The sequence below is a fragment of the Acidovorax sp. GBBC 1281 genome (assembly GCF_028473645.1).
Lineage (GTDB): Bacteria > Pseudomonadota > Gammaproteobacteria > Burkholderiales > Burkholderiaceae_C > Paracidovorax.
The window spans coordinates 1,063,422-1,119,715 of the sequence record NZ_CP097269.1 but is presented as its reverse complement, the minus strand read 5'-3'; the positions used below and the strand labels follow the sequence as shown (position 1 = coordinate 1,119,715).

Here is a 56,294-nt window from a genome sequence, read left to right as displayed (position 1 = left end):
GTCGCCCTCGCATTCGATGCGCAGGTCGATCAGGCCGTGGCGCGCGATCTGGTCGAGCATGTGGTCGAAAAAGCCGATGCCCGTGGACAGGCGGGCTTCGCCCGTGCCGTCGAGGTTCACGCGCACGTGGATGCGGGTTTCCGCCGTGGTGCGGGACACCTCCGCGATGCGGTCGGCGTCGGGGCTGTCGGACGGGACGGAAGGAACGAGTGCAGAAGAGGTCATAGAGAGGCCTGGAGCGCGGCGAGCATCTGGGCGTTGTCGGCCGCATTGCCGACCGTGAGGCGCAGGCAATTGGCCAGCAGTGGGTGCATTGTAGAAACGTTCTTGACGAGCACCTTGCGGGCCTTCATGCCCTCATAGGTGCGGGCGGCATCGGCCACGCGCAGCAGCACCATGTTGGCCTCGCTGTCCCAGACCTTCTCGACGCCCGGCATCGCCCTCAGCGCAGCCAGCAGCGCGGCGCGCTCGTGCCGCAGCTCGGCCGCCTGTGCCGCGAACACGCCGGCATGCTCCAGGGCGAACAGCGCGGCCTCGCAGTTGAGCACGCTCACGTTGTAGGGCGGGCGCACCTTGTCGATCTCGGCCACCAGCGCGCTGGGGCCCATCAGGTAGCCCAGCCGCACGCCGGCCAGGCCGAACTTGCTGAGCGTGCGCATCAGCAGCACGTGCGCGTTGCGCCCGGGCTCGGCGCGCATGCGGTCGATCCAGGTGCGGCTGGCGAAAGGCTGGTAGGCCTCGTCCATGGCCACGATGCCGCCCTGCGCGCCCGCGGCGTCGATGATGCGCTGCACCGCGCCCTCGTCCCACAGCGTGGCGGTGGGGTTGTTGGGGTAGGCGATGTAGGTGATGGCTGGGCGGTGCCGGGCGATGGCCGCGAGCATGGCCGGCTCGTCGAGTTCGAAATCGGCGGTGAGCGGCACGCCGACGAAATCCAGCCCCTGCAGTTGCGCGCTCAAGGGGTACATGACGAAGCCGGGCATGGGCGCGAGCAGCGTGGCGCGCTGGCCGGTGCCGGGCTGCGCGCAGGCCAGCGCCAGCAGCGTGATGAGTTCGTCCGAGCCGTTGCCCAGCACGATGGCCTGGCCGTCCGGCATGCCCACGTAGTCGACCAGCGCGGCCTTCAGGTCGGCGATGCGGTCGCCGGGATAGCGGTTGAGCGCCAGCGCGCCCAGCCGCTCGCCCAGGGCCGCCTGCAGGTCCGCCGGCAGGCGGAACGGGTTTTCCATCGCATCCATCTTGAGCAGGCCGGCCGAGGGCTGCACGGTGTAGGCGTGCATGGCGCGCACGTCGGGGCGGATGCGGTCGAGGGCGCTGGGCGGCGTGGCAGCGGGGGTGGCGGGGCTCGTCATTCGGCGGTGTCCAGTTCGTGGGGGGCGATGAGGAAGGGGTTGATGGGGCGCACGGCATCCATGGACTGGTCGTGCGGCAGCGCCTCGGTCAGCAGGTAGCGGCAGCCCTGCTGGTGCGCAGACGACAGGATGAGCGCATCCCAATAGCCCAGGCCGTAGCGGTCCTGCAGATCCCACGCGCCGTCGACGGTGTAGGCGTCCAGGTGCGGCGGCTGCCACACGCGAAAGCGCCGCACCTGCGCGCGCACCTGCTGCAGCGTGTGCGGCCCCCGAAAGCGCTGAATGGCCTGGTTGTACAGCTCGTTGAGCACCTGCGAGCTGACGCGGCCGCTGCGTGTCTGCCAGCAGAAAGTGAGCCATTCGCGCGCACGCGCCTGCCGGGCCGGATCGCGGTCGTCCACGCTGGACAGCAGCACTTCGGTATCGACGAAGATCGGGGCGGTGCTCATCGCTGGAACAGGATCTCGCGCGGCACGTAGGGGCCGTTGGAGGCGCCCCAGCTCTCGAAGCTCAGCGCCTCGCGCATGGCCTGGGCATAGGCATCTTCCTGCCGCATCTTCTCGGCCAGCCATTCGCCCACCAGCCGCGACACGCTGCTGCCGCGCTTGGCCGCTTCCACGCGCACCCACTCGGCCGCAGCGTCGTCCATGGTGATGGTCACGTTCTTCATGGGGCAAATGCTACACGAACTTCGTGGAGCACGAAGTTCGTGTGATTTTCCTGTGGGGTTTCAAGCCACACGCATGGCGGCCGACCGCAGCATCCGGGTGGCCGTCTCCCCCACCGTGCGCAGGCCCTGCAGGTGCGCGGGCGTCCAGTCGCCGCCCACGCCGATGCGCAGGCAGTTGCGAAACCGCCCGCTGGCGCTGAACACCGTGCCCGGTGCGATCAGCAGGCCATCGGCCAGGCAGGCCTCGTGCAGCAGCACCGAGTCGAGGGCGCGCGGCAGTTCCAGCCACAACAGCAGGCCGCCCGGGGGATCGCTGACGCGCGTGCCTGGCGGAAAATGCGCGGCGATCACACCGCGCACCGCGTCCATGCGGGCCGCGACCGCCGCGCGCAACTGCCGCATCGATGCCGCATGGCCGGCCTGCGTGATGAGGTCGGCCAGCGCCAGTTCCAGCACCGCCGACTGCCCGCCGGCCTGCAGATCCTTGATGGCGCGCATCGCCTGGCTCCAGCGGCCCGCCTCCACCCAGCCCAGGCGCAGGCCCGGCGCCAAAGTCTTGGAAAACGAATCGCACAGCATGACGTGGCCGGTGGTGTCGTACGACTTGACCGTGCGGCGGAGGTCGTCCACTTCCACGAGGTCGTTGTAGATCGCGTCCTCGATCACGGCCATGCCGTGGCGCGCGGCTAGTGTCCTGTCCCGTTAATTCGCAGGCACGATAGCTGCATGGTTTCGGGCCATCCTTGAGGTGCCGCCATGCCCAATGCAACGACCCGAACAGAAATTGCGCTTAGTGAAGTGGAGCGCGCGGAACTGACGTCCATGGCGCGATCACGTTCGCTGCCAGCGGCGTTGTCGCTCAGGGCGCGCATCGTGCTGACTTGCGAAGGCACAGATAAAGCCAGCACCGCGGTTGCGCAGGCTCTGGGGATCAGTCGTAGCACTGTCACCAAGTGGCGCGGGCGCTATGCGCGCCATCGCATTGCAGGGCTTTACGACGAGTTGCGCCCGGGTCGCCCCCGCACGGTAGATGACGAGCGTGTTGCTGAGTTGATTACCAAGACGTTGCACACCAAGCCTGCTGATGGGGGTACCCACTGGAGCACCCGCACGCTGGCCGCCGATACGGGCATCAGCAAGAGCACGGTGGCGCGCTATCTGCAGACCTTCAACCTCAAGCCGCACCGGGCCGACAGCTTCAAGCTGTCGACCGATCCGCTGTTCATCGAGAAGCTGCGCGACGTTGTGGGGCTGTACCTGAACCCACCTGACAACGCGCTGGTGCTGTGCGTGGACGAGAAGAGCCAATGCCAAGCTTTGGAGCGTACGCAGCCGATGCTGCCAATGGGGTTTGGCTATGTCGAAGGTGTCACGCACGACTACGTGCGCCACGGCACCACCACCTTGTTCGCGGCCCTGAACGTGATGAATGGCCAAGTGATCGCGCAGTGCCGGCCCCGGCATCGTCATCAAGAGTTCCTTGCCTTCCTGCGCGCCATCGACAAGGCAGTGCCCGACGAACTGGATGTGCACTGCATAGCTGATAACTACGCCAGCCACAAGCATCCAAAGGTGCGCGCTTGGTTGGCCGAGCGGCCTCGCTGGCACATGCACTTCGTTCCGACCTATTCAAGCTGGCTCAATCAGGTCGAGCGCTTCTTCTCGATCATCACCACGCGGGCAATCCGCCGTGGCTCGTTCACCAGCGTGAAGGATCTGATCAACAAGATCGACACATTCATCGCGAATTACAACCAGTCCTGCCAGCCGTTTACTTGGACAGCTACAGCAGACTCCATCCTCGAAAAACTCGCCAGACTATGCGGGCGAATTAACGGGACAGGACACTAGGTGCGCCAGGCGCCGCCGCTCGGCCTGCGGCATGCAGCTGCCCAGCGGATTGCTGAGCGTGGGCACCACCATCACGGCCTTGACGGGCTGCGTCTCCAGCGCCAGCTGCAGCGCGTCCAGCGACAGGCCGTGGCGCGGGTGGGTGGGGATTTCGAGCGCGCGCAGGTGCAACCCCTGCAGCACTTCCAGAAACGAGAAATGCGTGGGCGACTCCAGTGCCACGATGTCGCCGGGCCGCGTGACCGCCCGCAGGCACAGCACGATGCTGTCCATGCAGCCCCCGGTGATCACGATGTTCTCGGGGTCGAGGCTGCAGCCCAGCCCCACGGCATAGCGGGCGAGCGCGCGGCGCGCCTCCTCGTGGCCGGACGAGGACGGATAGGTGCACAGCAGGTGGCGGTGGCGCTGCGCCGCGCGGGTGACGGCGCGCCGCACCCGGTCGGGGTTGAAGAGTTCGGGCCCGGGCGTGCCGCTGCTGTAGGACACCATGTCGGCCGGCTGATCGCGCCCCAGGATGCGCTGGCCCAGCCAGTCCACCGAAACCTCGCGCGCACGGCGCATCGGGCGTGGCGTGGTCGGCTCGGGCAGGCTGGCGGGGCGCGCCGCGACGAAGAAGCCCGAGCGCGGGCGCGCGGTGATGAGGCGCGCATCCTCCAGCCAGTGGTAGGCCTGCACCACAATGCTCTGCGCCACCGCCCGCTGGCGGGCCAGCTCGCGCACCGACGGCAGTTTTTCGCCCCGTGCCAGCGTGCCGTTGCGCACCAGCTCGGCCAGTTGCGCCGCGATCTGCAGATAAAGGGGCGTGGTGTCGGCGGCGTCCATCGTGCGATTCTGTACTGCCCAGCAATGGATGCAGCAGTACAGATGGGTGCCAACCGGTACCACACAGATGGCCCTGCGGCGCATCTGCACTGGCCGACATGGCGGGCGACTGTGGCTGGTGCGTCCCGGCGCGCGCCCGCACAGTCGATCCCATGAACTCCCTGACGCACCCCACCCCGGCCGCCCTGCCCTCCTTGCCTGCCGCCGCCGGCCCATCGGCCACGCACCGGACCCTGCGGCCGCTCGCACCCGTGCAGACCCTCGCCTGCCCGGCCCATCAGTCCGCCGTGCTGGAGGTACTGCAGGGCTGCGCCTGGGTCACCTGCGATGGCTGTGAGGAAGACTATTTTCTGGCGGCCGGCGAGCGCCTGGACCTGCCCGGCCCCGCCACGCTGCGGGTGAGCGCCGAAGGCACGCAGGCCGCGTGGCTGGCCTGGCGGTGCGGGCCCGCCGCCCATGGCGGCACCCGCGGTGCGCAGGGGCCCGCGCGGGCGGCCCGCGTGGAGCTGGCCCGTGTTTAGTTAGGGCTTGATGCGCATCTCGGCCGCCCGCGCGTGGGCCTGAAGGCCCTCGCCGTAGGCCAGTTCGGCGGCGATCTTGCCCAGCGTCTGCGCACCGGCCTCGCTCACCTCGATGAGGCTGCTGCGCTTTTGGAAGTCGTACACGCCCAGCGGCGACGAGAAGCGGGCCGTGCCGCTGGTGGGCAGCACGTGGTTGGGGCCGGCGCAGTAGTCGCCCAGCGATTCGCTGGTGTAGGCCCCGAGAAAGATCGCCCCGGCGTGCCGCAGCAGCGGCTCCCAGCGGTGGGGCTCGCGGCTCGAGACCTCCAGGTGCTCGGGCGCGATGCGGTTGCTGATGGCGCAGGCCTCTTCCATATCGCGGGTGAGGATCAGCGCGCCGCGGCCGGTGAGGCTCTTGGCGATGATTTCGGCGCGGGGCATGGTGGGCAGCAGCCGGTCGATGGCGGCCTGCACCGCGTCGATGTAGGCGGCGTCGGGGCTCAGCAGGATGGACTGCGCGAGTTCATCGTGCTCGGCCTGGCTGAACAGGTCCATGGCCACCCAGTCGGGCGGTGTGGAGCCGTCGGCCAGCACCAGGATTTCGCTCGGGCCGGCGATCATGTCGATGCCCACGGTGCCGAACACGCGCTTCTTGGCGCTCGCCACATAGGCATTGCCGGGCCCTGTGATCTTGTCCACCTTCGGAACCGTGGCCGTCCCGTAGGCCAGTGCGGCCACGGCCTGCGCGCCCCCCAAGGTGAAGGCGCGGGTCACGCCGGCCACGTGGGCGGCGGCCAGCACCAGCGGGTTGCGCGCGCCCTGCGGTGTGGGCACCACCATGATGATCTCGCCCACGCCCGCCACGTGCGCGGGAATGGCGTTCATCAGCACGCTCGAAGGGTACGCGGCCTTGCCGCCGGGCACGTAGATGCCCACGCGGTCGAGCGGCGTGACCTTCTGGCCCAGCAGCGTGCCGTCCTCGTCGCGGTAGCTCCAGCTTTCGCCGCTGGCCTTGCGCTGCGCCTCGTGGTAGCGGCGCACGCGCGCAGCGGCGGCCTCCAGGGCCTCGCGCTGCGCGGCGGGAATGGCCTCGAAGGCGGCTTTCAGTTCGTCCTGCGACAGCTCCAGCCCGGCCATGGAATCGGCCTGCAGGCCGTCGAAGCGGCGGGTGTATTCCAGCACGGCCGCGTCGCCGCGGGCCTGCACGTCGGCCAGGATGTCGGCCACGCGCTGCTCGATGGCGGCATCGGTCTCGGCGGACCAATGCAGGCGGTCCCGGAACGCGGCCTCGAAATCGGCGCTATCGGTACGCAAACGAACAGGCGTGGCTTTCATGGCTTTTCTATCTCTATCGCGAAGGGGAAGAAGGGGCTGCCGGGCTCATTCGGTCTCTGCCGACACGTCGCCCGTCTTGCGGTTGTACTTGAGCGTGATCTTGTCGAGTTCGCAGAGGTTGAGACCCTCCCACTCGACTTCCGAGGCGTCGTCGGTGAACACGACCTTGATGTCCTGGATGCAGTGCTTGGTGTCGCCGAACTTGAACTTGCGCGAGGCGCCGTTCACCAGCTGGTTGCGGCCCAGGCGGTCGCTGCCCCACTTGTCCATCTTGGTGGGCGAAATATAGACCTCGTTGAGCGCATAGCCGGTGCGATTGACCAGCGTGAAGTCGGCATCGGCGGCAAACGAGGCGCCGCTCAGCGCCAGACAGCCCAGCACCAGGATTTTCTTGAACATGGAACACCTCAGATTTTTGAAACACAAGATGCATCGAGAAACAATTTTCCCGAAGCAGCCCGGATTCTGCCGTGTCCTGGCCGGCGTGGGCTGCGATCTGAGGCGCCCGCGCAACGTCAGCCGCCGGCGGGGATGACCGACGCGAACGCGTCGATGATGCGGCGCAGCGGCGCCTGCTTGAGCTTGAGCGCCGCCTGGTTCACCACCAGGTGCGAGCTGATGTCCATGATCCGCTCCACCTCCACCAGGTGGTTGGCCCGCAGCGTGTTGCCCGTGGACACCAGATCGACGATGGCATCGGCCAGCCCCGTGAGCGGCGCCAGCTCCATGCTGCCGTAGAGCTTGATCATGTCCACGTGCACGCCCTTGGTCGCGAAGAAATCGCGCGCGATGGCGGTGTACTTGGTCGCCACCCGCAGGCGCGAGCCCTGCTGCACCGCGCGGACGTAGTCGAAGTCGTCCCGCACCGCCACGCTCACCCGGCACTTAGCGATCTGCAGATCCAGCGGCTGGTACAGCCCCTGGCCGCCGTGCTCGATGAGCGTGTCCTTGCCCGTCACGCCCAGGTCGGCGCCGCCGTACTGCACGTAGGTCGGCACATCGGAGGCGCGCACCAGCACCACGCGCACGTCGGGCTGGTTGGTAGTCAGGATGAGCTTGCGCGACTTCTCGGGGTCGTCCAGCACCGCGATGCCGGCGGCGGCCAGCATGGGCAGGGCTTCGTCGAAGATGCGGCCCTTGGACAGGGCAAGAGTGATCATGGTCATAGGGGTGAAGAAAAAAGGAACCAGGCCGCCACGCGCCAGGGAACCGGGGGGCGGCGACAGCGGCTCACGCCGCCCTCTCGATGTCGGCCCCGAGGCCGCGCAGCTTGGCTTCCATGCAGTCGTAGCCGCGGTCCAGGTGGTAGATGCGGTCCACCACGGTCGCGCCGTCCGCCACCAGGCCGGCGATGACGAGGCTGGCCGAGGCGCGCAGGTCGGTGGCCATCACCGTGGCGCCGGACAGGCGCACGGCCGTGCTGCCCAGGCCCTCGATCACCGCGACCTTGCCGTCGGTCTGGATCCTGGCGCCCAGGCGCGCCAGCTCGTCCACGTGCATGAAGCGGTTTTCGAAGATGGTCTCGGTGACCGTGGACGTGCCCTGCGCCACCACGTTCAGCGCCATGAACTGCGCCTGCATGTCGGTGGGAAAGCCGGGGTACTCGGTGGTGCGAAAGCCCTGCGCCCGCAATTGCGCGGCGCCCGGGCTCTTGACGCGGATGCCGTCCGGCTCGGCCTGCACCTGCACGCCGGCCTCGCGCAGCTTCTCGATCACGGCGTCCAGGTGGTCGGCGCGGCCGTGGCGCAGCAGGGCCTCGCCGCCCGTGGCCGCCACGGCACACAGGAAGGTGCCGGCCTCGATGCGGTCGGCCACCACGCGGTGCGTGGCGCCGTGCAGGCGCTCCACGCCCTGGATGCGGATGCGGCTGGTGCCGTGGCCTTCGATCCGGGCGCCCATGGCGATCAGCATCTCGGCCAGGTCGGAAATCTCGGGCTCCTGCGCGGCGTTCTCCAGCACTGTCTCGCCCTCGGCCAGCGTGGCGGCCATGAGGAAGTTCTCGGTGCCGGTGACGGTGACCATGTCGGTGGTGATGCGCGCGCCCTTCAGGCGCGTGGCGCCCGCCGGCAGCCTGGCGATCATGTAGCCGTGCTCCACCAGGATCTCGGCGCCCATGGCGGTCAGGCCCTTGATGTGCTGGTCCACGGGGCGCGAGCCGATGGCGCAGCCGCCCGGCAGCGACACGGTCGCCTCGCCGAAGCGCGCCAGCAGCGGCCCCAGGGCCAGCACCGAGGCGCGCATGGTCTTGACCAGTTCGTAGGGCGCCTCGGGCGTGGAGAGCGCGCCCGCATCGATGCGCACCGTGCCGTCCGGCGAGCGCTCGGCCGCCACGCCCATGTTGCGGATGAGCTTGAGCATGGTCGCCACGTCCTGCAACTGGGGCACGTTCAGCAGCGTGACGGGCTCGGCCGTGAGCAGCGCAGCGCACAGCTCGGGCAGGGCGGCGTTCTTGGCGCCGGAAACCAGCACCTCGCCATGCAGCGCGCGGCCGCCGCGAATCAGGAGTTTGTCCATGGCATCGAGCCCGGTGTTTCAGTCAAAAGTGCCACCAGTGCAATCAACACTATGGCATATAGCTATCAAAAAGTGAGCATCCGCCCGCAGGCCATCAGGCGCCCTGCGCGGCCCACTCGGCGGGCGTGAAGGTCTTCATGGACAGCGCATGCACCTCGTCGGTCTGCATGCGGGTGCCCAGCGTGGCATAGACGCGCTGGTGGCGCTGGATGGCACGCTTGCCCTCGAACTCGGCCGAGACGATGGTGGCGTACCAGTGCCGTCCGTCGCCTTCCAGCGCGAGGTGCTCGCAAGGCAGGCCGGCGGCGATGAGGTCTTTGAGTTGGTCGGCGGTCATGGATGGGCTCGGGGGTCGTGGGTGCGTCGTCGCGTCGTCAATTGCGAATCTTGTAGCCGGTGCGCAGCAGGTGCACCGCCAGCGCGCTGACCAGCAGCCAGGCGATGCCCACGATGCCCAGGCTCAGCCACGGCGACGTGTCGCTCTGGCCGAAGAAGCCGTAGCGAAAGCCGTCGATCATGTAGAAGAACGGGTTCAGGTGGCTCACCGTCTGCCAGAACGGCGGCAGCGACTGGATGGAATAGAACACGCCCGACAGGAACGTCATGGGCACGATCACGAAGTTCTGGAACGCCGCCATCTGGTCGAACTTGTCGGCCCACAGCCCGGCGATCAGCCCCAGCGTGGACAGCAGCGCCGCGCCCAGCAGGGCGAACGCCAGGATCCACAGCGGCGCGGCGAAATCCGGCCGCGCGAACGCCAGCGTCACCACGAACACGCCCAGCCCCACGACCAGCCCGCGCACGATGGACGAGCCCACGTAGGCCACGAACCAGGCCCAGTGCGACAGCGGCGTGAGCAGCACGAACACCAGGCTGCCCATGATCTTGCTCTGCACCAGGCTGGAGGAGCTGTTGGCGAAGGCGTTCTGCAGGATGCTCATCATCACCAGACCGGGAATCAGGAAGGCGGTGTAGCTGATGCGGTCGTACACCTTCACGTGGTCTTCCAGCACGTGGCCGAAGATCAGCAGGTACAGCACGGCCGTGAGCACGGGCGCGGCCACGGTCTGGAAGCTCACCTTCCAGAACCGAAGCACCTCTTTGTAGAACAGGGTCTGCCAGCCGGTCATAGGCGCACCCCGCCTTCGGCCGTGGCCTCGGGTCCTTCGGGCGGCGCGGGCTCGCGCGCCGGGTCGGGGTAGCTGCTTTGCGCCATCACGTTGAGGAACACATCCTCCAGATCGGCCTTGCGGATCTCCACGTCGTGCACCGAGACGCCTGCGGCGCGCAGCGCAGCCAGATGGCGCTCGATGTCCTGCGCGTCCTGCGCTGGCAGTTGCACCACGCGGCCGGTCACCCGGGCCATGGCCGCCACGGCGGGCGGCAGGGCGTCGTCGGTCTTGAAACGCATGACGTTCGTGGAGGCGCCCTGCAGCAGTTCGGACGTGGTGGACAGCGCCACCACCTTTCCGCCTTGCGGGCCACGCTTGAGCATGGCGATGCGGTTGCACAGCGCCTCGGCCTCTTCCAGGTAATGGGTGGTGAGCAGCACCGTGTGGCCTTCCTTGTTCAGGCGCGCGACGAAGTGCCACAGCGTCTGGCGCAGCTCGACGTCCACGCCCGCCGTGGGCTCGTCGAGCACGATGATCGGCGGCTTGTGCACCAGGGCCTGGGCCACCAGCACGCGGCGCTTCATGCCGCCCGAGAGCTGGCGCATGTTGGAGCCGGCCTTATCGGCCAGGCCCAGGTTTTCCAGCAGCTCGTCGATCCAGGCCTCGTTGTTCTTCACGCCGAAGTAGCCGGACTGGATGCGCAGCGCCTCGCGCACGTTGAAGAACGGGTCGAACACCAGCTCCTGCGGCACCACGCCCAGCTTGCGGCGGGCGGCGGCGAAATCGGCCTGCACATCGCTGCCCTGCACGCGCACGTGGCCGCTGGTGGCACGGGCGAGGCCGGCGAGGATGCTGATGAGGGTGGTCTTGCCCGCGCCGTTCGGCCCGAGCAGGCCGAAGAACTCGCCCTCCTCGATGTCCAGGCTGACGTTGTCGAGCGCCTGGAAAGGGCCTTTGGGCGTGGAATAGGTTTTGGAGACGGACTGGAAGGAGACTGCGGGCATGGGAGCCGGTGATTTTACGGCGTGCCGGCAACCGGTGCCCGCGCAAGGCGATGGGAAAGCAAAAGAGCGATGGCCGGCGACTCGCGCCCGCACCGGGCAACGGGCAAACCGGGCGGTGTGGCAGCCAGTCAGCGGACGGGCCGGGCACCCCGTGCAGCCGCCGCGCCCGGAGGGCTCAGGCGGCCGGCAGCAACTCGCCCACGCCGTACAGGCCGGCGAGCTTTTGCAGCCCGTCCGGCAGCGACTTCACCTCGAACCGCTTGCCTTCCAGCAGCGCGGCGCGGCGGCAGCCCAGCAGCACCGCCAGCGCCGACGAGTCGAACGTGGTCAGCGCGCTGGCATCCACCACCAGCAGCTCGTCGCGGTTGGCCTTGAGCCCCTGCAGCAGCATGCGCAAGCTCGCATTGGCCTGGGCATGGGTCAGTTCCGAAGGAAGCACCAGCATCGCGATCGGCTCCGGCGAACGGTCAGCCGCCCTTGGCGGCGTTGGCCTTGTTGCGGGCCACCAGCGACTCGATCAGGCCGTCCACGCCCTTGGCGTTGATCTCCTGCGCGAACTGGCCGCGGTAGGTTTCCACCAGCCACACGCCGAGCACGTTCAGGTTGTAGATCTTCCAGCCGGCGCCGTCGCCGGGCGTCTTCTCCAGGCGGTAGTCGAGCTGGATCGGGTCGCCGCGGCCCTGGATCTCGGTGCGCACCAGCACGTCCTTGTCGTCGGCGGCCATGCGCAGGGGCTTGACGGTGATGGTCTGGTCGTTCACCTGGCTCAATGCGCCCGAATAGGTGCGCACCAGCAGCGTCTTGAACTCGTCCTGAAGCCGCCTTTGCTGCTCGGGCGTGGCCTGGCGCCAGCCCGGGCCCACGGCCGCGGCGGTCATGCGGCGGAAATTGACGTGCGGCAGGATGGTCTTGTCGACCAGCGCCATGATCTTGTTCACGTCGCCGGCCTTGATGCTCTTGTCGTTGCGGACGGTTTCCAGCACGTCGGCCGACAGGCGCTTGACCAGCGCATCGGGGGCTTCTTCGGCGGCCAGGACGGCCAGCGGAGCGCCGAGCCAAAGCACGGCGGCGGTGCAGAGGGCGGCGTGGCCCAGGGTGCGTCGATTCATCATCAGTGTCGTTCCTTTCTCGGGCACGCCCAGACGGCGTCCCTTCGATTCGTTCATTCTCGGGTCGGGCCGGAGCCCAGATGCGTCGGCCCGGTGCACGGATGCAAGCAACTGCAACCGCGCCGCGCAAAGGCCTCTCAGCGCGCCGGCTCTTCGGGCAGCTTGCCGCCGCCGTCGTCGTATTCTTGCTCGCCGCTGGTGGCCGGCGCGCCGCCTTCCTGGCTGCGAACCTGTAGGAACACATCGCGCGTGAAGCTGTACTTGTCGAGCGCCGCGGTGTCCAGCACCGAGCTGGCACGCAGCAGGTTGGAGCGGATGTTCACCACGCGCAGGGCATACAGCGAATTGCGCGCCGACACCGGGTCCACGTACGAGACGAGGTCGCCCTTGGCATCGACCGGCAGCGCCAGCGTGTCGCGCACGGTGGACGGGCCCAGCAGCGGCAGCACGAGGTACGGGCCGGTGGGGATGCCCCAGTGGCCGAGCGTGAGGCCGAAGTCCTGCTTGGCGCGGTCCACGCCCATTTCGCTGGCCACGTCGAACACGCCCCCTAGGCCGAACACCGTGTTCACGTTGAAGCGCACCAGGCTGTTGAGCGCGCCCTCGCCGCGCAGCTGCAGCAGGTTGTTCACGAACGACCAGGCATCGCCCAGGTTGGAGAAGAAGTTGCTCACGCCGGTGCGCACGGGCGCGGGCGTGATGTCGCGGTAGGCCGTGGCGACCGGCCGCAGGATGATCGAATCGACGTTGTCGTTGAAGTTCGTCATGCTGCGGTTGTAGGGCTCCAGCGGGTCACGCGGGTTGGCCCCGGGGCCGCTGGCGCAGCCCGTCAGGAAGAGCGCGCCCAATGCCAGTGCGCTGCCGTGGGCCAGGGCCCGTTTCATGGTCGTTGTTGTCGTCATTTTTTGCCACCTGTGCTGGAGGAAGGTGCGCTGCTGTTGCCGCCGCCCTCTGCCTTGCCATAGAGAAATTGTCCGATCAGGTTTTCCAGCACCACGGCCGACTGGGTGGAGGAGATCTTGTCGCCTTCGGCCAGATTGGCCTCGTCGGCACCGGCCTGGATGCCGATGTACTGGTCGCCCAGCAGGCCGCTCGTGAGGATCTTGAGCGAGCTGTCCTTGGGGAACGCGTAGCGCTTTTGCAGCTCCAGCGTCACCTTGGCCTGGAAGCTCTTGTCGTCGAAGGTGATGGACTGCACGCGGCCCACCACCACGCCGGCGCTGCGCACCGCCGCCTGGGGCTTCAAGCCGCCGATGTTGTCGAACAGCGCGGTGACCTGGTAGCCGGTCTGGAAGTTCAACTTGAGCAGGTTGGCGGACTGCAAGGCCAGAAAGACCAGCGCCGCGCCGCCCAGCAGGACGAACAGGCCGACCCAGATATCGTTCTTGGAATGCTGCATGTGTGTGTTTCCTAGGGGTTGCGGGCGTGCGGCCCCGTCAAATACTGAACATCAGGGCGGTGAGGACGAAGTCCAGCCCCAGCACGGCGAGCGACGCCATCACCACCGTGCGCGTGGTGGCCCGCGACACGCCTTCGGGCGTGGGCTTGGCCAGGTAGCCCTGCAGCAGCGCGATGAACGTCACGGTGACGCCGAACACGAGGCTCTTGAGCACCCCGTTGCCCACGTCCTTCCACACGTCCACACCGCCCTGCATCTGGCCCCAGAAGGCGCCGCCGTCCACGCCGATCATGAGCACGCCCACGATCCAGCCGCCGATCACGCCCACCGCGCTGAACACCGCGGCCAGCAGCGGCATGGTGAACACGCCGGCCCAGAAACGCGGCGCGAGGATGCGGCGCACCGGATCGACGGCCATCATCTCCATGGCCGAGAGCTGCTCGCCCGCGCGCATGAGGCCGATCTCGGCCGTGAGCGAGGTGCCCGCGCGGCCGGCGAACAGCAGCGCCGTGACCACCGGGCCCAGCTCGCGCACCAGCGACAGCGCCACCAGAAGGCCCAGCGATTCGGCCGAGCCGTAGCGCTGCAGCGTGTAGTAGCCCTGCAGGCCGAGCACGAAGCCCACGAACAGGCCCGACACGGCGATGATGGACAGCGAATAGTTGCCCAGGAAATGGATCTGGTCGCGCACCAGCCCCGGGCGCTGCAGCGTGGGGCCGATCAGGGCCACCAGCCGGCCGAACAGGCGCGCCGCGCGGCCCACGCCGGCCAGGTGGCTGCGCACCGCGAAGCCCACATCGGAAGGACGCCACCAGCTCATCGCGCACCTCCGGGGGTCGGGCCGAAATCCTGCGCCACGTCGGGGCCGGGGTAATGGAACGGCACGGGGCCGGTGGGCAGCGCGTGCACGAACTGGTGCACCAGCGGGTCGCGGCTGGCGCGCACCTCGTCGGGCGTGCCCTGCGCGGCCAAGGTGCCGGGGCCGAGCACGATCACGTGGTCGGCCACGCGGAAGGTCTCTTCCACGTCGTGCGAGACGATGAGGGTGGTCAGGCCCATGGCGTCGTTCAGCTGCCGGATGAGCTGGGCCGCCGTGCCGAGGGAAATGGGATCGAGCCCGGCGAAGGGCTCGTCGTACATGATGAGTTCAGGGTCCAGGGCGATCGCCCGGGCCAGCGCCACGCGCCGGGCCATGCCGCCCGAGACCTGGCTGGGCATGAGGTCGCGCGCGCCGCGCAGGCCCACGGCGTTGAGCTTCATCAGCACGATGTCGCGGATCAGTTCCTCGGGCAGGTCGGTGTGCTCGCGCAGCGGAAAGGCCACGTTCTCGAACACGCTCATGTCGGTGAACAGCGCCCCGAACTGGAACAGCATGCCCATGCGGCGCCGCGCGGCGTAGAGCGTGGCGGCATCCATGCGGCCCACGTCCTGGCCGCCGACCAGCACCTCGCCCTGCTGCGCCCGCTGCTGGCCACCGATGAGGCGCAGCACCGTGGTCTTGCCGCCGCCGGAGGCGCCCATGAGCGCCGTGACCTTGCCCCGCGGCACGGACAGCGAAACGTCGCGCAGGATGTCGCGCTCGCCGTACGAGAACGTCACGTTGCGCAGTTCGACCAGAAGTGGGTGCTCAGGCATTCAAAGGGATGAAGAAGGGGACCAACCGGTGATTGTCGCGGGTCAGGGCAAACCCCGGGCATGCGATGGTAACGCAAACATACATGCATGGATGTTTGCAAAAATCCAGGGGGCGCGAATGCTCATTTTTCGATAGCACTATGCCCTAGTAATAATTGCCTTGGAAGCCGATTTGGCTTGGATTTTACCGGCCACCGAATGCCGGTCAAAGCATGCTGCGAAGAAATGCCTGGGTGCGCGCATGTTGCGGATTTGCGAAAAACGCCGCCGCCGGGGCCGATTCGATCAGCTCGCCCCGGTCCATGAACACCACGCGGTGGGCCACCTCGCGCGCAAAGCCCATCTCGTGGGTGACGACCAGCATGGTCATGCGGTCGCTGGCCAGCTCGCGCATGGTGCGCAGCACCTCGCCGGTCAGCTCGGGGTCGAGGGCGGAAGTGGGCTCGTCGAACAGCAGGATGTCGGGCTCCATGGCCAGTGCGCGGGCGATGGCCACGCGCTGCTTTTGCCCGCCCGACAGCCGGCCGGGAAAGTGGTCGCGCTTTTCGGAAAGGCCCACCTTGGCCAGCAGCGCCTCGGCGCGGGCCACCGCGGCCTCGCGCGGCATGCCGCGCACCACCATGGGCGCCTCGATCAGGTTCTGCAGCACGGTCAGGTGCGGGAACAGGTTGAACGACTGGAACACCATGCCCATCTTGCGGCAGATGCCGCGTACGCGGGCCTCGGGCACGTAGGTGCAGCGGCCCGACGCGTCGGTGGTCGCCAGCGCCTCGCCTTCGATGGCGATGTGGCCGCTGTCGATGGTCTCCAGGTGGTTCAGGCAGCGCAGGAAGGTGCTCTTGCCCGAGCCCGAGGGCCCGATCACCGCCACCACCTCGCCGCGCCCGAGGGTGAGCGACACGTCGCGCAGCACCGGCGTGCCGCCGAAGGCCTTGTGCAGGCCGCGCGCTTCGATCATGGGCACCGCGCCCGCCGCGTCAAGCGTCGTGTCTGGCATAGCGTTTCTCCAGGCGCTGGAAGCCCCAGGTGAGCACCAGGGTCATGGTCAGATAAAAAGCCGCCGCCACGATGAACGGTGTGGTCGTGAAGTCGCGCTGCACGATGCCGCGCGCGGCGCGCAGCAGGTCGTTCAGGGCCAGCACGTAGATGAGGGAGGTGTCCTTGACCAGGGTGATGGTCTCGTTGCTCATGGGCGGCAGGATGCGGCGCACCATCTGCGGCAGCACGATGCGGCGCATGGTCTGCCCGTAGGTCATGCCCAGCACGCGGGCGGCCTCGTACTGGCCCCGGTCCACCGACTGGATGCCGGAGCGGAAGATCTCCGCGAAATACGCCGCGTAATTGAGCGCGAAGGCCACCACGGCGGCGGGAAAGTCCGGCAGCCGCACGCCGATGACCGGCACGAACGGCAGCGCGAAATAGATGAACAGCATCTGCAGCATGAGCGGCGTGCCGCGCATGAGCCAGATGTAGCCGTTGACCAGCGCCGACAGCGGTGCCAGCCGCGACACCCGCGCCAGCGCCAGTGCGAGCCCGAGCGGCACGGCCAGCACCAGCGTGATGGCGAAGAGCTTCAGCGTGACCGCGGCGCCCTGCGCCATCGGCCCCAGAAGGGAGAGAACGTAATCCATCTATGAGCTACGAGAGTCCATGGCTAAACGACTGCGGCCGGCAAGGCCTGCAGCCTGTGCAACTGGCGCGGCCCAAAGCCAGCGGCAGCCGCGCAAGGGCCGCCCCGCCGCGCCGGCTGCGTCCCCCTTCCCGCATCACGCAGTGATGCGAGAGAAGGGGGAAGGCGCGCAGCGCCTCAGGGGGTTGTTCTTTATTTGACGATGTTCTTGCCGAACCACTGGGTGGCGATCTTTCCGGCCGTGCCGTCCTGCTTCATGTCGGCCAGGGCCTTGTCCAGGCGGCCCTGCAGCGCGGTGTCGTCCTTGCGCACGCCCACGCCGTAGTCTTCGGTGCCGAAGTGCTCTTCCAGCACGGCATAGGCGCCGGGCTTCTTGGCCACGTAGTAGCGGCCCACCACTTCATCGACCACCACGGCTTCCAGGCGGCCGGTGGACAGGTCCATCAGCGCCGTCACGTTGTCGCCGAAGGTCTTGAACTCCTTGAACGACTTGAACACGGCGTCTTCCTTCTTGACCGCATCGACCGCGCTGCTGCCCTCCTGCGCGCCCACCACCTTGCCGGCCAGATCGGCCTTGGCCTTGATGGGGGACTGGGCCGACACCACGACGATCTGGTGGTTCTCCATGTACGGCGCGGTGAAGGCGATGTTCTGCTTGCGCTCGGGCGTGATGGTCAGCCCGTTCCACAGCGCATCAACGCGCTGGCCGGACAGCTCGGCCTCCTTGGCGCTCCAGTCGATCGGCTTGAACTCCACCGCCACGCCCATGCGCTTGGCGGCTTCGCGCGCCATGTCGATGTCAAAGCCCACCAGTTCGTTCTTCTCGTCGCGAAAGCCCATGGGCGGGAAGTTGTCGTCCAGGCCCACCACGATCTTGGTGGCTGCGGCCGGTGCGGGGGCGGCGGCCGCAGCGGGCTGCGCGCTGTCGTTCTTGCCGCAACCGGCCAGCAGGGCGCCCAGGGACATCAATAAAACGGCTGCAATCTTTTTCATGGCGTATCGGGTGTTCCAGAGAGACGAAAAGCAATGCGCGCGGCGGCCCGGGACAGCGGGCGACCACGCGCGAAGGGGGTGGGACCAGGCCGGTATTGTCTCCGACCGCGCGAAACGCGCCCCAAGGCGGTGCAGCGCGCGCCAGCAGATGAGAACCAAAATGGCCTGCAGCGCAATCATCACTAGGGCATACCGCTATCATTTAAATATCAAACCAAAACCCGAAGGGTGCACCAGAAGGCATCCCGGCCCGGGCAACGGGTCCGTGGTCGGGCCACCGCCAACGGATGAGATAATGCGACACATTCTCATTGACCGCCCACCGGGCGTTTACCCATCGGATTCCCGCCCGTGGCTCCCGTGTCCGCCGCCCACCACGCCGCCGCGCCCGCCCCCGGGCCGGCTGAAGAGATCGGCCGCCTGTACGGCGCGCACCACCGCTGGCTGCTGGGCTGGCTGCGCGCGCGGCTGGGCTGCCCCGACCAGGCGGCGGACCTGGCGCAGGACACCTTCGTGCGGCTGCTCGCCCACCGGCTGGGCGCCGAGGCCGGCACCGAAGCCGACGCACACGCCGCCACGCCGCGCGAGCCCCGGGCCTACCTGGTCACCGTGGCGGGCCGGCTCGTGGCCAACCACTTTCGCCGGCTGTCGCTGGAGCGCGCCTGGCTCGACGCGCTGGCCACGCTGCCCGAGGCGCAGTTGCCCTCGGCCGAGCAGCACGCCATGGCCCGCCAGGCGCTGCACCGGCTGGATGCGGCCCTGGCCGGCCTGCCCGAGCGCGCGCGGCGCGCCTTCCTGCTGTCGCAGATCGAGGGGCAGGACTACGCCCGCATCGCCGCCACGCTGGGCGTGACCGAGCGCAGCGTCAAGCGCTACATGGCGCAGGCCTTCGAGGCATGCATCCTGGCGGTGGATTGAACCCCGCCGCCGCACCCCTGCCCCCGGACCGCGCCGCCGTGCGCGCGGCGGCGCAATGGCTGGCCCGGCTGCATGCCGGCGACGCCACGGCGCAGGACCACGCGGCCTGCGAGCGCTGGCGCACCGAACACCCCGAGCACGAACGCGCCTGGCAGCGCGCGCAGCGCATGCAGGCGCAGCTGGGCCTCGTCAGCCCACCGCTCGCGCAGGCCGTGCTGGGCCGGGCGCGCGGCAACGGGCGCCGCCGTGCGCTGCGCGCGCTCGGCGGCCTGGCCGTGGCGCTGCCCGCCGCGCACCTGGCCTGGCGCCAATGGGGCGAGGCCTTCACGGCCGACCACTACACGGCGCGGGGCGAGCGCCGCGACCTCGTGTTGCCCGACGGCACGCGCCTGTGGCTCAACACCGCCACGGCCATCGACGTGGCCTATTCGCCCACGCAGCGCACCGTGCGGCTGCTGCACGGCGAGGTGCTGGTGCAGACCGGCGCGGACGCCGGCGCGCCCGGCCACCGCCCCTTCGTGCTCGCCACGCGCGAGGGCGAACTGCGCCCGCTGGGCACGCGCTTCGTGGCGCGCGACGCGCCGGACGGCTGCCGGCTCACGGTGCACGAAGGCGCCGTGGCCGTGCGCACCTTGCAGGGGCTGGCGCAGACCGTGCCGGCCGGGCAGGCGCTGCGCTTCACCGCCGGCCGGATCGCGCCGATCGCGCCCGCCGACCCGTTCGCCGGGCGCTGGACCGAGGGCCTGCTGGTGGCGCGCAACCAGCCGCTGGGGGAGTTCCTTGAAGACCTTTCCCGCTACCGCGCCGGCGTGGTGCAGTGCGACCCGGCCGTGGCCGCGCTGCGCATCACCGGCGCCTTCCAGATCGACCGCAGCGACGCCGTGCTCGACGCCCTGCCCCGCACCCTGCCGGTGCGCGTGGCCTGGCGCACGCGCTACTGGGCGCGGGTGCTGCCGGCGGCCGTGCAGGACTGATGGCCGGGCTGCGCACGCGGTCGGGCTGCCTGGCGCTGTGCCTGCTGGCGGGCGCGGCCGCGGCGCAATCGCCGGCCCCCGCGCCACGGGCGGTCGAACTGCCCCCGGGACCGCTGGCCGACCGGCTGCCGGCCCTGGCGGCGCAGACCGGGGCCTCGGTGCAGGCCGATGCGGCGCTGCTGCGCGGCCTGCAGGCGCCCGGCGTGGCGGGGCGGTTCACGCCGACCGAGGCGCTGGCGCGGCTGCTGGCGGGCACGGGGCTCGCGGCGGCCGAGGAGGCGCCGGGCGTCTTCGTGCTGCGGCCCGCAGGCGCAATGGCCACCGCGCCCGCGTCGGCCCTGCCCGGGCCGGACGCCGCCGTGCTGCCCGTGGTGCGCGTGACCGCCCTGCGCGAGGCCGGGGGCACCGACGCCGCCCTCTGGAGCGGCAACGGGCGCGGGGCCGGCGCCGCCACGCGCACGTCCACGCCCGCGCTCGCGGTGCCGCAAGCCCTGTCCACCCTGCCACGCCCGACCTTGGACGCCCTGGGCGCCACGCGCCTGGACGACGCGCTCGACTACGTGCCCGGCGTGTCGCGCCAGAACGACTTCGGCGGCACCTGGGACAACATCGCCCTGCGCGGCTTCGCGGGCCACGAAGACACCGGCATGAGCCTGCTGCGCAACGGCATGGCCGGCAACCGGGGCTACAACGCGCCGCGCGACACGGCCAACGTGGAGCGCTTCGAGTTCCTGCGCGGGCCCGTGGCGGCGCTGTACGGCGTGTCCGAGCCCGGCGGCACGCTCAATGTGGTGACGCAGCCCGCGCCGTGGGAGCCGCTGCGCACGCTCGAGGCAAGCCTGGGCCGCTGGAACGCACGGCGCGCCGTGCTCACGCTGGGCGGCCCGCTGGATGCTTCGGCAGGCACCGCGCCGGAGTCGGGTGAACCCGCGCGCATCGCCTACCGCCTCACCGCCGTGGCCGAGGACAAGGGCAGTTTTCGCGAGCACGTGCGCACGCGCCGCGAAATGCTGGCGCCGGCACTCACCTGGCGCCTCGCCGAGGCCACCACGCTGCGCTACGACGGCGAATGGCTGCGCCAGCGCGCGCCGCTGGACCGGGGCGTGGTGGCGCTCGGCGCGCAGGTGAGCACCGTGCCGGTCACGCGCTTCTACGGCGATCCCGGCGACGGCGACCTGGCCATGGTCAACCAGACGCACCAGTGGCTGCTGGACCACGCCCTGGCCCCCGGCTGGCGCTTGCATGCGGGCCTGATGGCGCGGCGCGGCACCATGGTGGGCTTCACCACCTACGGCCACGGCTACGGCGAAGCGCTGGCCGACCTGGAGGCACGCGGCTGGCTGTGGCGCCAGCGGCGCTGGCGCGACTTCGCCTCCAGCGACCGCTCGGGCCAGCTCGATCTGCAGGGGCAGTGGGAGGCGGGCGGCCTGCGGCACACGCTGCTGGCGGGGATGGAGGTGTTTCGCTTCCGGCTCTCGCAGGTCATGCAGCAGTCGCCGGCCGGCACCTGGCAGGCCGATGGCATCGACGTGCGCCAGCCCGTGTACGGCGACGAGCGGCCGGCGACGCAGGATTTCCTGTCCACCGACGAGCACCAGCGCGGCCTGGGCCTGTACCTGCAGGACCAGATCGAACTGGCGCCGCGGTGGCAGGCGCTGCTGGGCCTGCGCCACGACCGCTTCCGGCAGGCCGTGGACGACCGGCTGGCCGGCGGCACGCGGCGCCAGTCGCAGGGCGCCCTGTCGCCGCGCGCGGGATTGACCTGGCTGCCCGTGCCGGGCTGGGCGGTGTATGCCAGCGTCGGCGCCTCGTTCCGCCCGAACGTGGGCGTGGACGTGCAGGGCGGCGCCTTCGCGCCCGAAAAAGGGCTGGCGAGCGAGATGGGCGTGAAGTGGCAGCCCGCCGAGGACCGGCTGTCGGCGTCGCTGGCGCTCTACGACATCACCAAGCGCAACGTGCTCGTCACCGATCCGCAGCATCCGGACCACAGCGTGGCCGCCGCGCGCGTGCGCAGCCGGGGCGTGGAATTGGAGCTGGCGGGTAGCCCCGTGGCCGGCTGGACCGTGGTGGCCGGCGGCGCGTGGCTGCAACAGGCCCTGCCGCAGTTCCCGCGCGCCAGCGGCAGCGTGCTGCTGGTGCGCGAATGGGCGCTGGGGGGCGGCGGCGGCGCGGGAGCGCACACCCTCGGCCTCGGGGGCGGGCTCACCCACGTGGGCGAGCGCACGGGCGACGCCGGCTCGCCACGGCTACCCGCCTACACCACCGCGCGGCTGCTGGCGCATTGGCAGGCAGGGCCAGCGCTGCGCCTGTCGCTGCAGGTGGACAACGTGTTCGACAAGCGCTACTACGCCAGCGCCTACAACAGCGTGTGGGTGGTGCCGGGCGCACCGCGCCACATCACGTTCACGGCACGGCACGCGTTCTGACCGGGGTGTAGGCGCAGGCGGGGGTGGGAGTGGGAGTCGGGGCCCCGGGACGGGCACGAAAAAAATCGCGCGGACCGTGTCCCTTTTTCCGCCGCCGCGTGTCTTGTCTGGCATACCACCAACGAGAGAGCACCATGCACCGCCCTTCGGCCACCGGCCAACGCCTCCATTTTTCCGCCACCGCCCGTGCGCCCGGCGCGCCGCGCCGCTCGCTGCTGGCCGCCGCCAGCATCGCGGCCCTGGTGCAGGGCGCCGCCCTGCCCGCCTTCGCCCAGGTACCGGCCGCCGAGCCGCAGCTGCCCGCCACCGAGGTGGTCGGCCGCCAGCAGTCCGGCCAATACCACGCCCAGGAATCGGAGGGCGCGACCAAGACCGACACGCCGCTGCGCGAGGTGCCCCAGGCCGTGCGCGTGGTCACGCGCCAGCTGGTCGATGACCTGGGCGCCCAGCGGCTGGACGACGTGCTGGACTACGTGGCCGGCGTTTCTCGGCAGAACAACTTCGGCGGCATCTGGGACAACGTGGCCATGCGCGGCTTCGTGGGCCACGAGGACATGGGCATGAGCCTGCTGCGCAACGGCATGCCGGCCAACCGCGGCTTCAACGCGCCGCGCGACACCGCCAACGTGGAGCGCTTCGAGTTCCTCAAGGGCACCATGGGCGCGCTGTACGGCAACAGCGAACCCGGCGGCACGGTGAACGTGGTGACCAAGCAGCCCCTGTTCAAGGCGGCGCACTCGATCGAGGCCTACTACGGCACGCACGATGCCAGGCGCATGGCGCTGGACAGCACCGGCCCGCTGAACGGCAGCGCCACCGAGCCCGCCACGCTGGCCTACCGCCTCAACGTGTCGGTGGAGGACAAGGACAGCTTCCGCGACTTCGTGCACAGCCGCCGCGAGCTGATCGCCCCCGCCATCACCTGGAAGCTCGGCCTCGACACCGTGCTGCGCTACGACGGCGAGTGGCTGCGCCAGCGCGCGCCGCTCGACCGGGGCGTGGTCTCGGTCAACGGCCAATTGGGCGCGGTGCCCACCTCGCGCTTTTACGGCGAACCCGGCGACGGCGACATCACCGTGGACAACCAGACGCACCAGTTCTTCCTGGAGCAGGCGCTGTCGGCCGATTGGAGCCTGCGCGCCGGCCTTCAATACAAGCGCAACTCGCTGGCCGGCCTGGCCAGCGAGTCCCACCAATACGGCCCGGCGCCCTGCCAGACCTCGGTCGAGGCCAGCGGCTGGCTGTGCCGCCGGCTCATCCGCCGCGACTTCCGGTCCGACGACACCACGGTGCAGCTCGACCTGAACGGGCGCCTCACGACCGGTGCCTTCCAGCACGAGCTGCTGGTCGGCGCCGAGGTGTCGCGCTTCGACATGGACCAGACCATGCTCACCCAGGCCGGCGGCGGCCGCTTCGGCTACGGCATCAGTGTGGCCAACCCGGTGTACGGCGCCGCCGCGCGGCCCGCGCTCACGGCCCGCGCCATCGACCGCACGGTGGACGACCGCACCACCGCCTTCTACGTGCAGGACCAGATCAGCCTCACGCCCCAGTGGAAGCTCCTGGCCGGCGTGCGCCACGACCGCTACCGCGGCGAGATCGACGAGCGCAGCACGGGCCGCGTCACCACCCAGGACCCGAGCGCCACCTCGCCGCGCCTGGGCCTGACCTGGCTGGCCACGCCCGAGGTGTCGGTGTACGCCAGCGCCGGCCGATCGTTCCGCGCGCAGGCCCAGACCACCGCGTCCGGCCAGCAGATCCAGCCCGAGATCGGCACCGCGCGCGAGCTGGGCATGAAGTGGCAGAGCGCCGATGCGCGCCTGGGCGGCAGCGTGGCGCTGTTCGACATCAGCAAGCGCAACACGGCCACCTGGGACGACGACGGCGTGTACCTGGTGCCGGTGCCCGGCAAGGTCCGCAACCGGGGCCTGGAGGCCGAACTGGCCGGCTGGGTCGCACCCGGCTGGCGCGTGGCGCTGAGCTACACCTACCTGGACGCCGACCCGCTCATCACCCAGTTCGCCCGCCAGAGCGCCAGCGCCTTCGTCACGCACGAGATGGCGCTGGCCGGCGGCGGCCTGCTGGGCGTGGGCGGCGGCTTCACCCACGTGGGCGAGCGCCGTGGCGACACGGGCGAACCGCGCCTGCCTGCCTACACCGTGGCCAAGCTGACCACCTACTGGAACCTGGACAAGCGGCTGCGCGTGTCGCTGGACGTGGACAACCTGTTCGACAAGACCTACTACCACAGTGCCTACAACCGCGTCTGGGTCATGCCGGGCAGCCCCCGGCAGGTGACGGTGGGCGTCCAGTACAAGTTCTGATTGCACGGGGCGCGGCGCCCGCGCGGCCAGGAGCGGCCAGGAGCGGCCAGGGGCGGCCAAGGGCGACCGGGAGAAACCCTGGCCTTCCCCGGGCCTTTGCGCGACGGGGAACAGGGCGCGCGGGGGGCGCCTGGGGAAGGGGCCGATTTCAGGACTTTTCAGGAATTCTCAGACCCGATTAAGGCCAGAAAGAGGGCCGGTCGCCAGAATGCGTTGGCGGGATACGGGCCAGGAATGCTTTTGGATTCAAGCCCTCGTTTCCTGCCAACGAGGGAGGAATCGCCAGGAACGGAGGCTCGCACGTTCGTGGAATCGACCAAACAGCGACCAAACCCAAGAGGATGCGCGACATGTCTAACAATCTGGCAGGCGGCTGGACCAGCTTCAACTTCGATTTGACCGCGGAAGCCAAAAAAGTCTTCGCGGAAGCCGTGACCCTGGTGGGCACGAAGTACACGCCATTCGCCTTCGCGACCCAGGTCGTGGCGGGCACCAATTACTCGTTCCTGTCGCAAGCGCAGAACGTCGTGCCCAATGCGCCCGTTCGCGTGGTGAAGCTCCACATCTACCAACCCCTGCCGGGCCAGGGCCAGCCACACATCACGCAGATCATCGAGATCACCCCCTGAACACGGAGAGGGAGAGAGGGAGAAAAGAAAGGCAGGTCACGCGGCCCACGGCTGCAAGGCCCTGTACTTTCCAACAAGGCGACGATGCCGAAGCCCCTGCCGATCCGGCAGGGGCTTTTTTTATGCCCGCCCTGCCGCCGCCCTGCGATGGGGCCGGCGGCAAGCCTCAGCGCGGCAAGTCGGAGTACCCCATCAGGAACTCGTCCACCGAGCGCGCGGCCTGGCGGCCTTCGCGGATGGCCCACACCACCAGGGACTGGCCCCGGCGCATGTCGCCCGCGGCGAACACCTTGGGCACGTTGGTGGCGTAGCCGCCGTCGAAGTCGGTGGTGGCCTTGGCGTTGCCGCGGGCGTCCTTGTCCACGCCGAAGGCGTCCAGCACCTGAGCGACGGGGCTCACGAAGCCCATGGCCAGCAGCACGAGGTCGGCCTTGAGGACCTGCTCGCTGCCGGCCACCTCGACCATCTTGCCTTCCTTCCATTCGACGCGGACGGTCTTGAGGCCGGTGACCTTGCCCTTCTCGCCCAGCAGTTCCTTGGTGGAGATGGCGAACTCGCGCTCGCAGCCCTCCTCGTGGCTGGAGCTGGTGCGCAGCTTGATCGGCCAGTAGGGCCAGGTCATGGAGCGGTTCTCGATCTCGGGCGGCTGGGGCATCAGCTCGAACTGCGTGACGCTCACGGCGCCGTGGCGGTTGCTGGTGCCCACGCAGTCGCTGCCGGTGTCGCCGCCGCCGATCACGATGACGTGCTTGCCGTCGGCGCGCAGCTGACCCTTGAGCTTGTCGCCCGCGTTGACCTTGTTCTGCTGGGGCAGGAACTCCATCGCGAAGTGCACGCCGTCCAGGTCGCGGCCCGGCACGGGCAGGTCGCGCGACTGCTCGGCGCCGCCGGTCAGCAGCACGGCGTCGAAGTCCTTTTGCAGTTGCTCGGGCGTGATGGTTTCCTTGGCCCAGTTGGTGACCTTGGAGCCCTTGCCCAGGCCGTCCTTGGCGGCGCCGATGAACACGCCGGTGCGAATGGTGACGCCCTCGGCGGCCATCTGCTCGGCACGGCGGTCGATGTGCGACTTCTCCATCTTGAAGTCGGGAATGCCGTAGCGCAGCAGGCCGCCGATGCGGTCGTTCTTCTCGAACAGGGTCACGTCGTGCCCTGCGCGCGCCAGTTGCTGGGTCGCCGCCATGCCGGCCGGGCCGGAGCCGACCACGGCGACCTTTTTGCCGGTCTTGTGCTTCGGGGGCAGGGGCTTGACCCAGCCCTCGGCCCAGGCGCGGTCGATGATGGCGTGCTCGATGGACTTGATGCCCACCGGGTCGTCGTTCACGTTGAGCACGCAGGCGGCTTCGCAGGGCGCGGGGCAGATGCGGCCGGTGAACTCGGGGAAGTTGTTGGTGCTGTGCAGCACCGCGATGGCGCTCTTCCAGTCCTGCTGGTACACTAGGTCGTTGAAGTCCGGAATGATGTTGTTGACCGGGCAGCCGTTGTTGCAGAACGGCGTGCCGCAGTCCATGCAGCGCGCGCCCTGGATCTTGGCCTGCGCGTCATCCAGGCCGATGACGAATTCCTTGTAGTGCTTCAGGCGCTCGCCGACAGGCTTGTAGCCCTCTTCGATGCGCTCGAATTCCATGAAGCCGGTGGTCTTTCCCATGATGTCTGTCCTTGAATCGTTGAATGCGGTGCGGGTGGATCGGGCGGGCCTTACTTGGCGGGCACCGTTTCCTTCGCAGGATGGGCGACCGCGGGGGTCGCGGGCTCCTCCAGCACCTTGCGTTCATGGATTTCGGACAGCGCGCGCTTGTATTCGGTCGGGAACACCTTCACGAACTTGGCGCGCGAAGCCGCCCAGTTGTCCAGCAGTTCGCGCGCACGCTTGCTGCCGGTCCAGCGGTTGTGGTCTTCCAGCATCTTCTTGAGCTGGGCTTCGTCGGTCTGATCGCGGTGCCAGATGCCGCGCGAGATGCTGGCGGTCTGCTCGTCGCCGGGCAGGATGCGCTCCAGCGTCACCATGGACAGGTTGCAGCGGGTGTCGAACAGGCCGTCCTCGTCGTACACGTAGGCCACCCCGCCGCTCATGCCGGCCGCGAAGTTGCGGCCCGTCTTGCCGAGCACCACCACGGTGCCGCCCGTCATGTATTCGCAGCCATGGTCTCCGGTGCCCTCCACCACGGTGGACGCACCGGACAGGCGCACCGCGAAGCGTTCGCCCGCCACGCCGCCGAAGAACGACTCGCCGCTGGTGGCGCCGTACATCACCGTGTTGCCCACGATGGTGTTGCGCGTGGTGTCGCCGCGGAAGTCGATCGACGGACGCACGATGACGCGGCCGCCCGACAGGCCCTTGCCGGTGTAGTCGTTGGCATCGCCGATCAGGTACAGCGTGATGCCGCGCGTGAGGAACGCGCCGAACGACTGCCCGCCCGTGCCTTCCAGCTGGATGCGGATGGTGTCGTCCGGCAGTCCTTCAGGGTGGGCGCGCGTGACGGCGCCCGAGAGCATGGCACCCACCGAGCGGTTCACGTTGCGCGCCACTTCGATGAACTGCACGCGCTCGCCCTTTTCGATGGCGGGCTGGCTGCGCTCGATGAGCTTGCGGTCCAGGGTCTTCTCGATGTTGTGGTCCTGCACGTCGACATGAAAGCGCGGCACGTCGGCCGGCACGTTCGGCTGGGCGAACAGGCGGCCGAAATCGAGGCCGCGCGCCTTCCAGTGGGCGATGCCGGCACGCATGTCGAGCAGGTCGGTGCGGCCGATGAGGTCGTCGAACTTGCGGATGCCCAACTGGGCCATGATCTGGCGCACTTCTTCTGCGATGAAGAAGAAGTAGTTCACCACGTGCTCGGGCTTGCCCGAGAACTTCTTGCGCAGCTCGGGGTCCTGCGTGGCCACGCCCACGGGGCAGGTGTTCAGGTGGCACTTGCGCATCATGATGCAGCCCTCGACCACCAGCGGCGCGGTGGCGAAGCCGAACTCGTCGGCCCCCAGCAGCGCGCCGATGGCGACGTCGCGGCCAGTCTTCATCTGGCCGTCGGCCTGCACGCGAACACGGCCGCGCAGGCGGTTGAGCACCAGGGTCTGCTGGGTTTCGGCCAGGCCGATCTCCCACGGGCCGCCCGCGTGCTTGATGGACGACCAGGGCGATGCGCCCGTGCCGCCGTCGTGGCCGGCGATCACCAGGTGGTCGCTCTTGCACTTGGTCACGCCCGCGGCGATGGTGCCCACGCCCACTTCGGACACCAGCTTGGTGCTGATGCTGGCGTGCGGCGCCACGTTCTTCAGGTCGTGGATGAGCTGGGCCAGGTCTTCGATCGAATAGATGTCGTGGTGCGGCGGGGGCGAGATCAGGCCCACGCCGGGCACGCTGTGGCGCAGCTTGCCGATGTAGTTGGTGACCTTGCCGCCGGGCAGCTGGCCGCCCTCTCCGGGCTTGGCGCCCTGGGCCATCTTGATCTGGATCTGGTCGGCCGACGACAGGTATTCGGCCGTGACGCCGAAGCGGCCCGACGCCACCTGCTTGATGCGGCTACGCAGCGAGTCGCCGTCCTGCAGCGTCAGGTCGACCTCGACGTTCTCGGCGCCGATCACGCTCTTGAGCGTGTCGCCCTGCTTGATCGGAATGCCCTTCAGTTCCTGGCGGTAGCGCGCGGCATCCTCGCCGCCCTCGCCCGTGTTGCTTTTGCCGCCGATGCGGTTCATGGCCACGGCCAGCGTGGCGTGCGCCTCGGTGGAGATCGATCCCAGCGACATGGCGCCAGTGGCGAAGCGCTTGACGATCTCCTTGGCCGATTCGACCTCGTCCACGGCAATGGCCTTGGTCGGGTCGAACTTGAATTCGAACAGGCCGCGCAGGGTCATGTGGCGGCGGCTCTGGTCGTTGATGAGCTGGGCGTATTCCTTGTACGTGTTCCAGTTGTTGGCCCGCGTGGAATGCTGCAGCTTGGCAATCGCATCCGGGCTCCACATGTGCTCCTCGCCGCGTGCGCGCCAGGCGTATTCGCCGCCCGCATCCAGCATGGTTTCCAGCACCGGGTCATCGCCGAACGCGGCCTTGTGCATGCGGATGGCTTCCTCGGCGATCTCGAACACGCCGATGCCTTCCACGCGGCTGGCGGTGCCGGTGAAGTACTTCACGATGGTGTCGGTGTTCAGGCCGATGGCCTCGAACAGTTGCGCACCGCAGTAGCTCATGTAGGTGGACACGCCCATCTTGGACATGATCTTCGACAGGCCCTTGCCGATGGCCTTCACGTAGTTGTAGATGGCTTTCTCGGGCGACAGATCGCCCGGCATGCCGGCGTGCATCTCGGCCAGGGTTTCCATGGCGAGGTAGGGGTGCACGGCCTCGGCGCCGTAGCCGGCCAGCACGGCGAAGTGGTGCACCTCGCGCGCCGTGCCGGTCTCCACCACCAGGCCGGCCGTGGTGCGCAGCCCTTCGCGCACCAGGTGCTGGTGGATGGCCGACAGCGCCAGCAGCGCGGGGATGGCCACCTGCGTGGCGTTCACGGCGCGGTCGCTGATGATGAGGATGTTGGCGCCGCCCTTGATGGCATCGACCGCCTGCGCGCACAGCGAAGCCAGCTTGGCCTCCACGCCCTCGCGGCCCCAGTCCAGCGGGTAGGTGATGTCGATGGTCGCGCTCTTGAACTTGCCCTGCGTGTGCTTTTCGATGGCATGCAGCTTGGCCATGCCGGCGAAGTCCAGGATGGGCTGGCTCACTTCGAGCCGCATCGGCGGGTTGACCTGGTTGATGTCCAGCAGGTTGGGCTTGGGGCCGATGAAGCTGTTGAGCGACATCACGATGGCCTCGCGGATCGGGTCGATCGGCGGGTTCGTCACCTGGGCGAAGAGCTGCTTGAAGTAGTTGTACAGCGGCTTGTTCTTGCCCGACAGCACGGCCAGCGGGCTGTCGTTGCCCATGGAGCCGATGCCCTCTTCGCCGTTCTTGGCCATGGGCGCCATCAGGAACTTGATGTCTTCCTGCGTGTAACCGAAGGCCTGCTGGCGGTCGAGCAGCGGCAGCTCGGCCGGCAGCGGACCAGCCGGCGCCTCGCCGCCCACGCTGTCGAGCTTGATGCGCAGGTTCTCGATCCACTGCTTGTAGGGCTTGGTGTTGACGACGTTGGCCTTGAGTTCCTCGTCGTCGATCATGCGGCCCTGCTCCAGATCGATCAGGAACATCTTGCCCGGCTGCAGGCGCCACTTGCGCACGATCTTGTTCTCGGGGATCGGCAGCACGCCGGACTCGGAGGCCATCACGACCAGGTCGTCGTCGGTGATGCAGTAGCGCGAGGGGCGCAGGCCGTTGCGGTCCAGCGTGGCGCCGATCTGGCGGCCGTCGGTGAACACGATGGAGGCGGGGCCATCCCACGGCTCCATCATCGCGGCGTGGTATTCGTAGAACGCGCGGCGGCGCTCGTCCATGGTGGTGTGCTGCTCCCACGGCTCGGGGATCATCATCATCACGGCCTGGCTGATGGGGTAGCCGGCCATGGTCAGCAGTTCGAGGCAGTTGTCGAACGTGGCGGTGTCGGACTGGTCGGCGAAGCTGATGGGGTAGAGCTTCTTGAGGTCGGCCGCGAGCACGGGCGAGGCCATCACGCCCTCGCGCGCCTTCATCCAGTTGTAGTTGCCCTTGACGGTGTTGATCTCGCCGTTGTGCGCCACGTAGCGGTACGGGTGGGCCAGCGGCCATTCGGGGAAGGTGTTGGTGGAAAAACGCTGGTGCACCAGGCCCACGGCCGAGACGCAGCGCTCGTCCTGCAGGTCCAGGTAATAAGTGCCCACCTGGTCGGCCAGCAGCAGGCCCTTGTAGACCACCGTGCGGCTGGACATGCTGGGCACGTAATACTCTTTGCTGTGCTTGAGCTTGAGGTTCTGGATGGCGGCGCTGGCCGTCTTGCGGATCACGTACAGCTTGCGCTCCAGCGCGTCCTGCACGATCACGTCGTTGCCGCGGCCGATGAAGACCTGGCGAAGGATGGGCTCCTTCTTGCGCACGGTGGGCGACATCGGCATGTCGCGGTTGACCGGCACGTCGCGCCAGCCCAGCAGCACCTGGCCCTCGGCCTTGATGGCGCGCTCCATCTCCTGCTCGCAGGCCAGGCGCGAAGCGTGCTCCTTGGGCAGGAAGATCATGCCGACGCCGTATTCGCCGGAGGGCGGCAGCACCACGCCGGTGGAGCCGTCGGGGGCCGTGCCGGCCCGGGCCATCTCTTCGCGGTAGAGCGTGTCGGGGATCTGGATCAGGATGCCCGCGCCGTCGCCCATGAGCTTGTCGGCGCCCACGGCGCCGCGGTGGTCGATGTTTTCGAGGATCTTGAGCGCCTGCGTCACGATGTCGTGGCGCTTCACCCCCTTGATGTGGGCCACGAAGCCCAGGCCGCACGCGTCGTGCTCTTGGATGGATGAATAGAGACCGTGCTCTTGCAGGTATTGGATCTCGGCAGCCGTCGTCATGGCGCTCTCCTCGGAAATGGGTCGCAGGGAGCGCAAGATTAGTGCATCGCAGCAAGGTCGGGCAAGCACTTTAAATGGGGTCAGATTCACAATATCAATGAGAATAGATCGCATTTATTTTTATTGGGGACACATCAAATTCAGGAGCAGTGAAGCTTGCTGCCATGTGGCCTGAAGGAATTATTCGGGAACGGGCTTCGGCACGGCAGGCGGGCGGCCGGCCTTGCCCTTGATCACCCGCCGCTCCGTCTGCTGTTGCAACGCCTGCACGAACGCGGCGTCTCCCAAAGCCCAGCCGGTGAGTGCGGAATCGGTCAGCGCCTGCTGATGCAGCCGGCCGACGCCCGCCTGCACCAGCGCGGCGTAGGCCGCCTCGCGGGCGAAGGGCGTGTTGCCCAGCGCCCAGAACAACGCATGCGGCGTGATGAGCCGGTCGTTGCGCAGGCCCAGGCAATGGGCGTGGCTGGACCAGGGGTAGTCCACCGCCTGCGCGGTGGCGCCGGAGCGCACCGGGTTCAAATCCATGTAGGCCATGCACGCGAGCAGGTAGCGCTCGGGCTGCAGCACGGTGGAGCGGTAGCGCCCCTCCCACAGCGTGCCGGTGCGCGCGTGGCGGTTGTTGAAATAGCGCACGTAGCTGCGCCCCACGGCCTGCATCATCAGCGGCAGCCCGTCGGCCGTCTGGGGAGTGGCCAGCAGGTGGAAGTGGTTGCCCATGAGCACGTAGGCATGGACGGCTACGCCGCAGCGGCGAGCCTGCTCGGTCAGCAGGGCCAGCATGGTTTCGTGGTCCTGCCGGTCGGCGAAGATGGCCTGGCGGTTGTTGCCACGCTGGATCACGTGGTGCGGGTAGCCGGCAAGGGTCAGGCGGGGCAGTCGGGCCATGGGGTCGCGCGAAGTGGAGCCAAGCGCCATGGTAGGGGGAATCCGTCCCCGATTCCGCATGTGCCGCCCGGTCGGCGCGATTGCTACTATTTTTATAGCAATGAAGGCAAGCAAAACCCCGGCATGCGGCCAAAAACCCTCAAACCGTTGCCGGAACCGCCCCGGGCGCCGTGTCCGCCTCTGGTGGCAGGCCGAACCGCGCCGCCAAAGTCTGCTCCAGCCCGAACTCCGCCAAAATCGCCCGCAGCCGCTCGGCCGCGCTGCGCTTTTTCTGGCCGGTGTAGCGGGCCACGATCAGCTCGTTCTTCATGCTGTGCTCCCAGCCCACCAGCTCGGTCACCGTCACCTGGTAGCCGCTGGCTTCCAGGTGCAGGCAGCGCAGCACATTGGTGATCTGGCTGCCCATTTCGCGCGTGTGCAGCGGGTGGCGCCACAGTTCGGCCAGTGGCGTGCGCGACAGCTGCAGCGCCTTGCCCTGGCGCAGACACGCGGCCACCTCGGCCTGGCAGCAGGGCACCAGCACCATCGCGCGCGCCTGCTTGGCCAGCCCGAAGGCGATGGCGTCGTCGGTGGCCGTGTCGCAGGCGTGCAGGGCCGTCACCACGTCGATGCGCTGCGGTAGCGCCGCGGCATCGGTGGATTCGGCCACCGACAGGTTCAGAAACGACATGCGCTCGAATGCCAGCCGCTGGGCCAGGGCGCGCGAGTGCTCCACCAGCTCGGCCCGCGTCTCGATGCCGTAGATGTGCCCTCGCCCCAGGGCTTTGAAGAACAGGTCGTAAAGGATGAAGCCGAGATACGACTTGCCCGCCCCGTGGTCCGCCAGCGTGGCCGCGTGGCCTTCCTGCGACAGCTCCTGCAGCAGCGGTTCGATGAACTGGAACAGGTGGTACACCTGCTTGAGCTTGCGCCGCGAATCCTGGTTGAGCCGCCCTTCCCGCGTGAGTATGTGCAGCGCCTTGAGCAGTTCGATGGACTGGCCCGGCCGCAGCTCCTGCAGCACCTGGTCTTCAGGCGAGGGCTTCGGCGCGGCCCGCCCCGCCGATGACGAAGAAGCGCCACCCTGCCCGGCCGCAGCTTTGGCGCGCTTCATGCGCCCTCCCCTGTGCCGGCAGCGCCTGCCGGCGTGGCACGCCCGGCCACCGGGCAGCGCGGGCCGACGTCCAGTGCCTTCCAGCCTTCGGCGCCCAGTTCTTCCAGCACTTCGATGTTGCGCTCGAAGATCGCCTCGGCCTCGGGGAAGGCCTCCACCGCACGGTCGATGCTGTCCTCGCGCAGCAGGTGCAGCGTTGGATAGGGCGCGCGGTTGGTGCTGTTGGTGACGTCGTCCACGTCGGTGCCGTCGAACTGGAACTGCGGGTGGAACGAGGCCACCTGCAGGATGCCGCCCAGGTCCATGGCCTCGACCAGATCGTCGGCCAGCGCGAGGAAGTCGTTGAAGTCCAGGAAATCCTCCATGCAGCCCGGCGCCATGAGCAAGGTGGTGTCGCGGCGCTCGGCGGAGATTTCGGCCAGCGCTTCCAGCTCGCGCTGCAGGTCTTCCAGCAGGCCGCGGCCATCGGTCGCCTCGCTCACCACGTAGTGGATCTGCGCCTTCACATGCACCGCCTTGGCGAAGGGGCACAGGTTCAGGCCGATCACCGCGCGCTCCAGCCAGCGCACCATGTCCTCTTTCACGGTGTCGTGCGGAAAGGCGTGCGGGGCGGCGGCGGGCAATTCGGTCATGGGGGCTTTCTTCGGGGGCGCCCATTTTATCGGCCGGGCGCGGGTGGGCGTTGCGGTGGGGCCGTGCCACCAGACCGCGGCAGCGGGCAGCCCGCGCCGCCGGACCGATCAGGACAACAGCCGCTGCCCGGTGAGCCGCTCGTGCTCACGCACCGCGAAGCGGTCCGTCATGCCGGCGATGAAGTCCGCCACCGTGCGCATCCGCTGCACCTCGTCGCCGGCCGCGGCAAGCGCCGCGAAGCGCGGCTTCATCGCCTCGGGCGAGTCCGTGTAGGCCGCGAACAGATCGCGCACCACCTGCTGGGCCCGTCCGGTGGTTTCCATCACCTGAGGGTGGCGGTACAGGTTCTGGAACAAAAAGCGCTTCAGCCCCTGCGACTGCGCGCGCATCTCGGCGCTGAACGCCACCAAAGGCGGTGCTCGGCGCACATCGTCCACCCGCGCCGGCGCGGACTGGGCGATGGCCGCGTTGGTCGCATCGATCACGTCATACACCTGCGCGCTGAGCATGCGCCGGATCGCTTCGTTCAGAAGCCGTCGCTGGCCCGCCGGCGCCGCCAGGTGCGGGTGGTCGCGCTCGGCCTCGGCGCGGTAGCGCTCGAACAGCGGCACCTCGCTCAGTTGCGCCAGCGTGATGAGGCCGGAGCGCACGCCGTCGTCGATGTCGTGGGCGTTGTAGGCGATCTCGTCGGCCAGGTTGCACAGTTGCGCCTCCAGGCTGGGCTGCCCGCGCTGCAGGAAGCGCTGGCCGATGCCGCCGGGCTCCAGCGCCTCCATGCGCTCGGCGTTGGCGCGCGAGCAGTGCTTGAGGATGCCCTCCCGCGTTTCGAACGTGAGGTTCAGGCCGTTGTAATCGGGATAGCACTCTTCCAGTTCGTCCACCACGCGCAGGCTCTGCAGGTTGTGCTCGAAGCCGCCGTGCGCGGCCATGCATTCATGCAGGGCATCCTGTCCGGCATGGCCGAACGGGGTATGGCCCAGGTCGTGTGCCAGCGAGATGGCCTCTACCAGGTCCTCGTTGATGCGCAGCGAGCGGGCGATCGAACGGCCCAGTTGCGCCACTTCGAGCGAGTGCGTCAAGCGCGTGCGGAACAGGTCGCCCTCGTGGTTCAGGAACACCTGCGTCTTGTAGACCAGCCGGCGAAAGGCGGTGGAATGCACGATGCGGTCGCGGTCGCGCTGGTACTCCGAGCGCGTGGGCGCCGCCGACTGAGGATGGCGGCGCCCCCGGGTATCGGCCGGGTCGCAGGCGTACGGCGCCAATCCAGGGGGCTGCATCAAAAGGGCTTTCACCGCTCGCTTGGCTTCAATTTCATGCTATTCAAACAATAGCCATCAGGCACAGCAGGCGTCAATGACCTCGCGCACCAGCGCATCCGGCGCGGCACGCACCGCCGCACGCCCGGGGCCGTCGATCACCACGAAGCGGATCTCGCCCCCTTCGGATTTCTTGTCCACCCGCATCAGTTCCAGATAGCGGCCCGCGTTGTCCGCCGCATCGATCACCGGACCGCGCACGGGCAACCCGGCACGCTCGATCAGCTGGCGCAGTCGCTGCACGAAGGCCGCATCCACCAGCCCCAGCCGGCACGACAGCTCGGCCGCCATCACCATGCCCGCTGCCACGCCTTCGCCATGCAGCCAGACGCCGTAGCCCATGCCCGCCTCGATGGCATGGCCGAACGTATGGCCGAAGTTGAGAATGGCGCGCAGGCCAGCCTCGCGCTCGTCCTGGCCCACCACGAAGGCCTTGATCTCGCAACTGCGCCGCACGGCGTGGGCCAGCGCGGCATGGTCGCCGGCGCGCAGGGCATCCATCGCGGTCTCGAGCCAGTCGAGGAACGCCATGTCGGCGATCGGTCCGTATTTGAGGACTTCCGCCAGCCCCGCGCTCAGCTCGCGGGGCGGCAGGGTGTCGAGCGTGGCCAGATCGCACACCACCAACTGCGGCTGGTAGAAGGCGCCGATCATGTTCTTGCCCAGCGGGTGGTTGATGGCGGTCTTGCCCCCCACCGACGAATCGACCTGCGCCAGCAGCGTGGTGGGCGCCTGCACGAACGGCACCCCGCGCATGTAGCTGGCCGCGGCGAACCCGGTCATGTCGCCCACCACGCCGCCGCCCAGGGCGAACAGCACGGTCTTGCGGTCGCAGCCGTTGCCCAGCAGCGCATCGAAGACGAGGTTCAGCGTCTGCCAGGTCTTGTGTTCTTCGCCATCGGGCAGGACGACCTGCAGCACCCGTGGGTAGCGCGCCGTCAGCGCAGCCTCAAGCCGCTGCGCATAGAGCGGTGCCACGGTCGAATTGGTGACGATCAGGGCCGACGCGGCGGCCGGCAAGGCCTGGTAGGTGGCCGGGTCGTCCAGCAACGATTCGCCGATGAGGATGGGGTAGCTGCGATCGCCCAGGGCGATGTCCACCTGCGCGGGGCGATCGCCCGGCAACGCGTCGGCGGATGGGTGGGCGGCGCGGGAAAGAGAAGCCTGGGGGGCCAGAGGCATGTCGTGATCCATGGTCGAGAGTCTAGCGGGCCGCCGGGCTCCCATGCGGACGGATCTCTGCACGCACAGGTCCGATCCGTACCGTGCTGCCAGGCATGCGGACATTCGAGGAGAGATGGGTGAGCGGCTCGCTGTACCAGCGCTGCCAGGGGCCAGCGGACGGATCGCAGCGTTGCCGAAAAGAAGCACCGCACCGGTGATGACCGGCACGACAGTGAGCAAGCGTGGAAGCAGCGCCGCCGTCAGCCGACGGAGGCCAGTTCCAGTTGCATCGCGATGTGATTCACCAACGCAGCGACGGTCTTGCCCCGCCCCGTGGACACCACGTAGTGGGCCGTGGCCCGGTACAGCGCATCCCGCTGCTGGTGCAGATCCTTCAACCGGCCCAGCGGGTCCGCTCCCTGCAGCAGGGGACGAGAGGTGTCGTGCCGCACATGGCGAACGATGTCTTCGGGCGATGCGTCGAGATAGACCACCTTGCCATGCGCCCTCAGGCGGTCGCGGTTGGGCGCACGCAACACGGCGCCGCCGCCTGTGGCCAGCACATGTGCCGGGCCCGCGCCTCGGCCCACGGTCAGCTCATCGATCACCTGCTCTTCGATGTCGCGAAAGGCGGCTTCCCCTTCACGATCGAAAAAACCACGGATCGAGCAGCCGATGCGCTGCTCGATCACGTGGTCCGAATCGATGAAGGGAATCCCCAGCCGCCGGGCGAGTTGACGCCCGACGGTGGATTTCCCGGAGCCTGGTAGGCCGATGAGGTGGAGACTCAGTTGGGGTTGCTGCAACTGGTTGCTCTTCCGAAGGGGCTCACAACGGAAGCCGGCGGACTCGTTTTGTCCGTCAAGTCAGACACTGCGGCCCCTGCCACGAATGCAAAGAAGGAGCTGGATTCCGTCCCGGACACGATAGCCTTAGCAGCCAGTTCGAAATTCACCCAAAAGGCGTACTGCTGTCCGTAGGTCAACGTGAACTCGGCAGAGCCGGCCGCATCGGTCGTCACCGATGCAGGTGCAATCACTCCAGGCAAACCTGGCGTGAGTTGGCCATTGCCATTGGTATCTTCGCCCGCATCCAGAATACCGTTGCGATTCGCGTCTTCGTTAAGACAAGAAATTACAGTGCCTGCTTGGTTGTAGCCCCAAGCAGAGGCCGCATCGTTAAAGACCAAAGGCGAGCCTTTGAGATAGTTAGGAACCCAATAGGAAAGCGTCAGATTTTGATTCGCCACGGGTGCGCCGTTGGCATCGTTCACTTGAGCAGAGAACGTCTTGCGGTACGTCGTGTTCAGCTTTTCAACCGTGTTGTTGGCTGCGATCGTGATGAAGAGCGCCTGGCTGCTGATCGTGAGCGAAGACGTGGCCGTCACATTGGTGTTCGCGACCGTTGCACGAATCTGCACGCCGTTGGCGGCCGTGGACGTGGCGCCGGAGATGAAGACGTCCGTCGCCAAGCCGTTGGCATCCGTGACGGCGGAGCCCGTCTTGATGCTGCCACCGCTCAGGTCCTGCACTGCCGTGAAGAAAACGGTCTTGCCCTTGACGGCGTTGCCGGCGGCATCACGCACCGTGGCGCGCAACTGGACCTGATTGGCTGAGCTGCCTGCCACGTTCGGGGGCAAAGCGGCGGAAGACGTCTGCAGCACCAGCGAGGCTGGCGTCGAAGCGATGAAATTCAGCGGCAGCGTGGTCACGGCACCGTTGTCCACCACCGCGCTGATCGTCGCCACGCCCACGGATGCGGCCGAAGCCTGCGTAGACGCAATGCCATTGGCATCGGTCGTCGCCTGGCTGGGAGACACCGAGCCGCGGGTGGTGCTGAACGAGATGACCTTGCCCGCCACACCAGCGCCGCCGGATGCGTAGCGCACGGAGACCGTCCGCGCCGTATTGACCTCGACTTCGGTGTTGGCCGTGGGCGCCGAGAACGCGAAATCCACGCTGGTGACGTTGATGGAAATCTGCGTCTGTGCACCGGCGCTCTGGATGGTCACGGTGTCCGTACCGCTGCGCGTTGCCGCGTAAGCGAACGTCACGGCGCCATTGGCGTCCGTCGAAGTGCTGGCCATGGTGATGGCATTGCCCAGGGACGACGTGACGGCCACCGTGCTGGCGGCAATGGCCGCACCGCCGCTGTCCTTCACGCTCACCGCGAAATTGGTCGTGGCGCCGGTCAGGAGCGACGACGAACCCGATGCGGTCAACGTGGTACCCGTCACCGGAATGGTGATGGATTTCGTGATCGATCCCGACTTCACCGTGACGGCGATGTTGCGGTTGGAACGGTCCGTGCCGGCGGTCAGCACCGCCGTCGCCTTGCCGTCTGCAGCCGTGGTGCCCACGATGCTTGCGAGCGTGCCGCTGGATGCCGTGAACGACACCGCCTGTGCGGACAGCGCGTTGTTGGCGGCGTCCTTCACCACGGCGGTCAACGTCAGGCCGGTCTTGTCGGCCGACGCCAGGCCCGTGGCAGACGTCAAGATTTCCACAGAGGCTGCCGTGCTGACCGGAGTCGTTCCTCCGGGCGTGGTGCCAGCGCTCCCCCCGCCGCCACCGCAAGCGACCAGAGTGGCAGCCAGCGATAGGGCAATGATTTTGATGAATGACTTCATTATTTACCTATAGTTAACGAACTGGTCCGCGATCGGAAATGACCTTGGGTGTGATGAATACCAGCATTTCCCGCTTCGTGGATTCTTTGGTCCGGCTCTTGAAGAGGTTGCCCACCACCGGCACATCGCCCAGCACGGGAATTTTATTTTCCTGGTTGGTTTCTTCCATCTCGAAAATACCCCCGATCACCACGGTCCCGCCATTTTCGATCAACACCTGGGTCTTGATATGCTTGGTGTCGATGGCCACGCCCTGCGTCGTGCTCTCGCCACGGCTGTCCTTGTTGACATCCAAATCAAGAATGATGTTGCCCTCCGGGGTGATCTGCGGCGTCACTTCCAGCTTCAGCACCGCCTTCTTGAAGGCGATGGTGGTGGCGCCGTTGGGAGCCGTGACGGAGTAAGGGTACTCCGTGCCCTGCTCGATCAAGGCCTTCGTCTGGTCTGCCGTGATCAAACGCGGGCTGGACACGATCTTGCCTTGGCCGTCGGCCTCCATCGCCGACAGCTCAAGGGTCAGGAAACGGTTGGCCGCCGAATTGAAGATGGACAGGGCAAACGAGCCCACCGCACTCGTCGTGGACAGCTGGGCCGGCAGATTGACGAACGTGCCTCCAGGATCGGTGGCCGAGGAACTGGCGCCGCTCGTGGACACGGCGTTGCTGTAGCTCGTGCCGAAGGCGACACGGTTGTTGCCACCGATGCCGTAGCCACCGTCGCCGCCGCGGCTGGCCCTCAGGTCAGATGCACCCAGCTTGACGCCGAGCGATCGGCCGAAGGTGTCGCGCGCTTCCACAATTCGCGCTTCGATCATGACCTGGCGCACCGCCACATCAAGCGTCGACAGCAGTTGCCGCACCTCTTCCAGCTTGCTCGGCGTGTCCGTCACGAAAAGCTGATTGGTCCGAGGCTCGGAGATCGCACTGCCCCGCTCGGAAAGAAAGCGCGTGGACGTGCCGCTGGTACCGCCGCTGTTCGTGCTGGTCGCCAGTTGGGTCACCATGTCGGCCGCCTTGGCATAGTTCAGCTGGAAGGCTTGTGTGCGCAGCGGCTCGAGCTTCTGGATCGCGAGCGCCGCCTCGTAGTCCTTCTTGGTGCGGGCGTCGATTTCGTCCTTGGGCGCGATCCAGAGCACCGTGCCGGACTTGCGCATGCCGAGACCTTTGGCGTCCATGATGATCTGCAGGGCCTGATCCCATGGCACGTCCTTCAGACGCAGCGTGAGCGCGCCGGTGACGGTGTCGGAGGTGACGATATTGAAGTTCGTGAAGTCCGCAATCACCTGCAGCAATGAACGCACTTCGATGTTCTGGAAATTGAGCGACAGCTTTTCGCCGCTGAACCCGGGGCCCTGCGTCAGCTTGCTCAGGTCCACCTTCTTCTGGCGGATTTCCACCACGAACTGGTTGTCGCTCTGGTATGCGCTGTGCTCCCACTCGCCGATGGGATCGATGGTCATCCGAACGCGCTCACCTTGCTGCGATGTCGTGACGATCTGCACCGGGGTGCCGAAGTCCGTCACATCCAGGCGGCGGCGCAAACCTTCCGGCAGCGACGATTTCAGGAATTCGACCACCAGGCCCTTGCCTTGCTGACGCAGATCCACGCCGACCTGGTTGTTGGCCAGGCCCACGATCACGCGGCCCGCCCCGTCGCTGCCGCGGCGGAAGTCGAGGTCACGCAGCGGCAGGACATCGCTGTTGCGGTCTTCCGCGAAAACCGCCACCGGCGCCGGCTGCGCCGCCGCCGTGTTCGACACGGGCTCCAGCGCCACCATCAAGGACTTGCCCTGGATTTCGGCACGGTACGACGTGGGTTGCTTGAGGTTCAGAACGACGCGGGACCGGTCGCCTGCCTGCACGATGTTCACGGACTTCAGATTGCCCTGGTTGACTTCCACCAGCGACTTGCCCGTCGCATTGGTCGTCGCCGGAAAATCAAGCGCGATCCTGGCCGGGGCCTGAATGGCAAAACCGGTCGGCAGGGTGGAAAGGGGTTGCGACAAATCGATGCGCACCAATTCGGTACCGCCCTGCATGACCCCTTGGACGGCCTCGATGGCGGTCTGAGCATAGGCCCAGGTGCTGCCCAGCGATGCCACAGCAGCCAACAACAACGCCCGATAGCGTGTACCAAAACTGTTTTTCTGAATCATTTCTTCCCCTCTTGGAGATCGAGCGTGGTCTGACGCTCTATCCAGTCACCCGTTGCATCCTGAACGATTTCCCGCAGCTGAATGGCTGTTTCAGTGATTTGGGTAATCCTTCCATAATTCTGTCCAAGATAATTACCAACTCGAACCTGGTACAACAAGTTATCCACCTTGAGCAAGGCCGTCGGCGTGCCGGTTTTATTCAAACTGCCGACCATGGACATGGTATCCAGGGGATAAGCTTCCAAAGGCTCCTTGCGTCGCGCCATTTCTGGGGCAATCAAGGTGGCGTTGGCCGCCAATTGGGTCGAGTCACGCCTCAGGGCCTGCGTCAATTTGATGGAATTGAAGGGGTCCGTTGCTCCATCCGCCTGATAGTTTTGCGGCTGGAATTGCTTGGGTTCGGTGAGGGGGGTAATGCGCGGCTTGGTATTGGCACGCAAATCCGTCATCCACTGGCGAAGCTCGTCCTGTCCCGAAGATTCGCAACCCATCAACGCCGCGCAGACTGCCAGCAAAGCGATGTGCCACATTCTCATTTCTTCGCTCCACCCGCCGCCTGGCGCTGCGCCTGAATTTCTTCAGGGTCCAGATAGCGGAACGTTCTTGCCGTGGCTTCCATCGTGAGGCTGCCGCCATCCTTGCCCGAGGGAAGGATGGAAATATTATTCAGCGTCACGATCCGGGAAAGATTGGCAATATCAGCGGCAAATGCGCCGATATCGTGATATCGGCCGGTCACCTTGATGGAAATCGGCAGCTCCGCATAATAATCCCGCACCACGATCTGGCCCGGCTTAAACGACTCAAACTGCAAACTGCGGCCCAGGCCTGCCTGATTGATATCGGACAAAAGAGCCGCCATTTCCGCCTTGCTCGGCAACTGCTTTTCCAGCTGGATCACATACTGCTGAACCTGCTCGCGCTGCTTCTTGAGCGCGTCGAGGCTCACAGCCTTCACGAGCTTCTTTTCATAATCGGCGCGCAAGGTGAGTTCCTTGGCCTGCTCCGCCTCCAACTCCGCCTCGTACTCATTCAGCTTGAAGAACCAAAGGAAGGTGGCAATGCCTGCCGCGATGGCCATGCAAAGCAGGATCCTTGGCAGCACAGGCCACAGAGAAGGATCCTTGGGATCAAGGTTGCGAAACTGCCGCTGCAAGCTGGATTGCAGCGCCACAAAATCCACGGAAGACGCTTTTTTCGTTGCCATGTTCACTTTCCAACCGCTTTGGGTGCAGTGGCAGGGACGCTCGCGGCGTCCATGGCTTTTTGCGCCTCGCTGGTGCGCATCAGCCGGAACCGTAGGTTGAAGGAGGCCACGCGGCGCTGCTCCCTCGGGTTCAGCGCGATGTTGGCCGCAACGATCTCTACCAATTCGGGCTTGGAGAACCACGGTGTGTTGTCCGCTAGATTGCGCAGCATCTCCGACACACGCTCGTTCGATTGCGCCATCCCCTGCATCGTGATCACCTGGTCGACTTGCTTGAGATTGGTAACGTAAACCCCATCTGGCAGCTGTTGAACCAGTTCATTGAGCAAGTGCACCGGCAGATTGCGATCCGACTGCAGGTCCTCCACAGCCTTCTGGCGCGCGCTAAGGGCCGCGATTTCTTCTTCGATGGTCGCGATTTCCTTGATCTGGCCTTCCAGAACCTTGATCTCGCTTTGCAGGAACGTGTTCTTGTCCTGCTGGGCGGTGATGACCATCTGGTACCACCAATAGATACCGCCAGCGATGGCGAGCCCCACCAGAAAGGACGCGAACATCGTTGCCTGGAACGATTCCTTGCGGCGTTTTCGGGCCGCCTCGCGATGGGGAAGCAGGTTGATGAGAATCACTGCAGAAACCTCCGCATGGCCAGACCACATGACGTGAGGTAGGAAGGCGCCTCGCGCACCATCTTCTTCAATCGCACGGCGCTTCCGATTTCCATGCCGTCGAACGGATTGATGGCGGTGCAGGCGCAGCCTGAATGCTGGGTCACGGCCTCGGTCAAGCCTGGCAGCGGCGCTGAGCCACCCGCGAGCATGATGTGATCGACCCGGTTGTAGGGCGTGCTGGTGAAGAAAAACTGCAGGGCACGGCCGATTTCCTGTGCCATGCTTTCCACGAAGGGACGCAGCACAGCCGACTGGTAGTCTTCCGGCAGATCGCCGCTGCGCTTCTTGCCTTCGGCCTCTTCCAGCGAGAACCCGTATTGCCGCACGATCAGCTGCGTCAGCTGCGCGCCGCCGAAGGCCTGGTCGCGGTCGTACAGCACTTCGTCGTTGCGAAGCACCTGCATGCTGGTGGTCAAGGCGCCGACCTCGAACAGCGCGACCAAGGCATCGTTGCCATGGTTGGGCAGCGCTTCGATCAGACGCCCCGCAGCCAGCCGGGAGGCATGTGATTCGATGTCGACGATCACGGGCTTGAGGCCCGCCGCTTCGGCCAGGCCCTGGCGGTCCTGCACCTTTTCGCGGCGCGACGCCGCGATCAGCACATCGACATCGCCGGGCGAGCTCTTGCTCGGGCCGACCACGCAGAAGTCCAGGCTCACTTCGTCGAGCGAGAACGGGATGTACTGGTTGGCTTCGGATTCCACCTGCACTTCCAGCTCCTGCTCGGACATGCCGCCGGGCAAGGTGATGCGCTTGGTGATGACGGCCGATGGCGGCAAGGCCAACGCCACGTTTTTCGTGCGGGTGCCGCTCTTTTTGACCAGCCGGCGCAGGGCCTCAGCGACCTCATCGAATTTTTCGATGTTGCCGTCGGTGATCCAACCGCGCTCCAACTGCTCGATCGCACATCGCTCCAGTACCAGCCCTCCCGCCTTGTCGCGCCCCAACTCCACCAGCTTGACGCTTGAGGAACTGATGTCGATACCCAGCAGTGGCGCGGACTGGCGACTGAACAAAGACCCCAAAGAGATCAAGATTAGCCCCCGTAACTTGCCAATTTGACGCAACAAAACTTAACACTTCACATGAATGCTATCAGTAAGGTTGCAGGCCAGCCAAGAGTTTTACGGCGCTGTTACGGGGCGAACGTTGTCAAAAGCACACGCTCATTTGCCGCCTCTTCCGATACCGATATTCATGCGCCTGTGGTATAGGTGCGCCACCCTCGCGAGCGATATGGCAGACGGCCGAGGCCCATATTTTTATAATGGCCGGTTGCTCTCTCCTGGAACGCTATGCCGTCATCACCTACCGACAAGACCCCCAACCCGAATCCGCCGAAACGGCCGGCATGGTGGCGCTGGATCGTCCGCAGCGCAGCGTGGTTGCTGGGACTGGCGGCAGCCGGCGCCGTGGGCGTGGCGCTCACGATCGCCGTCGCGCTGGCGGTGGCCTATCCCAATCTGCCGGACATTTCGGACTTGGCGGACTATCGGCCCAAGCTGCCGATGCGGGTGTACTCGGTCGAAGGCGCATTGCTGGGCGAGTTCGGTGAGGAACGGCGCAACCTCACCCCCATCCAGGACATCCCCAAGGTCATGACCAATGCGGTGCTGGCGATCGAAGACGCGCGCTTCTTCCAGCACGGCGGCGTGGACTACAAGGGCGTGGTGCGCGCAGCGCTGGCCAACCTGGGCCGCGTGAAGAGCCAGGGCGCCTCGACGATCACGATGCAGGTGGCCCGAAACGTTTATTTGTCGTCCGAAAAAACATTTACCCGGAAAATTTACGAAATATTACTAACCTTCAAATTGGAGCACCTGCTGACCAAGAACCAGATTCTCGAGATCTACATGAATCAGATTTATCTCGGAAACAGGGCATACGGTTTTGCGGCGGCTTCGGAGGCTTATTTCGGCAAGCCGCTGCAGAGCATTTCCATCGCGGAGGCGGCCATGCTGGCCGGGCTGCCCAAGGCCCCTTCGGCCTACAACCCCATCAGCAACCCCAAGCGCGCCCGCATCCGCCAGCTGTACATCATCGACCGCATGCAGGAGAACGGCTTCATCACCGCGCAGGAGGCCGCCGCCGCCAAGGAAGAGGACCTGAAGATCCGCTCCGGCCCGGATTCCACCCGCATCCACGCCGAGTACGTGGCCGAAATGGCCCGCCAGCTCATCTTCGCCCAGTACGGCAACGAGGCCTATACCCGCGGCCTGAACGTCTACACGACCCTCAATGCCGGTGACCAGGAAGCGGCCTATGTCGCCCTGCGCAAGGGCATCATGGATTACGAACGCCGCCAGCATTACCGCGGGCCCGAGAAGTTCGTGGCCCTGCCCACCAACGCCCAGGAAGCCGAGGACGTGATCGACGACACGCTCGCCCTGCATCCCGACAACGGCGACGTGATGTCGGCGGTGGTGCTGGAGGCCACGCCCAAGAAGATCGTGGCAGCGCGCGCCAGCGGGGAGCCGATCGAGATCACCGGCGACGGCCTGAAACCGGCCCAATCGGGCCTGAGCGACAAGGCGCCGCCGAATGTCAAGATTCGCCGCGGCGCCGTGATCCGCGTGATCCAGACCCCCAAGAAGACCTGGGACATCACCCAGCTGCCGGAAGTCGAGGGCGCCCTGGTGGCGGTCGATCCGCGCACCGGCGCCATCAAGGCTCTGGTGGGCGGCTTCGATTTCGACAAGAACAAGTTCAACCATGTGACGCAGGCATGGCGCCAGCCAGGGTCGAGCTTCAAGCCGTTCATCTACTCGGCCGCGCTGGAAAAAGGCTTCACGCCGGCCACCGTGGTGAACGATGCCCCGCTGTTCTTCAGCGCCGGCGTCACGGGCGGCCAGCCCTGGGAACCCAAGAACTACGACGGCAAGTACGACGGCCCGATGACCCTGCGCACCGCGCTGGCGCGCTCGAAGAATGTGGTGTCCATCCGCGTCCTGCAGGCGGTCGGCCCCAAGAACGGGCAGGAGTGGGTGTCCAAGTTCGGCTTCGACGCCGAAAAGCACCCGCCCTACCTGACCATGGCGCTGGGCGCAGGGTCGGTCACGCCCATGCAGATGGTGTCGGCCTATTCGGTGTTCGCCAACGGCGGCTACCGCGTGAACCCCTACCTGATCAGCCGCGTCACCGACCACAAGGGCCGCATCCTGTCGGACTTCCAGCCGCCGGCCACCTCCGACAACCCCCGTGCGATCGATGCGCGCAACGCCTTCGTGATGGACAGCTTGCTGCAGGAAGTCACCCGCTCCGGCACGGCGGCGCGCGCGCAGGCCACGCTCAAGCGCCCCGACCTGTACGGCAAGACCGGTACAACCAACGATGCCGTCGATGCCTGGTTCGCCGGTTTTCAGCCCACGGTGGCCGCGGTGACCTGGATCGGCTACGACACGCCCCGCAACCTGGGCAGCCGCGAAACCGGCGGCGGGCTGAGCCTGCCGATCTGGATCAGCTTCATGGAGCGCGCGCTCAAGGGCGTCCCGGTGGCCGAACCCACCGTGCCGCCCGGCGTGGTGAACGTGGGTGGAGAATGGTTCTATGAGGAGTTCGCCCGCAACGCCGGGGTTGCCAGCGTGGGCATGGAAGACGCCTCCGCCGCCGTGCCCGGATCGCCGCCGCAGACGCCCCCGCCGACCGAGGAGCGCAACCGGATCCTGGATCTGTTCCGCAATTGACCCCATGGACCGCCGGCACGCGGTCCCCTCAAAGAAAAGCCCTTGCGCGGCCATCGCGCAAGGGCTTTTTTGTTACAGACCGAAGGCGCTCAGGGCGCGAAAGACAACGCCAGTCCCGACTGCTCGCTGGCGCTGCGGTCCAGGGCTTCGAAGAACTCGCCCGCCCCCTTGGTGTCCATCCAGCGCTGGCCGTCGAACCGGTAGTGGTAGCCGCCGGACTGCGCAGCCAGCCAGATTTCGTGCAGCGGCTTTTGCAGGTTGATGACGATCTGGCTGCCGTTCTGGAACGCGATGGTCACCATGCCTCCGGAGCGTTGTGCGTCCAGGTCGGCGTCGGAGGTGTCGTTGATGCGATCGCAGCCTTGCTCGACAGCGAGCAGGAGCTTTTCCGCGTGGTCCAGGAATTCGAGGTCAGTCATTAGAATCGGCGGATGTTGAGAGCATCGCAAATTCTAGTCAGGACGCTTGCCCTTGCTGCGAGTGCGGCGGCCCTGTCGGGCTGCGGCCAGCGCGGCCCGCTGTACCTGCCCACCGACCCCGCTGCCAGCCAGCGGGCCACCCTGCCCCAGACGCTGGACCCGATGCGCGACACGCCCACGCCGGCGCCGATCGTCCCCACCGCCCCCTCCCGTTCCGCTTCCTCCCCGACCCCATGACCTTGCCTGCCCTGCCCGGCCATCCCCACATCGCCTACCGTGGCGACGCGCTGTTCATCGAACAACTCCCCCTGGCCGACCTGGCGCGGCAGCACGGCACGCCGCTGTACGTCTATTCGCAAGCGTCCATGCTGGACGCGCTGGCCGCCTACCAGCGCGGCTTTGCCGGCCGCCAGGTGCAGATCTGCTACGCCATGAAGGCGAACTCGTCGCTGGCCGTGCTGCAGCTGTTCGCACGCCAGGGCTGCGGTTTCGACATCGTGTCCGGCGGCGAGCTGGAACGCGTGCTGGCCGCCGGCGGCGATCCGCGCAAGATCATTTTCTCGGGCGTCGGCAAGACGCGGGCCGAGATGCGGCAGGCCCTGCAGGCCGGCATCGGCTGCTTCAACGTCGAGAGCGAGTCCGAACTGGACGTGCTGAGCGAGGTGGCCGTGGCCTTCGGCACGAAGGCGCCGATCAGCATCCGCGTCAATCCCAACGTGGACCCGAAGACGCACCCCTACATTTCCACCGGACTCAAGGGCAACAAGTTCGGCGTGGCGCACGAGCGCATCGTCGCGGCCTACCGGCACGCCGCGTCGCTGCCGGGGCTACAGGTGGCCGGCATCGACTTCCACATCGGCTCGCAGATCACCGACGAGACACCCTACCTCGACGCCACCGATCGACTGCTCGACCTGATCCAGGATATTGAGGCCGCAGGCATTCCGATCCACCACATCGACTTCGGCGGTGGCCTGGGCATCGACTACAACGGCGACACGCCACCGGCCGCCGATGCGCTGTGGGCCAAGCTCCTGGCCAAGCTGGATGCGCGCGGCTTCGGCGACCGCCATTTCATGATCGAGCCCGGCCGCTCGCTGGTGGGCAATGCCGGGGTGTGCGTGACCGAGGTGCTATATGTGAAGCCCGGCGAGCAGAAGAACTTCTGCATCGTCGATGCGGCCATGAACGACCTGCCGCGCCCCGCGATGTACCAGGCGTTCCACGCCATCGTGCCGGTGCAGGCGGCCGCGGCCGGCGCAGCGGCCGGGGTGTACGACGTGGTGGGCCCGGTCTGCGAGAGCGGCGACTGGATCGGCCGCGACCGCACGCTGGCGGTGCAGCCGGGCGACCACCTGGCCGTGCTGTCGGCCGGCGCGTACTGCAGCTCGATGGGCAGCAACTACAACACGCGCGCCCGCCCGGCCGAAGTGCTGGTGGATGGCACGCAGGCCCACCTGATCCGCGCGCGCGAATCGGCGGCCGACACCTTCCGCCACGAAAAACTGGTGGGCTGACTGGCCATCGCTTGATTCGCATCAAGCCCTGGGCACGGGGGGCGGCCTACATTGGCATTTTTCAAGAATGCTGCATGCCATGGCCCTGGAACCGCTGGAACTGTACCGAGACAAGCACCACGCCTGCCTGATGTTCTCCGACCTCATCGAGGAGGACGGGCAGGCCGTTCAGGCCAATCAATTCCTGATCGTGGACGGCGACACGGGCGCCATCATCGACCCGGGCGGCAACCTCGCCTTCAACGAGCTGTTCATGGGAATGTCCAAGCATTTCCCGCCGCATAAGCTGTCGTACCTGATCGCCTCGCATGCCGACCCGGACATCATCGCCTCGCTCGACCGCTGGATGACCAGCACCAAGGCCACGCTGGTGATCTCGCGCGTGTGGGAGCGCTTCGCACCGCATTTCACCAAGGTCGGCAAGACGGAGAACCGGGTGATCGGCGTGCCGGACGGCGGCGGCCACCTGCCGCTGGGGCGGCACGAGCTGGTGCTGCTGCCGGCGCACTTCATGCATTCCGAGGGCAACTTCCACTTCTACGACCCGGTCAGCCGCATCCTCTTCACGGGAGACCTGGGCGTGTCGATGACCTCGGGCACCGAGGCGCGCGAGCCCGTGACCGATCTGGCGCCGCACATTCCGCGCATGGAAGGGTTCCACCGCCGCTACATGGTGTCCAACAAGATCCTGCGGCTGTGGGTGCGCATGGTGCGGCAGATGGACATCGCCATGCTGGTGCCCCAGCACGGCGCGCCGATCATGGGGCCGAAGGCCATCGGCGATTTCTTCGACTGGATCGAGAACCTGATGTGCGGCATCGACCTGTTCGACGACCGGGCCTACCAGTTCCCCACGGCCTTCATCGACCCGGCCACCCGGCAGGTGCGGCCGGCCCTGCACGCCGTGCAGGGGCGATCCTAGCCAAAAGGGCCTCCAGCACAATCAGTACTAGGGCATATTGCTATTCTTTTAATAGCATCATGCCGTACGGGCGGCCACCGGGCGCCGGGCGTAGCGCTTCCACACGCGCCAGCCCAGCAGCGCGCCGAGGATGGCCGCGTACACCGCCACCTCGGCGAAGTTGTTCTTGCCCGCGCGCATCCAGAAAAAGTGCAGCAGCGCCAAACCTGCGACCGCGTAGACGATCCGGTGCAGAGCCTGCCAGCGCTTGGCGCCCAGCCAGCGGATGGCGCGGTTGAACGACGTGGCCGCCAGCAGCGTGAGCAGCACGATGGCCAGCGTGCCCACCAGAATGAAGGGCCGCTTGCCGATGTCGTACACGATCTCCGGCCAGTCGAAGCCCATGTCCAGCCAGGCGTAGGCCATGAGGTGCAGCACCGCATAGAAATACACGAACAGCCCCAGCATGCGCCGAAAGCGTGCCAGGGCCGGCGTGCCCGTGATGACGCGCAGCGGCGTCACCGCCAGCGCCAGGCACAGGGCCCGCAGCGTCCAGTCGCCACTGGACCGGATCAGCGTCTCGGCCGGGTTGGGGCCGAGCCGGTCGGTGGCGGCGCCGAACACCAGCCACGCCAGCGGCAGCAGGCACAGGGCGAACACCACCGGCTTGGCGGCGGGATGCATCAGCAGTTTTTTCATGGCGGCAGCCCTCGAAGGCGCTGGAGGCGGGATGTCGGACGCGGAGCGGGTCAGTAGAACTTCTTCAGGTCCATGCCGGCGTACAGCGAGGCCACCTGGGCCTCGTAGCCGTTGAACATCAGCGTCTTGCGCTTCTTGGCGAACAGGCCATCCTCGCCGATGCGCCGCTCGGTGGCCTGGCTCCAGCGCGGGTGGTCCACGTTCGGGTTCACGTTGGAATAAAAGCCGTATTCCTGCTTGGCGGCCTTGTTCCAGGCCGTGCCCGGCTCCTTGTCGGTCAGGCGGATCTTGACGATGCTCTTGGCGCTCTTGAAGCCGTACTTCCAGGGCACCACCAGCCGCACCGGCGCGCCGTTCTGGTTGGGCAGCACCTCGCCGTACATGCCGAAGGTGAGCAGGGTGAGCGGGTGCATGGCCTCGTCCATGCGCAGCCCCTCGGTGTAGGGCCAGTCGAGCACGGCGGAGCCGACGAAGGGCATGGTTTTCTTGTCGGCCAGCGTGACGAACTCCACGTACTTGGCGCTGCCCTGCGGCTCCACGCGCTTGAGCAGCTCGGCCAGCGAGTAGCCGACCCACGGAATCACCATGGACCAGCCCTCGACGCAGCGCAGGCGATAGATGCGCTCTTCCTGGGCGCTGAGCTTGATGAGGTCCTCGATGCCGAACTTGCCCGGCTTGTTGACCAGCCCCTCCACCTCAACCGTCCAGGGCGTGGTCTTCAGGGTGTGGGCGTTGCGGGCCGGGTCGGCCTTGTCCACGCCGAACTCGTAGTAGTTGTTGTAGGTGCTGGCGTCCTTGTAGTCGGTCACCTTTTCCATGGTGTTGGCGCCCGCCACCGCCGATTTGCCGCCGGCCAGGGCCGCCAGCTTGCCCGGGCGCGCGGCCTGGGCGCCGGCATCGCGCGCGGCCCAGGTGGCCAGGGCCGCCCCGGCAGCGCCGCCGGCCATGAGCTTGATGAGGTCTCGCCGGCCTTCGTAGACGGCGCGGGGGGTGATTTCGCTGCTGGCGGCGTGGATGAAGCCGTTGTCTCTGCGGGGAATCGGCATGGGGAATCCTTGTGGTTCGGGGGGACGATGCCGGTTATACGCGCACCGGCCCCGAAAGGATTCATTGTGGGCTACAACGTTCCGTAGCTGTGCAGCCCCGACAGCCACATGTTCACGCCCAGGAAGGCGAACGTGGTCACGCCCAGCCCCACCAGCGCCCACCAGGCGGACACGGTGCCGCGCAGTCCCTTCATCAGGCGCATGTGCAGCCAGGCCGCGTAGTTGAGCCACACGATCAGCGCCCAGGTCTCCTTGGGGTCCCAGCTCCAGTAGCCGCCCCAGGCCTCGGCCGCCCAGAGCGCGCCCAGCACCGTGGCGATGGTGAAGAAGGCGAAGCCCACGGCGATGGCCTTGTACATGACATCGTCCAGCACCTCGAAGGACGGCAGCCGGGCCGCGATGCGCCGGCGCCCGAGCAGGATGCCCGCCACGATGAACGCCGACACGCCGAAATACACCATCCAGTAGCCGCCGCCGTTCTCGGTGGCGCCCTGGCGGAACACGATGGGCTCGAAGCACAGCACCACGCCCAGCAGCCACAGGGGCGCGAGCTTGTACCAGCGCGTCTCGCCGGCCTGCTGCTTGATGAGGTAGGCGAACGCCACCATGGCCGACAGCGCGAAGGTGCCGTAGCCGATGAAGTTGGCGGGCACGTGCAGCTTCATCCACCAGCTCTTCAGGGCCGGCACCAGGGGCTGGATCTCGTGCGCCTCGCGCACCACGGTGTACCAGAGCAGAAAGCCCACGGCGGCGCTGACCACCAGCATGACGAAGCCGCCCAGCGCGCGGGTCTCGTACTGCGCCTCGTAATAGAGGTAGAAGGCTGCGGTCATCCAGCAAAACAGCACGAACACCTCGTACAGGTTGCTGACCGGGATGTGGCCCACGTCGGCGCCGATGAGGTAGCTCTCGTACCAGCGCACCAGCGTGCCGATGAGCGCCATGCCGATGCCCACCCACGCCAGGCGCGAGCCCAGCAGCGACAGGGTGCGGCCCTCGCCGCGCGAGAACATGCCGATCCAGTAGAACGCCGTGCTCATGAAGAACAGCATGCTCATCCACAGGATGGCGGACTGGCTGGACAGGAAATACTTGAGGCCGAACACCGTGTCGGCGCGCGCCAGGCTGCCGGCGCCGTCTTGCTGGTACAGGCCGATGGCCGCCAGGGCGAAAGCGGCCACCACCACCATCAGCACCCGCAGCGGCCGCCAGAACCAGCCCAGCCACACGGTGCAGGGAATGGCGCCGAGCAGGATGCCTTTTTCGTAAACATCCATGAACGCGCCGTAGCGTTGCAGCGCGAACAGCCCGCCCGCCGCGACCAGCGCCGCGAAGACCCAGTCGAAGGCATTGCGCCGGGCCAGGAACCCCTCGTTCAGGGTGATGGTGCGATCGGCGCGATTCGTGCGATCGCGGGCAGCGTCCGTGGCGGCGGTGTTCATGCGGTGTCTCCGTGGGGCCGCGCCCCGATGAGTTTGTCGGTGAGCCGGGCGAACTCGCGGTCGCCGTCCAGGGTCTTGCGGTTGCTCGACAGCGCCATGGTGGCCTGGGCGCCCCCGTCCTTGGGCACCAGCCACACCCACAGGCGCCGTTCACGCACGTAGAGCATCGAAAACACGCCGATGATCAGCAGCGCGCAGCCAAGGTACACGATGTTCTTGCCCGGCGCGCGTGCCACCTGGAAGACGCTGGCCTGCACCTGGGTGAAGTCCTTGAGCTCGAACGCCAGGGGCACGGGGTAGGCCTGCGCGTCGCTGAGCGACAGCACCGCCTGCGTCATGAACGCCTGGGTGGCATCGCTCTGCGCCAGGGGTTTCAGGCCCGCGCGCTCGCGGGTCAGCTGGGCCAGCTCGAACAGCGCGCCGTTCAGGATGCGGATCAGCACCTCGCCCGCACGCTCGCGTTCGGCCGGCGGCACGTTGGCCTCCATGAAGTCCGAGATCGCCTGCAGACCGCCGCGGCCCGGCGCACCGCCCTTGCCGGTGGTGGCGCCTGCCGCGCCGGCGTCCGCCCCGGCAAAGAGCGACAGGGCGCGCACGGTCGATTGCGCCAGCTGCTCGGCCAGCTCGGGGCGCGCGGGGTCCACCGCCTTGGCCACGTAGCGGCGCACCGCCTGCTCGCGCAGCGCCGGATCGGCCAGTGCCACGCGCATGCGCACGAAGCCCTGCATGCTGCCCTGGTCGTCCACCGGAATGCGCAGGAAGCGAAACGGCTCGGACGGCGTGTCGCGCACGCCAAGCAGGAAGGCGGGCTGCCCGTCGCCCGCGTCCAGCGGCAGCATGTAGTTGTGGAATTCGCGCGCCTGGCCCGCCGCGTCGCGCAGCTTGTAGCTCACGCTGGGGCCGATGTTGCGCAGCTCCTTGCGGGTCACCGTCTTGTTGCCCGCGCCCAGGCGCGCCTCGATGGCCTGGCGCAGATCCACCTTGCGCACGTCCGCGCCGGAGGTGACGGCGCCGGTGTCGGTGAAGTTCTCGACGTTGATGGTGCGCAGCGCGGTGAACTCCAGCGTGAACGGCTGGCCCGCGGCGCTGGCGGTGAGCGGCGTGGAGCTGCCCACCACGCCCTCCACGTCGAAGGGCGCTATGCCGGGCGCGAGCGGCACCGCGCGCAGTTGCAGGCGCGAGCCACCGTCGTCGAAGCTCGACTGGTAGATCTCGATGCCGCGGTAGCTCGCCGGGTGGTTCACCTCCACGCGCGCGGGCGTGGCCTCGCCCGTGGCCTTGTCGTGGATGACGATCTCGCTCGCGAAGAGCTTGGGCATGCCGGTGGAGTAGTGCTCGACGATGAACTTCTTGAGCTCGATGGCGAAGGGCAACTCCTGCAGCAGCACGCCGTCGGACTGGTTCAGGATGGCGGTGCTCGACTGCGTGCCCTCGGCCACCAGCAGGTTCCCGCGGAAGGTCGGGTTGCGCTCGGACAGGCGGTGCTCGGGCCGGACCTCGGAGATCAATCCGCCGCCGTTGTACGGCGTCTTGCCGCCCAGCCACATCTGCGCGCGCACGACCAGATCGCCGTCCAGCAGGCCGCCCACGCACACCAGCACGATGGCGCTGTGCGCCGCGATGTAGCCGATCTTGTTGGCCGCACCCGCCTTGGCCGCCACCATCCAGCCCGTTCCGGGCCCGGCCGGCGTGGTGCGCTGCTGCAGCCGCACCTTCCAGCCGCCGCCGGCCAGCATGTCGCCGATGCGGCGCGCCGCGGCCTCGGGGGTTTCGCCGGGCAGCGGCCCTTTGGCCCGCAGCCCGAAGGCCTCCAGGCTTTGCTCGCGCACGTTTTCCTTGTAGTTGCGCACATCGGCCAGGTAGCGCGGGCCATTGCGCGCGATGCACAGCGAGGTGCTCGCCACCAGGAACGCCAGGATCAGCAGGAACCACCACGCGCTGTATACCGCGTTGAGCTTGAGCGCCATGAACAGCTCGGCCCAGAACGGCCCGAACTGGTTCACGTAGTTGGCGGCGGGCTCGTGCTGCTTGAGCACCGTGCCGATCACCGAGGCGATGCAGATCACCGTCAGCAGCGAGATGGCGAAGCGCATGGACGACAGCAGTTCCACCGCCGCGCGCATGGCCTGCGAGCGGGTGTGGATGCGGATGCCGTGGGTGGTTTCAGACATGGACGAAAGACAAAAGGGCGGGCCATCCGTTCAGATGGACCCGCCCGTCTTGGGTGTGATTATCGGCGGTTGGTTCAGGGGCGCGGCACGGTGGCCGGCCCGGGGGATTGATCCCGAAGTCAACGCAGGCCAGCGATGTAGTCGGCGACGGCCTTGATCTCCCGGTCGTTGAGCTTGGCGGCGACCTGCGTCATCTGCAGGCTGTTGCTGCGCACGCCGTCGCGGAAGGCGACGAGTTGCGCGGCGGTGTAGTCGGCGTGCTGGCCCGACAGGCGGGGGTACTGCACCGGAATGCCCGCGCCGTTGGGGCTGTGGCAGCCGGCGCAGGCGGCGATGTTGCGGTCGGCGATGCCGCCGCGGTAGATGCGCTCGCCCAGGGCGACGAGTTCCTTGTCCTTGGCGAAGCCCGGCTTGGCCTGCTTGGACGCCACCCACCAGGCGATGTTGCGCATGTCGTCATCGGACAGGGCCGAGGCGAAGCCCTTCATGACGGGGTTGTTGCGCTTGCCGGACTTGAACTCCTGCAACTGCTTGACGAGGTATTCGGGGTGCTGCTGGGCCAGCTTGGGGTTGATGGCGATGGCGGAGTTGCCATCGGCCGCGTGGCAGGCCACGCACACGGCCGTGAAGGTGGCCTCTCCCTTGGCCAGGTCCGGCTTGGCGGGTTTTTGCGCCGCGGCGGCGGGGGCGGCCGCCTGAGAAAAAGCCGGGAAAGCAGCAACTGCCAGCACGGCAGCCATCAGCATGGGAGCAAGCAATTTCTTCATATCGAGGGTTCTTGTGTTATGGGCGCAAAACGGCGCGATTCTACAATGCGACCCCCTGGCCCTCTATCCTTGGTAACCCCCGTTATGACGACTACATCACATGCGCCAGTTGCTGGCTCCCTCCCGCCCGCACCGGACGCCAAAGTCGCCATGGGGTGGATGCACACCACGCGGTTCCTGACGACGGCGGCGCAACTGCACCACCTGCCCCCCATCGAGGTGCCCGAGATCGCCTTCGTCGGCCGCTCC

Annotated in this window: 53 protein-coding genes and 1 pseudogene (2 of these 54 cut by a window edge); 12 read left to right on the top strand and 42 right to left on the bottom strand. The window is 67.4% G+C overall.

Annotated elements, in window-relative coordinates; genetic code table 11:
* The 5 genes in view from hisB to M5C96_RS05035 are tightly spaced (at most 60 nt apart) and all read right to left on the bottom strand, a layout consistent with a single transcriptional unit that may run on beyond the window.
* Positions 1–225: the beginning of an imidazoleglycerol-phosphate dehydratase HisB gene (hisB, locus tag M5C96_RS05055; RefSeq protein WP_272567608.1), read on the bottom strand. Its footprint begins 414 nt before the window's first position; 225 of the gene's 639 nt are visible here — the first part of the coding sequence; its start codon is at positions 223–225; the stop codon falls past the left edge of the window.
* Positions 222–1,352, bottom strand: coding sequence for a pyridoxal phosphate-dependent aminotransferase (locus M5C96_RS05050; RefSeq protein ID WP_272567606.1), 1,131 nt, complete (start codon positions 1,350–1,352; stop codon positions 222–224). The genes hisB and M5C96_RS05050 overlap by 4 nt, the downstream gene beginning before the upstream one ends.
* Positions 1,349–1,801, bottom strand: a complete 453-nt coding sequence (locus M5C96_RS05045) for a PIN domain-containing protein (RefSeq protein WP_272567604.1) — start codon at positions 1,799–1,801, stop codon at positions 1,349–1,351. Before M5C96_RS05045 ends, M5C96_RS05050 begins: the two co-directional genes overlap by 4 nt.
* Entirely contained in the window at positions 1,798–2,022 is a 225-nt protein-coding gene (locus M5C96_RS05040) for a CopG family transcriptional regulator (RefSeq protein WP_272567603.1), read from the bottom strand. The genes M5C96_RS05045 and M5C96_RS05040 overlap by 4 nt, the downstream gene beginning before the upstream one ends.
* Before the next feature lie 60 nt (positions 2,023–2,082).
* Positions 2,083–2,694, bottom strand: a complete 612-nt coding sequence (locus M5C96_RS05035) for an aminotransferase class I/II-fold pyridoxal phosphate-dependent enzyme (RefSeq protein WP_272567601.1) — start codon at positions 2,692–2,694, stop codon at positions 2,083–2,085.
* Positions 2,695–2,778: 84 nt separating this feature from the next.
* On the opposite strand from M5C96_RS05035, the gene M5C96_RS05030 reads away from it, so the two are divergent.
* Positions 2,779–3,873 (top strand): IS630 family transposase, encoded by a 1,095-nt coding sequence (locus M5C96_RS05030; RefSeq protein ID WP_272563777.1) that lies wholly within the window; start codon positions 2,779–2,781, stop codon positions 3,871–3,873.
* Here the strand turns inward: M5C96_RS05030 and M5C96_RS05025 are convergent.
* A pseudogene (locus M5C96_RS05025) lies at positions 3,865–4,695 on the bottom strand (aminotransferase-like domain-containing protein); the annotation flags it as partial. The gene M5C96_RS05030 and the pseudogene M5C96_RS05025 overlap by 9 nt on opposite strands.
* A gap of 152 nt (positions 4,696–4,847) precedes the next feature.
* Here M5C96_RS05025 and M5C96_RS05020 point away from each other — a divergent pair.
* Entirely contained in the window at positions 4,848–5,216 is a 369-nt protein-coding gene (locus tag M5C96_RS05020; RefSeq protein WP_272567600.1) for a DUF2917 domain-containing protein, read from the top strand.
* On the opposite strand, the gene hisD is transcribed toward M5C96_RS05020, so the two are convergent.
* The 16 genes from hisD to M5C96_RS04940 form a co-directional block, all read right to left on the bottom strand.
* On the bottom strand, positions 5,217–6,530 hold the full coding sequence (hisD, locus tag M5C96_RS05015; RefSeq protein WP_272567599.1) for a histidinol dehydrogenase: 1,314 nt from the start codon (positions 6,528–6,530) through the stop codon (positions 5,217–5,219).
* A gap of 45 nt (positions 6,531–6,575) precedes the next feature.
* Positions 6,576–6,929: a hypothetical protein gene (locus M5C96_RS05010; RefSeq protein WP_272567598.1), complete on the bottom strand. Its 354-nt coding sequence runs from the start codon at positions 6,927–6,929 to the stop codon at positions 6,576–6,578.
* Positions 6,930–7,045: 116 nt separating this feature from the next.
* Complete coding sequence (gene hisG, locus M5C96_RS05005; protein WP_442867359.1) at positions 7,046–7,690, bottom strand: ATP phosphoribosyltransferase; 645 nt, start codon at positions 7,688–7,690, stop codon at positions 7,046–7,048.
* 70 nt (positions 7,691–7,760) lie between these two features.
* Positions 7,761–9,044, bottom strand: a complete 1,284-nt coding sequence (gene murA / locus M5C96_RS05000) for a UDP-N-acetylglucosamine 1-carboxyvinyltransferase (protein WP_272567595.1) — start codon at positions 9,042–9,044, stop codon at positions 7,761–7,763.
* Positions 9,045–9,138: 94 nt separating this feature from the next.
* Entirely contained in the window at positions 9,139–9,381 is a 243-nt protein-coding gene (locus M5C96_RS04995; RefSeq protein ID WP_272567594.1) for a BolA family protein, read from the bottom strand.
* Between the two features lie 37 nt (positions 9,382–9,418).
* The gene (locus tag M5C96_RS04990) at positions 9,419–10,174 is read right to left on the bottom strand and encodes an ABC transporter permease (RefSeq protein ID WP_272567593.1); all 756 of its coding nucleotides are present in this window, start codon (positions 10,172–10,174) and stop codon (positions 9,419–9,421) included.
* Positions 10,171–11,160 (bottom strand): ABC transporter ATP-binding protein, encoded by a 990-nt coding sequence (locus M5C96_RS04985; RefSeq protein WP_272567592.1) that lies wholly within the window; start codon positions 11,158–11,160, stop codon positions 10,171–10,173. The genes M5C96_RS04990 and M5C96_RS04985 overlap by 4 nt, the downstream gene beginning before the upstream one ends.
* Positions 11,161–11,335: 175 nt before the next feature.
* The gene (locus M5C96_RS04980) at positions 11,336–11,605 is read right to left on the bottom strand and encodes an STAS domain-containing protein (RefSeq protein WP_272567591.1); all 270 of its coding nucleotides are present in this window, start codon (positions 11,603–11,605) and stop codon (positions 11,336–11,338) included.
* Positions 11,606–11,627: 22 nt separating this feature from the next.
* Positions 11,628–12,272 carry an MlaC/ttg2D family ABC transporter substrate-binding protein gene (locus M5C96_RS04975; RefSeq protein WP_272567589.1) on the bottom strand — a complete coding sequence of 215 codons (645 nt, stop codon included), beginning with the start codon at positions 12,270–12,272 and terminating at the stop codon, positions 11,628–11,630.
* Between the two features lie 134 nt (positions 12,273–12,406).
* A complete protein-coding gene (locus M5C96_RS04970) occupies positions 12,407–13,171 on the bottom strand; it encodes an MlaA family lipoprotein (protein ID WP_272567588.1) in 765 nt (254 codons plus the stop codon).
* Complete coding sequence (mlaD, locus tag M5C96_RS04965) at positions 13,168–13,668, bottom strand: outer membrane lipid asymmetry maintenance protein MlaD (protein ID WP_272567587.1); 501 nt, start codon at positions 13,666–13,668, stop codon at positions 13,168–13,170. Before mlaD ends, M5C96_RS04970 begins: the two co-directional genes overlap by 4 nt.
* Positions 13,669–13,705: 37 nt before the next feature.
* Positions 13,706–14,488 (bottom strand): lipid asymmetry maintenance ABC transporter permease subunit MlaE, encoded by a 783-nt coding sequence (gene mlaE / locus M5C96_RS04960; RefSeq protein WP_272567584.1) that lies wholly within the window; start codon positions 14,486–14,488, stop codon positions 13,706–13,708.
* Complete coding sequence (locus M5C96_RS04955; protein WP_272567583.1) at positions 14,485–15,303, bottom strand: ABC transporter ATP-binding protein; 819 nt, start codon at positions 15,301–15,303, stop codon at positions 14,485–14,487. The genes mlaE and M5C96_RS04955 overlap by 4 nt, the downstream gene beginning before the upstream one ends.
* A gap of 205 nt (positions 15,304–15,508) precedes the next feature.
* Positions 15,509–16,300: an amino acid ABC transporter ATP-binding protein gene (locus M5C96_RS04950; protein WP_272567582.1), complete on the bottom strand. Its 792-nt coding sequence runs from the start codon at positions 16,298–16,300 to the stop codon at positions 15,509–15,511.
* On the bottom strand, positions 16,281–16,934 hold the full coding sequence (locus tag M5C96_RS04945) for an amino acid ABC transporter permease (RefSeq protein WP_272567580.1): 654 nt from the start codon (positions 16,932–16,934) through the stop codon (positions 16,281–16,283). Before M5C96_RS04945 ends, M5C96_RS04950 begins: the two co-directional genes overlap by 20 nt.
* 191 nt (positions 16,935–17,125) lie before the next feature.
* Complete coding sequence (locus tag M5C96_RS04940) at positions 17,126–17,926, bottom strand: amino acid ABC transporter substrate-binding protein (RefSeq protein WP_272567578.1); 801 nt, start codon at positions 17,924–17,926, stop codon at positions 17,126–17,128.
* Between the two features lie 360 nt (positions 17,927–18,286).
* Here M5C96_RS04940 and M5C96_RS04935 point away from each other — a divergent pair, with 360 nt between their 5' ends.
* The 5 genes from M5C96_RS04935 (at position 18,287) to M5C96_RS04915 (ending at position 25,197) form a co-directional block, all read left to right on the top strand.
* A complete protein-coding gene (locus M5C96_RS04935; RefSeq protein ID WP_272569608.1) occupies positions 18,287–18,844 on the top strand; it encodes a sigma-70 family RNA polymerase sigma factor in 558 nt (185 codons plus the stop codon).
* Positions 18,841–19,818, top strand: coding sequence for a FecR domain-containing protein (locus M5C96_RS04930; protein WP_272567576.1), 978 nt, complete (start codon positions 18,841–18,843; stop codon positions 19,816–19,818). The genes M5C96_RS04935 and M5C96_RS04930 overlap by 4 nt, the downstream gene beginning before the upstream one ends.
* Complete coding sequence (locus M5C96_RS04925) at positions 19,818–22,244, top strand: TonB-dependent siderophore receptor (RefSeq protein ID WP_272567575.1); 2,427 nt, start codon at positions 19,818–19,820, stop codon at positions 22,242–22,244. The genes M5C96_RS04930 and M5C96_RS04925 overlap by 1 nt, the downstream gene beginning before the upstream one ends.
* Before the next feature lie 134 nt (positions 22,245–22,378).
* Positions 22,379–24,568 (top strand): TonB-dependent siderophore receptor, encoded by a 2,190-nt coding sequence (locus M5C96_RS04920; protein ID WP_272567574.1) that lies wholly within the window; start codon positions 22,379–22,381, stop codon positions 24,566–24,568.
* Between the two features lie 350 nt (positions 24,569–24,918).
* Positions 24,919–25,197: a hypothetical protein gene (locus M5C96_RS04915; RefSeq protein ID WP_272567573.1), complete on the top strand. Its 279-nt coding sequence runs from the start codon at positions 24,919–24,921 to the stop codon at positions 25,195–25,197.
* Positions 25,198–25,363: 166 nt separating this feature from the next.
* Here the strand turns inward: M5C96_RS04915 and M5C96_RS04910 are convergent, their stop codons facing one another.
* The 14 genes from M5C96_RS04910 to M5C96_RS04845 all read right to left on the bottom strand — a co-directional run bounded on the left by M5C96_RS04910 (position 25,364) and on the right by M5C96_RS04845 (position 44,434).
* Complete coding sequence (locus tag M5C96_RS04910; RefSeq protein ID WP_272567572.1) at positions 25,364–26,842, bottom strand: glutamate synthase subunit beta; 1,479 nt, start codon at positions 26,840–26,842, stop codon at positions 25,364–25,366.
* Between the two features lie 50 nt (positions 26,843–26,892).
* Positions 26,893–31,647, bottom strand: a complete 4,755-nt coding sequence (locus tag M5C96_RS04905) for a glutamate synthase-related protein (protein ID WP_272567569.1) — start codon at positions 31,645–31,647, stop codon at positions 26,893–26,895.
* A gap of 180 nt (positions 31,648–31,827) precedes the next feature.
* A complete protein-coding gene (locus tag M5C96_RS04900) occupies positions 31,828–32,532 on the bottom strand; it encodes a transposase (protein WP_272567568.1) in 705 nt (234 codons plus the stop codon).
* A 139-nt stretch (positions 32,533–32,671) separates the two neighbouring features.
* Positions 32,672–33,625, bottom strand: coding sequence for a class I SAM-dependent methyltransferase (locus M5C96_RS04895; protein ID WP_272567567.1), 954 nt, complete (start codon positions 33,623–33,625; stop codon positions 32,672–32,674).
* A complete protein-coding gene (locus M5C96_RS04890) occupies positions 33,622–34,257 on the bottom strand; it encodes a DUF1415 domain-containing protein (protein WP_272567565.1) in 636 nt (211 codons plus the stop codon). The genes M5C96_RS04895 and M5C96_RS04890 overlap by 4 nt, the downstream gene beginning before the upstream one ends.
* A gap of 108 nt (positions 34,258–34,365) precedes the next feature.
* Positions 34,366–35,535, bottom strand: a complete 1,170-nt coding sequence (locus tag M5C96_RS04885; RefSeq protein WP_272567564.1) for a deoxyguanosinetriphosphate triphosphohydrolase — start codon at positions 35,533–35,535, stop codon at positions 34,366–34,368.
* A 57-nt stretch (positions 35,536–35,592) separates the two neighbouring features.
* Positions 35,593–36,756 carry a 3-dehydroquinate synthase gene (aroB, locus tag M5C96_RS04880; RefSeq protein ID WP_272567562.1) on the bottom strand — a complete coding sequence of 388 codons (1,164 nt, stop codon included), beginning with the start codon at positions 36,754–36,756 and terminating at the stop codon, positions 35,593–35,595.
* Positions 36,757–36,998: 242 nt separating this feature from the next.
* Positions 36,999–37,544 (bottom strand): shikimate kinase, encoded by a 546-nt coding sequence (locus M5C96_RS04875; protein WP_272567560.1) that lies wholly within the window; start codon positions 37,542–37,544, stop codon positions 36,999–37,001.
* Entirely contained in the window at positions 37,526–39,367 is a 1,842-nt protein-coding gene (locus tag M5C96_RS04870; RefSeq protein WP_272567559.1) for a beta strand repeat-containing protein, read from the bottom strand. The genes M5C96_RS04875 and M5C96_RS04870 overlap by 19 nt, the downstream gene beginning before the upstream one ends.
* 13 nt (positions 39,368–39,380) lie before the next feature.
* The gene (gene pilQ, locus M5C96_RS04865; protein WP_272567558.1) at positions 39,381–41,522 is read right to left on the bottom strand and encodes a type IV pilus secretin PilQ; all 2,142 of its coding nucleotides are present in this window, start codon (positions 41,520–41,522) and stop codon (positions 39,381–39,383) included.
* Positions 41,519–42,058: a pilus assembly protein PilP gene (locus tag M5C96_RS04860; protein ID WP_272567557.1), complete on the bottom strand. Its 540-nt coding sequence runs from the start codon at positions 42,056–42,058 to the stop codon at positions 41,519–41,521. Before M5C96_RS04860 ends, pilQ begins: the two co-directional genes overlap by 4 nt.
* The gene (locus tag M5C96_RS04855) at positions 42,055–42,729 is read right to left on the bottom strand and encodes a type 4a pilus biogenesis protein PilO (RefSeq protein ID WP_272567555.1); all 675 of its coding nucleotides are present in this window, start codon (positions 42,727–42,729) and stop codon (positions 42,055–42,057) included. The genes M5C96_RS04860 and M5C96_RS04855 overlap by 4 nt, the downstream gene beginning before the upstream one ends.
* Positions 42,730–42,731: 2 nt before the next feature.
* A complete protein-coding gene (locus M5C96_RS04850) occupies positions 42,732–43,358 on the bottom strand; it encodes a PilN domain-containing protein (protein WP_272567554.1) in 627 nt (208 codons plus the stop codon).
* Complete coding sequence (locus M5C96_RS04845) at positions 43,355–44,434, bottom strand: pilus assembly protein PilM (protein ID WP_272567553.1); 1,080 nt, start codon at positions 44,432–44,434, stop codon at positions 43,355–43,357. The genes M5C96_RS04850 and M5C96_RS04845 overlap by 4 nt, the downstream gene beginning before the upstream one ends.
* A 261-nt stretch (positions 44,435–44,695) precedes the next feature.
* Here M5C96_RS04845 and M5C96_RS04840 point away from each other — a divergent pair, with 261 nt between their 5' ends.
* Complete coding sequence (locus M5C96_RS04840; protein ID WP_272567552.1) at positions 44,696–47,083, top strand: penicillin-binding protein 1A; 2,388 nt, start codon at positions 44,696–44,698, stop codon at positions 47,081–47,083.
* 89 nt (positions 47,084–47,172) lie between these two features.
* Here the strand turns inward: M5C96_RS04840 and cyaY are convergent, their stop codons facing one another.
* Positions 47,173–47,502: an iron donor protein CyaY gene (gene cyaY / locus M5C96_RS04835; protein WP_272567550.1), complete on the bottom strand. Its 330-nt coding sequence runs from the start codon at positions 47,500–47,502 to the stop codon at positions 47,173–47,175.
* A 12-nt stretch (positions 47,503–47,514) separates the two neighbouring features.
* Between cyaY and lptM the strand changes: the two genes are divergently transcribed.
* The 3 genes from lptM to M5C96_RS04820 all read left to right on the top strand — a co-directional run bounded on the left by lptM (position 47,515) and on the right by M5C96_RS04820 (position 49,941).
* On the top strand, positions 47,515–47,739 hold the full coding sequence (gene lptM, locus M5C96_RS04830; RefSeq protein WP_272567549.1) for an LPS translocon maturation chaperone LptM: 225 nt from the start codon (positions 47,515–47,517) through the stop codon (positions 47,737–47,739).
* Positions 47,736–49,019 carry a diaminopimelate decarboxylase gene (lysA, locus tag M5C96_RS04825; RefSeq protein ID WP_272567547.1) on the top strand — a complete coding sequence of 428 codons (1,284 nt, stop codon included), beginning with the start codon at positions 47,736–47,738 and terminating at the stop codon, positions 49,017–49,019. Before lptM ends, lysA begins: the two co-directional genes overlap by 4 nt.
* 79 nt (positions 49,020–49,098) lie before the next feature.
* On the top strand, positions 49,099–49,941 hold the full coding sequence (locus M5C96_RS04820) for an MBL fold metallo-hydrolase (protein ID WP_272567546.1): 843 nt from the start codon (positions 49,099–49,101) through the stop codon (positions 49,939–49,941).
* A gap of 57 nt (positions 49,942–49,998) precedes the next feature.
* On the opposite strand, the gene M5C96_RS04815 is transcribed toward M5C96_RS04820, so the two are convergent.
* From M5C96_RS04815 to M5C96_RS04795, 5 genes are all read right to left on the bottom strand, one after another.
* A complete protein-coding gene (locus M5C96_RS04815) occupies positions 49,999–50,619 on the bottom strand; it encodes a sulfite oxidase heme-binding subunit YedZ (RefSeq protein ID WP_272567545.1) in 621 nt (206 codons plus the stop codon).
* A gap of 50 nt (positions 50,620–50,669) precedes the next feature.
* Positions 50,670–51,665 (bottom strand): protein-methionine-sulfoxide reductase catalytic subunit MsrP, encoded by a 996-nt coding sequence (msrP, locus tag M5C96_RS04810; RefSeq protein WP_272567544.1) that lies wholly within the window; start codon positions 51,663–51,665, stop codon positions 50,670–50,672.
* 71 nt (positions 51,666–51,736) lie between these two features.
* The gene (ccsB, locus tag M5C96_RS04805) at positions 51,737–53,107 is read right to left on the bottom strand and encodes a c-type cytochrome biogenesis protein CcsB (protein WP_272567542.1); all 1,371 of its coding nucleotides are present in this window, start codon (positions 53,105–53,107) and stop codon (positions 51,737–51,739) included.
* The gene (locus M5C96_RS04800; RefSeq protein ID WP_272567541.1) at positions 53,104–55,278 is read right to left on the bottom strand and encodes a cytochrome c biogenesis protein ResB; all 2,175 of its coding nucleotides are present in this window, start codon (positions 55,276–55,278) and stop codon (positions 53,104–53,106) included. Before M5C96_RS04800 ends, ccsB begins: the two co-directional genes overlap by 4 nt.
* A gap of 119 nt (positions 55,279–55,397) precedes the next feature.
* Positions 55,398–56,045 (bottom strand): c-type cytochrome, encoded by a 648-nt coding sequence (locus M5C96_RS04795; protein WP_272567540.1) that lies wholly within the window; start codon positions 56,043–56,045, stop codon positions 55,398–55,400.
* Positions 56,046–56,129: 84 nt separating this feature from the next.
* On the opposite strand from M5C96_RS04795, the gene yihA reads away from it, so the two are divergent.
* Positions 56,130–56,294, top strand: partial view of a ribosome biogenesis GTP-binding protein YihA/YsxC gene (gene yihA / locus M5C96_RS04790; RefSeq protein ID WP_272567539.1) — the 5' portion only. Its footprint extends 576 nt past the window's final position; the window shows 165 of its 741 coding nt (coding positions 1–165); it begins with the start codon at positions 56,130–56,132; its stop codon lies beyond the right edge, outside the window.

Coding starts and splice junctions, on each gene's coding strand:
- M5C96_RS05050 (WP_272567606.1), bottom strand. CDS start 1,352: ATGACGAGCCCCGCCACCCCCGCTGCCACGCCGCCCAGCGCCCTCGAC.
- M5C96_RS05045 (WP_272567604.1), bottom strand. CDS start 1,801: ATGAGCACCGCCCCGATCTTCGTCGATACCGAAGTGCTGCTGTCCAGC.
- M5C96_RS05040 (WP_272567603.1), bottom strand. CDS start 2,022: ATGAAGAACGTGACCATCACCATGGACGACGCTGCGGCCGAGTGGGTG.
- M5C96_RS05035 (WP_272567601.1), bottom strand. CDS start 2,694: ATGGCCGTGATCGAGGACGCGATCTACAACGACCTCGTGGAAGTGGAC.
- M5C96_RS05030 (WP_272563777.1), top strand. CDS start 2,779: ATGCCCAATGCAACGACCCGAACAGAAATTGCGCTTAGTGAAGTGGAG.
- M5C96_RS05020 (WP_272567600.1), top strand. CDS start 4,848: ATGAACTCCCTGACGCACCCCACCCCGGCCGCCCTGCCCTCCTTGCCT.
- hisD (WP_272567599.1), bottom strand. CDS start 6,530: ATGAAAGCCACGCCTGTTCGTTTGCGTACCGATAGCGCCGATTTCGAG.
- M5C96_RS05010 (WP_272567598.1), bottom strand. CDS start 6,929: ATGTTCAAGAAAATCCTGGTGCTGGGCTGTCTGGCGCTGAGCGGCGCC.
- hisG (WP_442867359.1), bottom strand. CDS start 7,690: ATGATCACTCTTGCCCTGTCCAAGGGCCGCATCTTCGACGAAGCCCTG.
- murA (WP_272567595.1), bottom strand. CDS start 9,044: ATGGACAAACTCCTGATTCGCGGCGGCCGCGCGCTGCATGGCGAGGTG.
- M5C96_RS04995 (WP_272567594.1), bottom strand. CDS start 9,381: ATGACCGCCGACCAACTCAAAGACCTCATCGCCGCCGGCCTGCCTTGC.
- M5C96_RS04990 (WP_272567593.1), bottom strand. CDS start 10,174: ATGACCGGCTGGCAGACCCTGTTCTACAAAGAGGTGCTTCGGTTCTGG.
- M5C96_RS04985 (WP_272567592.1), bottom strand. CDS start 11,160: ATGCCCGCAGTCTCCTTCCAGTCCGTCTCCAAAACCTATTCCACGCCC.
- M5C96_RS04980 (WP_272567591.1), bottom strand. CDS start 11,605: ATGCTGGTGCTTCCTTCGGAACTGACCCATGCCCAGGCCAATGCGAGC.
- M5C96_RS04975 (WP_272567589.1), bottom strand. CDS start 12,272: ATGATGAATCGACGCACCCTGGGCCACGCCGCCCTCTGCACCGCCGCC.
- M5C96_RS04970 (WP_272567588.1), bottom strand. CDS start 13,171: ATGACGACAACAACGACCATGAAACGGGCCCTGGCCCACGGCAGCGCA.
- mlaD (WP_272567587.1), bottom strand. CDS start 13,668: ATGCAGCATTCCAAGAACGATATCTGGGTCGGCCTGTTCGTCCTGCTG.
- mlaE (WP_272567584.1), bottom strand. CDS start 14,488: ATGAGCTGGTGGCGTCCTTCCGATGTGGGCTTCGCGGTGCGCAGCCAC.
- M5C96_RS04955 (WP_272567583.1), bottom strand. CDS start 15,303: ATGCCTGAGCACCCACTTCTGGTCGAACTGCGCAACGTGACGTTCTCG.
- M5C96_RS04950 (WP_272567582.1), bottom strand. CDS start 16,300: ATGCCAGACACGACGCTTGACGCGGCGGGCGCGGTGCCCATGATCGAA.
- M5C96_RS04945 (WP_272567580.1), bottom strand. CDS start 16,934: ATGGATTACGTTCTCTCCCTTCTGGGGCCGATGGCGCAGGGCGCCGCG.
- M5C96_RS04940 (WP_272567578.1), bottom strand. CDS start 17,926: ATGAAAAAGATTGCAGCCGTTTTATTGATGTCCCTGGGCGCCCTGCTG.
- M5C96_RS04925 (WP_272567575.1), top strand. CDS start 19,818: ATGGCCGGGCTGCGCACGCGGTCGGGCTGCCTGGCGCTGTGCCTGCTG.
- M5C96_RS04920 (WP_272567574.1), top strand. CDS start 22,379: ATGCACCGCCCTTCGGCCACCGGCCAACGCCTCCATTTTTCCGCCACC.
- M5C96_RS04915 (WP_272567573.1), top strand. CDS start 24,919: ATGTCTAACAATCTGGCAGGCGGCTGGACCAGCTTCAACTTCGATTTG.
- M5C96_RS04910 (WP_272567572.1), bottom strand. CDS start 26,842: ATGGGAAAGACCACCGGCTTCATGGAATTCGAGCGCATCGAAGAGGGC.
- M5C96_RS04905 (WP_272567569.1), bottom strand. CDS start 31,647: ATGACGACGGCTGCCGAGATCCAATACCTGCAAGAGCACGGTCTCTAT.
- M5C96_RS04900 (WP_272567568.1), bottom strand. CDS start 32,532: ATGGCCCGACTGCCCCGCCTGACCCTTGCCGGCTACCCGCACCACGTG.
- M5C96_RS04895 (WP_272567567.1), bottom strand. CDS start 33,625: ATGAAGCGCGCCAAAGCTGCGGCCGGGCAGGGTGGCGCTTCTTCGTCA.
- M5C96_RS04890 (WP_272567565.1), bottom strand. CDS start 34,257: ATGACCGAATTGCCCGCCGCCGCCCCGCACGCCTTTCCGCACGACACC.
- M5C96_RS04885 (WP_272567564.1), bottom strand. CDS start 35,535: ATGCAGCCCCCTGGATTGGCGCCGTACGCCTGCGACCCGGCCGATACC.
- aroB (WP_272567562.1), bottom strand. CDS start 36,756: ATGCCTCTGGCCCCCCAGGCTTCTCTTTCCCGCGCCGCCCACCCATCC.
- M5C96_RS04870 (WP_272567559.1), bottom strand. CDS start 39,367: ATGAAGTCATTCATCAAAATCATTGCCCTATCGCTGGCTGCCACTCTG.
- pilQ (WP_272567558.1), bottom strand. CDS start 41,522: ATGATTCAGAAAAACAGTTTTGGTACACGCTATCGGGCGTTGTTGTTG.
- M5C96_RS04860 (WP_272567557.1), bottom strand. CDS start 42,058: ATGAGAATGTGGCACATCGCTTTGCTGGCAGTCTGCGCGGCGTTGATG.
- M5C96_RS04855 (WP_272567555.1), bottom strand. CDS start 42,729: ATGGCAACGAAAAAAGCGTCTTCCGTGGATTTTGTGGCGCTGCAATCC.
- M5C96_RS04840 (WP_272567552.1), top strand. CDS start 44,696: ATGCCGTCATCACCTACCGACAAGACCCCCAACCCGAATCCGCCGAAA.
- cyaY (WP_272567550.1), bottom strand. CDS start 47,502: ATGACTGACCTCGAATTCCTGGACCACGCGGAAAAGCTCCTGCTCGCT.
- lptM (WP_272567549.1), top strand. CDS start 47,515: ATGTTGAGAGCATCGCAAATTCTAGTCAGGACGCTTGCCCTTGCTGCG.
- lysA (WP_272567547.1), top strand. CDS start 47,736: ATGACCTTGCCTGCCCTGCCCGGCCATCCCCACATCGCCTACCGTGGC.
- M5C96_RS04820 (WP_272567546.1), top strand. CDS start 49,099: ATGGCCCTGGAACCGCTGGAACTGTACCGAGACAAGCACCACGCCTGC.
- M5C96_RS04815 (WP_272567545.1), bottom strand. CDS start 50,619: ATGAAAAAACTGCTGATGCATCCCGCCGCCAAGCCGGTGGTGTTCGCC.
- msrP (WP_272567544.1), bottom strand. CDS start 51,665: ATGCCGATTCCCCGCAGAGACAACGGCTTCATCCACGCCGCCAGCAGC.
- ccsB (WP_272567542.1), bottom strand. CDS start 53,107: ATGAACACCGCCGCCACGGACGCTGCCCGCGATCGCACGAATCGCGCC.
- M5C96_RS04800 (WP_272567541.1), bottom strand. CDS start 55,278: ATGTCTGAAACCACCCACGGCATCCGCATCCACACCCGCTCGCAGGCC.
- M5C96_RS04795 (WP_272567540.1), bottom strand. CDS start 56,045: ATGAAGAAATTGCTTGCTCCCATGCTGATGGCTGCCGTGCTGGCAGTT.